The 44749-nt window shown below is 59.5% G+C and carries 42 protein-coding genes and 1 pseudogene; 11 read left to right on the top strand and 32 right to left on the bottom strand.

What is annotated here, in order from left to right; all coding sequences use genetic code 11:
• Positions 1 to 246: 246 nt before the first annotated feature.
• Both A6V37_RS28915 and A6V37_RS28910 read left to right on the top strand, forming a co-directional pair.
• Entirely contained in the window at positions 247 to 1122 is an 876-nt protein-coding gene (locus A6V37_RS28915) for a tyrosine-type recombinase/integrase (RefSeq protein ID WP_064270717.1), read from the top strand.
• A 16-nt stretch (positions 1123 to 1138) separates the two neighbouring features.
• A complete protein-coding gene (locus A6V37_RS28910) occupies positions 1139 to 2308 on the top strand; it encodes an IS91 family transposase (RefSeq protein ID WP_064270718.1) in 1170 nt (389 codons plus the stop codon).
• A gap of 894 nt (positions 2309 to 3202) precedes the next feature.
• Here the strand turns inward: A6V37_RS28910 and A6V37_RS28905 are convergent.
• The 9 genes from A6V37_RS28905 to virB11 form a co-directional block, all read right to left on the bottom strand.
• On the bottom strand, positions 3203 to 4003 hold the full coding sequence (locus A6V37_RS28905) for a Crp/Fnr family transcriptional regulator (RefSeq protein WP_131799927.1): 801 nt from the start codon (positions 4001 to 4003) through the stop codon (positions 3203 to 3205).
• 436 nt (positions 4004 to 4439) lie between these two features.
• Positions 4440 to 5741 (bottom strand): DUF1173 domain-containing protein, encoded by a 1302-nt coding sequence (locus tag A6V37_RS28900; protein ID WP_064270720.1) that lies wholly within the window; start codon positions 5739 to 5741, stop codon positions 4440 to 4442.
• 22 nt (positions 5742 to 5763) lie between these two features.
• On the bottom strand, positions 5764 to 7434 hold the full coding sequence (locus tag A6V37_RS28895) for a type IV secretion system DNA-binding domain-containing protein (RefSeq protein ID WP_064270721.1): 1671 nt from the start codon (positions 7432 to 7434) through the stop codon (positions 5764 to 5766).
• A 2-nt stretch (positions 7435 to 7436) separates the two neighbouring features.
• Positions 7437 to 8909 (bottom strand): hypothetical protein, encoded by a 1473-nt coding sequence (locus A6V37_RS28890; RefSeq protein WP_064270722.1) that lies wholly within the window; start codon positions 8907 to 8909, stop codon positions 7437 to 7439.
• An 11-nt stretch (positions 8910 to 8920) separates the two neighbouring features.
• Positions 8921 to 9730, bottom strand: a complete 810-nt coding sequence (locus A6V37_RS28885; RefSeq protein ID WP_242665919.1) for a phospholipase D family nuclease — start codon at positions 9728 to 9730, stop codon at positions 8921 to 8923.
• Between the two features lie 13 nt (positions 9731 to 9743).
• Complete coding sequence (locus tag A6V37_RS28880) at positions 9744 to 10163, bottom strand: hypothetical protein (RefSeq protein ID WP_064286567.1); 420 nt, start codon at positions 10161 to 10163, stop codon at positions 9744 to 9746.
• Between the two features lie 230 nt (positions 10164 to 10393).
• Complete coding sequence (locus tag A6V37_RS28875; RefSeq protein ID WP_064270725.1) at positions 10394 to 10735, bottom strand: hypothetical protein; 342 nt, start codon at positions 10733 to 10735, stop codon at positions 10394 to 10396.
• Entirely contained in the window at positions 10725 to 11495 is a 771-nt protein-coding gene (locus tag A6V37_RS28870; RefSeq protein WP_064270726.1) for a lytic transglycosylase domain-containing protein, read from the bottom strand. Before A6V37_RS28870 ends, A6V37_RS28875 begins: the two co-directional genes overlap by 11 nt.
• On the bottom strand, positions 11482 to 12492 hold the full coding sequence (gene virB11, locus A6V37_RS28865; protein ID WP_064270727.1) for a P-type DNA transfer ATPase VirB11: 1011 nt from the start codon (positions 12490 to 12492) through the stop codon (positions 11482 to 11484). Before virB11 ends, A6V37_RS28870 begins: the two co-directional genes overlap by 14 nt.
• Here virB11 and A6V37_RS28860 point away from each other — a divergent pair.
• Entirely contained in the window at positions 12467 to 12784 is a 318-nt protein-coding gene (locus tag A6V37_RS28860) for a hypothetical protein (protein ID WP_131799928.1), read from the top strand. The genes virB11 and A6V37_RS28860 overlap by 26 nt on opposite strands.
• Here A6V37_RS28860 and A6V37_RS28855 read toward each other — a convergent pair.
• From A6V37_RS28855 to A6V37_RS28805, 11 genes are all read right to left on the bottom strand, one after another.
• Complete coding sequence (locus tag A6V37_RS28855) at positions 12751 to 14007, bottom strand: TraB/TrbI/VirB10 family type IV secretion system protein (RefSeq protein WP_064286565.1); 1257 nt, start codon at positions 14005 to 14007, stop codon at positions 12751 to 12753. The two genes, A6V37_RS28860 and A6V37_RS28855, sit on opposite strands and share 34 nt — an antisense overlap.
• A complete protein-coding gene (locus tag A6V37_RS28850) occupies positions 14004 to 14780 on the bottom strand; it encodes a TrbG/VirB9 family P-type conjugative transfer protein (protein WP_064270730.1) in 777 nt (258 codons plus the stop codon). Before A6V37_RS28850 ends, A6V37_RS28855 begins: the two co-directional genes overlap by 4 nt.
• Before the next feature lie 17 nt (positions 14781 to 14797).
• Positions 14798 to 15208 carry a TrbG/VirB9 family P-type conjugative transfer protein gene (locus A6V37_RS28845; RefSeq protein ID WP_082902859.1) on the bottom strand — a complete coding sequence of 137 codons (411 nt, stop codon included), beginning with the start codon at positions 15206 to 15208 and terminating at the stop codon, positions 14798 to 14800.
• Position 15209: 1 nt separating this feature from the next.
• A complete protein-coding gene (locus A6V37_RS28840) occupies positions 15210 to 15917 on the bottom strand; it encodes a VirB8 family type IV secretion system protein (RefSeq protein ID WP_064270732.1) in 708 nt (235 codons plus the stop codon).
• Positions 15911 to 16999, bottom strand: a complete 1089-nt coding sequence (locus A6V37_RS28835) for a TrbL/VirB6 family protein (RefSeq protein WP_064270733.1) — start codon at positions 16997 to 16999, stop codon at positions 15911 to 15913. The genes A6V37_RS28840 and A6V37_RS28835 overlap by 7 nt, the downstream gene beginning before the upstream one ends.
• Before the next feature lies 1 nt (position 17000).
• Entirely contained in the window at positions 17001 to 17309 is a 309-nt protein-coding gene (locus A6V37_RS28830; protein ID WP_064270734.1) for an EexN family lipoprotein, read from the bottom strand.
• A 188-nt stretch (positions 17310 to 17497) separates the two neighbouring features.
• Complete coding sequence (locus A6V37_RS28825) at positions 17498 to 18148, bottom strand: TrbJ/VirB5 family protein (protein WP_064270735.1); 651 nt, start codon at positions 18146 to 18148, stop codon at positions 17498 to 17500.
• Complete coding sequence (locus tag A6V37_RS28820; RefSeq protein ID WP_064270736.1) at positions 18145 to 18381, bottom strand: DUF3717 domain-containing protein; 237 nt, start codon at positions 18379 to 18381, stop codon at positions 18145 to 18147. The genes A6V37_RS28825 and A6V37_RS28820 overlap by 4 nt, the downstream gene beginning before the upstream one ends.
• A gap of 256 nt (positions 18382 to 18637) precedes the next feature.
• Positions 18638 to 21157: a VirB4 family type IV secretion/conjugal transfer ATPase gene (locus A6V37_RS28815; RefSeq protein WP_064270737.1), complete on the bottom strand. Its 2520-nt coding sequence runs from the start codon at positions 21155 to 21157 to the stop codon at positions 18638 to 18640.
• Entirely contained in the window at positions 21144 to 21428 is a 285-nt protein-coding gene (locus A6V37_RS28810) for a VirB3 family type IV secretion system protein (protein WP_064270738.1), read from the bottom strand. Before A6V37_RS28810 ends, A6V37_RS28815 begins: the two co-directional genes overlap by 14 nt.
• 9 nt (positions 21429 to 21437) lie before the next feature.
• A complete protein-coding gene (locus A6V37_RS28805; RefSeq protein ID WP_064270739.1) occupies positions 21438 to 21821 on the bottom strand; it encodes a hypothetical protein in 384 nt (127 codons plus the stop codon).
• 436 nt (positions 21822 to 22257) lie between these two features.
• On the opposite strand from A6V37_RS28805, the gene A6V37_RS28795 reads away from it, so the two are divergent.
• Positions 22258 to 22545 carry an Arc family DNA-binding protein gene (locus A6V37_RS28795; protein WP_064270741.1) on the top strand — a complete coding sequence of 96 codons (288 nt, stop codon included), beginning with the start codon at positions 22258 to 22260 and terminating at the stop codon, positions 22543 to 22545.
• A gap of 71 nt (positions 22546 to 22616) precedes the next feature.
• Here A6V37_RS28795 and A6V37_RS28790 read toward each other — a convergent pair whose 3' ends face one another.
• From A6V37_RS28790 to A6V37_RS28755, 8 genes are all read right to left on the bottom strand, one after another.
• A complete protein-coding gene (locus A6V37_RS28790; RefSeq protein WP_082902860.1) occupies positions 22617 to 23597 on the bottom strand; it encodes a fatty acid desaturase in 981 nt (326 codons plus the stop codon).
• On the bottom strand, positions 23575 to 24294 hold the full coding sequence (locus tag A6V37_RS39550) for an autoinducer binding domain-containing protein (protein WP_075643574.1): 720 nt from the start codon (positions 24292 to 24294) through the stop codon (positions 23575 to 23577). Before A6V37_RS39550 ends, A6V37_RS28790 begins: the two co-directional genes overlap by 23 nt.
• Before the next feature lie 14 nt (positions 24295 to 24308).
• The gene (locus A6V37_RS28780) at positions 24309 to 24572 is read right to left on the bottom strand and encodes a hypothetical protein (protein ID WP_064270744.1); all 264 of its coding nucleotides are present in this window, start codon (positions 24570 to 24572) and stop codon (positions 24309 to 24311) included.
• A 300-nt stretch (positions 24573 to 24872) separates the two neighbouring features.
• Positions 24873 to 25949 carry a hypothetical protein gene (locus A6V37_RS28775; RefSeq protein ID WP_064270745.1) on the bottom strand — a complete coding sequence of 359 codons (1077 nt, stop codon included), beginning with the start codon at positions 25947 to 25949 and terminating at the stop codon, positions 24873 to 24875.
• Positions 25950 to 26213: 264 nt separating this feature from the next.
• On the bottom strand, positions 26214 to 27242 hold the full coding sequence (mnmH, locus tag A6V37_RS28770; protein ID WP_064270746.1) for a tRNA 2-selenouridine(34) synthase MnmH: 1029 nt from the start codon (positions 27240 to 27242) through the stop codon (positions 26214 to 26216).
• Positions 27243 to 27509: 267 nt separating this feature from the next.
• On the bottom strand, positions 27510 to 28688 hold the full coding sequence (locus tag A6V37_RS28765; RefSeq protein ID WP_064286563.1) for a PDDEXK nuclease domain-containing protein: 1179 nt from the start codon (positions 28686 to 28688) through the stop codon (positions 27510 to 27512).
• Positions 28685 to 28954, bottom strand: a complete 270-nt coding sequence (locus tag A6V37_RS28760; RefSeq protein WP_064271374.1) for an HU family DNA-binding protein — start codon at positions 28952 to 28954, stop codon at positions 28685 to 28687. The genes A6V37_RS28765 and A6V37_RS28760 overlap by 4 nt, the downstream gene beginning before the upstream one ends.
• A gap of 67 nt (positions 28955 to 29021) precedes the next feature.
• On the bottom strand, positions 29022 to 30512 hold the full coding sequence (locus A6V37_RS28755; RefSeq protein WP_064271371.1) for a replication initiation protein: 1491 nt from the start codon (positions 30510 to 30512) through the stop codon (positions 29022 to 29024).
• A 1062-nt stretch (positions 30513 to 31574) separates the two neighbouring features.
• On the opposite strand from A6V37_RS28755, the gene A6V37_RS28750 reads away from it, so the two are divergent.
• Positions 31575 to 32792, top strand: a complete 1218-nt coding sequence (locus A6V37_RS28750) for an AAA family ATPase (RefSeq protein WP_064271376.1) — start codon at positions 31575 to 31577, stop codon at positions 32790 to 32792.
• Complete coding sequence (locus A6V37_RS28745) at positions 32774 to 33766, top strand: ParB/RepB/Spo0J family partition protein (RefSeq protein ID WP_064271369.1); 993 nt, start codon at positions 32774 to 32776, stop codon at positions 33764 to 33766. Before A6V37_RS28750 ends, A6V37_RS28745 begins: the two co-directional genes overlap by 19 nt.
• Positions 33767 to 34983: 1217 nt before the next feature.
• Here A6V37_RS28745 and A6V37_RS28740 read toward each other — a convergent pair.
• The 3 genes from A6V37_RS28740 to A6V37_RS28730 form a co-directional block, all read right to left on the bottom strand.
• On the bottom strand, positions 34984 to 36219 hold the full coding sequence (locus tag A6V37_RS28740) for a tyrosine-type recombinase/integrase (RefSeq protein ID WP_064286562.1): 1236 nt from the start codon (positions 36217 to 36219) through the stop codon (positions 34984 to 34986).
• Positions 36220 to 36373: 154 nt separating this feature from the next.
• A complete protein-coding gene (locus A6V37_RS28735) occupies positions 36374 to 36787 on the bottom strand; it encodes a hypothetical protein (protein WP_064271366.1) in 414 nt (137 codons plus the stop codon).
• The gene (locus tag A6V37_RS28730; RefSeq protein WP_131799941.1) at positions 36784 to 37512 is read right to left on the bottom strand and encodes a hypothetical protein; all 729 of its coding nucleotides are present in this window, start codon (positions 37510 to 37512) and stop codon (positions 36784 to 36786) included. The genes A6V37_RS28735 and A6V37_RS28730 overlap by 4 nt, the downstream gene beginning before the upstream one ends.
• A gap of 504 nt (positions 37513 to 38016) precedes the next feature.
• Here A6V37_RS28730 and A6V37_RS28725 point away from each other — a divergent pair.
• The 5 genes from A6V37_RS28725 to A6V37_RS41910 all read left to right on the top strand — a co-directional run bounded on the left by A6V37_RS28725 (position 38017) and on the right by A6V37_RS41910 (position 43978).
• Entirely contained in the window at positions 38017 to 38658 is a 642-nt protein-coding gene (locus A6V37_RS28725; protein WP_064271362.1) for a hypothetical protein, read from the top strand.
• On the top strand, positions 38655 to 40634 hold the full coding sequence (locus A6V37_RS28720) for an integrase core domain-containing protein (RefSeq protein ID WP_064271360.1): 1980 nt from the start codon (positions 38655 to 38657) through the stop codon (positions 40632 to 40634). Before A6V37_RS28725 ends, A6V37_RS28720 begins: the two co-directional genes overlap by 4 nt.
• 67 nt (positions 40635 to 40701) lie before the next feature.
• A complete protein-coding gene (locus tag A6V37_RS28715) occupies positions 40702 to 41631 on the top strand; it encodes an AAA family ATPase (RefSeq protein WP_244174059.1) in 930 nt (309 codons plus the stop codon).
• Complete coding sequence (locus tag A6V37_RS28710) at positions 41631 to 43268, top strand: hypothetical protein (protein WP_064271356.1); 1638 nt, start codon at positions 41631 to 41633, stop codon at positions 43266 to 43268. The genes A6V37_RS28715 and A6V37_RS28710 overlap by 1 nt, the downstream gene beginning before the upstream one ends.
• A gap of 521 nt (positions 43269 to 43789) precedes the next feature.
• Positions 43790 to 43978: a hypothetical protein gene (locus tag A6V37_RS41910; protein WP_208607900.1), complete on the top strand. Its 189-nt coding sequence runs from the start codon at positions 43790 to 43792 to the stop codon at positions 43976 to 43978.
• Here the strand turns inward: A6V37_RS41910 and A6V37_RS42600 are convergent.
• Positions 43910 to 44047: pseudogene (locus tag A6V37_RS42600) on the bottom strand (IS630 family transposase); the annotation flags it as partial. The gene A6V37_RS41910 and the pseudogene A6V37_RS42600 sit on opposite strands and share 69 nt — an antisense overlap.
• Between the last annotated feature and the right edge of the window lie 702 nt (positions 44048 to 44749).

Here is a 44749-nt window from a genome sequence, read left to right as displayed (position 1 = left end):
GCCTCCGCGCTGGAAATTGCCGGGTGTCGCCCTCGTGCACACCATGCGGCTCTGGCAGCAATGCTAACCCGCGTCTGGTTCCTCACGGCGGGCCAGCCACCACCTCACGGAAAGTCATACTGCCTAAACCGCTCGCGCGGTATGGGGCTCCGTTTCCGCCTCTGACAGCGAATGACGGGGCAGTGGCGCCGGTGCTTATGTTGGTGACTGAGGCAATCCGCCTCGTTCTCCAGCAGGAGCCCCATCATGACCTCCTCCGATCCGGGCGTCAGCCCGCTGCGCCGGCGCATGGTTGACGACTTGCGCATGCGCAAATTCGCCCCCAAGACCCAGACCGCCTATCTGCGCGCCGTACGCCAGTTCGCCAGGTTTCTCGGACGTTCACCCGATACCGCCACCGTCGAGGACCTGCGGACCTACCAGCTGCATCTGGTCGATCACGGTACCTCGCCGACATCGCTCAACGCTGCGATCAGCGGGCTGAAGTTCTTCTTCGACGTTACGCTCGGCCAGCCTGAGCTGATGGCCCGGATGCAGCCGGTTCGTGTGCCCCGCAAGCTCCCGGTGGTGCTCAGTCCCGAAGAGGTGCGGCGGCTGATCGCAGCCGCCGGCAACCTGAAGCACCAGACCGCGCTGTCGGTCGCCTATGGCGCGGGCCTGCGCGCGAGCGAGGTGGTGGCGCTGAAGGTCAGCGACATTGACAGCCAGCGCATGACGCTGCGCATCGAGCAGGGCAAGGGCCGCAAGGACCGCTACGCGATGCTCTCGCCGGTACTGCTCGAACGCCTGCGGCTGTGGTGGCGGGTCGCCCGTGCCCAGGGCACCATGCTCGATGGCGGGTGGCTGTTTCCCGGCATGGATCCCGTCGACCCGCTCACCGCACGGCAGCTGAACCGTGCGGTTCACGCCGCCGCCGAGGCCGCGCAGATCGGCAAGCGCGTCTCCCCGCATACGCTGCGTCACAGTTTCGCGACGCACCTGCTCGAACAGAAGGTGGACATCCGCGTGATCCAGGTGCTGCTGGGCCACAGGCAGCTCGAGACCACCGCGCTTTACGTGCAGGTCGCCACCGACCTCCTGCGCGAAGTCATCAGTCCACTGGAGCGTCTGCCCGCCGGGTAACGCGGCGCAGTACCCCATGCTGGAGGTCGCGGACATCTTCCGCGCCCAGGGCCCGGCATGGCGACGTACGGTGTCGCTGAGCCTGGGGCAGCTGAAGGTGATGTCGGCCATCGAACAGTGCCGCACCGCGGCGCTGGGAGGACACGTGTTGCGCTGTTCCGGCTGCGCGCGCACCGAGATCGCGTACAACTCGTGCCGCAACCGCCATTGCCCCAAGTGCCAGGGCAGTGCCGCACGCCGCTGGCTCGAGGCCCGCCAGGCCGACCTGCTGCCGGTCGAGTATTACCACGTCGTCTTCACGCTACCCGCACCGGTCGGCGCCATCGCCTGGTACAACAAGCAGGTCATCTACGGACTGCTGTTCGACATCGCCGCCGACACGCTGCGCACGATCGCCGCTGATCCCCGGCACCTCGGTGCACAGATCGGTGCCACGCTCGTGCTGCATACCTGGGGCTCGGCGCTCACGCATCATCCACATGTCCACGGTATCGTTCCCGGTGGCGGCCTGTCACCCGACGGCGAGCGGTGGATTGCCTGCCGCCCTGGCTTCTTCCTGCCGGTGCGCGTGCTCTCACGCCTGTTCCGCAGGCGCTTCCTCGAAGCGCTGACGGAGGCACACCGGTGTGGCCGGTTGCAGTTCTTCGGTGAGTATGCCGGACTCGCCGACCCGGCTGCCTTTGCGCGGTGGCTTGCGCCGCTGCGTGCCTGCGAATGGGTCGTGTATGCCAAGCGTCCCTTCGCGGGCCCCGAAGCGGTACTCGCGTATCTCTCACGCTATACACACCGCGTGGCGATCTCCAGCCAGCGCCTGCTTGCGTTCGATGAGCGCGGCGTGACGTTCCGCTGGAAGGACTATCGCGCGAAGGGGCGAACCCGCTCCAGGACCATGACGCTGGAGGCCGGCGAGTTCATGCGTCGCTTCCTGCTGCATGTGCTCCCCGTTGGTTTCCATCGCATCCGTCACTATGGACTGCTTGCGAACCCGGTGCGCCGCGCCAGTCTCGCGAAGGTGCGTGAACTGCTGCACGTCACGGCAGAGGTCAACGCTTCACCCGAACACACCGTCTTCGAAACGAGACCGGCCTTCATCTGCCGGCACTGCGGCGCCCCGATGATCATCACCGATATCCTTGCGCGCACCGCACCGATTCGCGCGCCACCCACACCCCGGGACATGACATGACCACAACTGTTCCTGAACGTGCGACCCGACCGTCGGCCCGGTGGCAATGCGGCCCGCGAGCGTACGCTTGCGCCTGTCACCTGGCGCAGACTCACACACATCTGCTTCGTATGCCAGATTGCGCGACTGCACCGCTTCCTCACCGCGTCACGGTCCATCTGCCAGACAGTCCGACCGCTCATCGGGCAACGTCTCCGAACATTGCGGGCTATCAATCACCATAGCCTTCACAACCTCGACCGCATCGGAGCACTCCGCGGTTTCCTCCCTTCTGGTTTGTCCAACGCCTGCCCGCATGCGCTGACGCGTGTTTGCGAGTCCGCAGACATGGGCAGGCGTCGAACAAACCTTAAGACGAAGCGACCTTCATCCCCGCGATTTCAATGGCTGCTTCCAGGGCGCTATCGACGCCTGAAAGTCCAAACCCCGTTGCCGGCGAAGTTCGCTTCCTGGCTGACTGGCGTCCTTGCAGCGAACTACTCAACGCCCCGCCGATGTGGCCAGGTTCATTAAGCACTATATAGTCAACCGGTCGTGTTGGTTTCTGTTCCCTGAGGACTGGACAAAAATGCTCGTACCAACGGATCAGCGCGCGGGCACTGAAACGTGGGGCTGACTGGTAGGCGCTTCTTCAACTCGGAAGGTAGTGAAGAGAAACCGTGATTAACAACCGACACTTATTGCCGAACTGCCCCGACACTTATTCCAGAGTGAACTACAGCTGATGTGGATAAGTCACGCGGCGACGCATTCAAATGCCACGGTAGCGCGGAGTTCCGCGCGTAGACGGGCCGGACTCACGCTCACGGGTACCGCTTGGCCACTGCGCAACGCGTTCCGGACGTGCCCGATTGTCGCGGCAAGCCAATTATCTGAGAGCAGCTGAGGGAAGAATTAGCGGGGAGGTGTTAGCTGCTGGCGCGCGAGCCTGAAACAGATCCCGTGCCCGAGAGAAGGATTGGCCTGCTTGATCTCGCCGGCGCGGATCTGAACCTGCCGCTCGAACTCGGCGGCAGTACTGACGTCCATGCCGCCGGATGTGGACACCGCCGGGCCTGCGCGTTTCACACCGTTTGTCATCGCGTCGAGCCAGAGTTGGCCACGTGCATGTTCGCGCGTGCTGCGCCGGCGGTGTTTGGCGTCGGCGGTCGCCCGCAGTTGATGGCGCAGCGAGGCCTTGCTACGTTCATGCCGCAGCCATTTCGCCAGACCGAACGCGCCGAAGAGCGAAGCCGGCATATATCTGATGGCTGCGAGGCCCCTGTAGTTGCCGTCCTCGGCGCGTTCACAGCGCCGTCGCACCGAGGTCAGACCCGCCGCCTGCAGGTCACGCATCGCGCGCTCCGCGCGGCGCACGTCAAGCCCAGCCTGCCCGGCGAGAAACGGCAGTGTCAGGTTCTGCATCCCGCATCCCGTCGACGGGATCCCCACGCGCATGGTCAACAGATCCAGGTATTTGAGGCTCGCGCGCAGCAGTTGCACGCACGCTACGCTGCGTTCGGTACGCTGCTGGCGCGTCGACCCGTTTGCGCGATTCAGGCTCGGCAACCATTCGTCGGGTGCATCGAGATAGCGGCCGAGGCGGTGCATGAGTTCGGTGAGTACGCGTGGCAGTCCACCCACCCCTGTCCTGGGCGGGTTCGGCAACCCCGCCGGGAGTGCCGCGACGCGACGCGCGTACCACTGGCTGGACATGCCGGGGCGGGTGCTGGCTTAACGGAGCACCGGGGAAACCTCGAGGCGAAACGTACTTCGCCTGCATCGCCCTCTGAGATGGGGCGTTGCAGGCATTGCGAATGCGACGGGTACGGGCCATCCGACCCGGTTAGCTTGTCGTCGATTCATGTATCCACTCCTTTCTTTAAGGTCGAGCGCCTACCGATGACGCTTGACACGGAGTGAAGGATTGCTAGAATCGAAACGGACTCGTTGATTTCGATGTCTCTAGCACTTCTCTCTGTGCTGGCTGTCATCAAGAACTACCCTCGCTGCCAGGCGGGGGTTTTTCTTTTGTAGGTTCGGGTTTGTCGTGCGCTATGCAGTCCTGCTGAACAGAGAGTACAAATTTCCACTCGACGCGGCTCACGTTCCTTTGAAGCAATAACAGCGAGCCGGGCCAGTCAACCTTGCCTCACCATGCAGACTTCTCGCCCGCTGACAATGCGGCCGCATCCGCCGCAGCTGCATTAACTTCATCCAACGTAGCGACGGCACGCGTCGATGGTCTCGCAGCACGGGCCAACGTTGGCGCTGGCAGCTCAGGCATCTCCTCACCAGCACGCCAGATCCACGACGGCATGTCGCTTTCCTCGATCAGACCTGACAGCGCGTCCTCGTCTTCCTGTTCGACGCCAGGCGGCTGCACGTACAGCGCAACGGGCTTCGGCAACACGTCGGCCAGCACCACGCACGCGAGCGGCTTGTTCTCAGCCAGGTTGTATCGCAGCCCCTTTACGAAGCGGCGTTTGTGCGCGGTGAGCGCATCGAGCATCAGTTTGTCGTACGCGTGCTCGAACGGAATCCAGTTAGCTGACACGACCATGACAGCCAGCGTCTCGATCGACGCGATGCCGGTAGGCATGAGGCCGAAGGTTGCGATGAACACCAGGTGCGAATCTTCAATGCTGTCCCACAGCGCCAGCTCGTTTACAAAACGCTTCTGGAGCCGCCGATGCAGATCGTCGCTCAGCATGAACGGAAAGTCCGGAAGGTGTTTCGCGACGATCTTGAAGCCGTAGCGCGACTCGACGATCTCCTTCGCTTCGCCGATCGCGATCATCAGCTTGCGTGTCTTCTTGCTGGCTGCTAGCTCGGCCATGTGCGCGATGCGGCGCTGCGTGATACCCGCTGCGTGTTCCGCGGAAAACGACTCCGGCACGTACAGCCAACGGCCGAGCGGTTCGCCCCTGGATACCTTGCCGGCCGCCGCCTGCAGTACATATTTCCGCACGATGTACCAGCTGCGTTTGCCCGTCATCGCCGGATACCAACGATTCAGGCCCGCCTCTTCCCAGAGATAGTGCAATGTGCCGCGCAGCGTCAGCTTCGCGCCGTCCGTTCGCACCGCGTCGGCCGCTTCGCCCGAGGGCGCTGGCGCTGTTCTTGTACCGGACTTCGACAGGCTGAAATCGAGCTTAAGCGTGGTGATACCGTCTTCAATGTTCTCCCGAATAGCCTCACCTTTCACCTCACCCAGGCCGGAGAGTTCTGCCGGCGGCTCGTACGATCCACAGTCCGGCGCATGTAGGCCACCCGTGTTTGGCATACGCTTGATCACATAGTGTTCCCCGACTTTCGCGACATACATCGAGACGCCAACCGGCGTACACATGCACAACGGTCGAAATTTCTCGCCGTGTGCATCGGCAAGATACGCCTGCAGATCAGTGGCATTTGCCGCAACAATCACGTCATCGAATCGAAACTCGCTCATAGCGTCACCTCTACCGATACTCCTACGACAGCGTTGAAGGAAGGACCGCGCCAACGATGATTGCAGTCGCCCCAGTTTCGCCGTGTGGAGCAGGCGCGGGATTGACAGGTGCGGGCACCGCAATTGACTGAAGCAGCTCACGTGGCGGCGCCTCGATGTAGGCGGGCACGCGCACCGGATAGTCACGCGCGCCGAATCTGATCTTCGCGAGCGGCCAGTCCTTGCCGTATTTCAGATAACCGTTCAGGTCGGGCAGGTTCGAGAGTTGCGACGACGTGACGACCAACTCCGGATCGCGCTTGCGCTCGCGTGTGTTGATACGCCACTGACCCTGCACGCCGATCGGATGGCGCTCTACTTCGTGCCAGCCGATCATCTCCGCAACGCTTTTGGTTGTCAGTGCGTTGGCCCCTCCCAACGCAAGCAGACTGCGAAAACACGAAAGCGTCGCTTTCGCTGGTAGATCTCCCAGTTGCTGATGCAACTGAACCAGATCCTGCAGGTCCCCCACCACACACAGGCCATGCTTGCGGCCCTTCGATACTGCAGCCTCGAAACTGTAGAGGCGACCAAGGGATGCCAGTTCGTTCTTGAACACCCAAAGCCGCCGGTCGAACGTGGGCGCCTCGCTCAGAATCATCGCGTAGATCAGGTCGAGCCAGACGGGGATCGTCGGGCCCAGAGCCGTGCGCTGATCCTCACGCCACGTAATCCAGATGTTCCCTGCGTTTTCGTCGCCCATCCAGCGCCGGATCGAGAAATCGCCGTCAGGGATGCGACGCAGCGGCCGGATGTACTTGTTCAGCGTAAAGATGATGCTGGCCGTCGCCCTATCCGCATCCTTCGCGAAGAAGCCCACCGAATCCGTATCCTCAAGATACTTTTGCAAAACCGGGCGCTGCTCGCGCACCAGCAAATCAGTCAGCGTTACCATGTCGCGCATGTCGTCGCCGGCGAGCTTGTTCATCGCGTCCGCAAGCAGCGCGCGTGCATAGCCCGCCCACTCTTCGGCCTGATCGCCGTTCTGCGGTGGAATCGCCGAATGTGCGAGTCGTTCGAAGTCGAAACCGTGATCGACCTCGTTGAACAGCGACCAGCCAATACACCGGGCATCGTACGGGTTGATCACGATGTCGCCTGGTAAATAGAAGCGCGACATGAGCGAGCCATTCGGATCAACCACCACCATGCGGTCATCGCGGCGCAGTGCCGATGCGAGCAATCCATTAATCGCCTGACTCTTGCCGGAGCCTGGCGCACCCACGACGATCAGGTTCTGCGTTTCGAGATCCGTCGGCATCTCGACGCCACAAACGGCGACTGACGCGCGCGGCGCATCGCCGTGTTTCACGGCCTGTTTGCGATACTGATTGTTATGTCGCGCGATGCGGCTGCTGAGCTGGTGCCGGTTTTCCATCTTCGTGCCACGAATGAATCTGGCGTACCGGTAGCCTTCGAAACCATTGAACAGGTATTCGTGGCATGCCCATGCGGCCCCCGCTGCAAGCGCCGCACCCGGCACCGCGCCCCAGAAAAGCAAAGGATCATGCGCGGCCGCCATGAAGCCGTGGATGAGCCCCGAAGGAAACGGCAGCGGCGGATACCCTGCCCAAGTGAAGGACACGCAAAGGCCAAGAACGAGCGCGAGCACCGCACCCGTCCACTGCATCATCACGATTTCGTGCTTTTGCATTATCAGCCGATCCCGTGCCCTTCACGTTGCTTTCCCGGCCTGACGGCCTCCCTGGCCCGCTCCGAGACTGCCTGCTTGCCATCGCGTGTAAAACCGGCCGACTCGCGCAGGTTCCCGAAGAACTCGGCGCGGCGCTCAAGCTTTTCATGCGCATTCAGCTCCGAAAAATTCTTACGCGGCCTCGTCTCTACACGCACGACGCTGGCGCCTTCCGTTTGCTGCGTCTTGCCTGCGTCAGCCGACTTGCCGGCATCTGGAGCCCCCCTGTCGGCGGCATCCTTCGTTTTGTTTCGACCAAGTTTCTTGAAACCAGCAACCCCATCGACGGCCTTCTTTGCCTCGAGTGTCTGGCCGCTGTTCTCAACTGGCGCAGCTGACGGTGTTCGCTTGCCAGTTCCCATTTCGATGACATTCGATTTTTGCGCCGTCGGTTTCGCTGCTGCCCTCTCTGCTACCTTCTCGACCGGCGCTGTGCTCCTCCCACTGCCGCGCGAGAAGAACGCATTGCGCGCAGCATCGATCGCGGCCTTATCAGACATCATCGCGTCCGGCGCCCTGCCGGCGTTGGCCTCTTTCGTTTCACGCAACATTTCGAGTGTGGCTTTTGCCTGTTCAGCACTAACCCCCGTGGTCTTCGCAACCGTATCGACAGTCGCTGCAAATTTGGCCGGATCTTTCAGGGTCTCCAGAGAGGTATCAATACTGACGCTCTCTTTCGCGGCCGCTACCGCACCTTTGCCCGCCGCTACCTCTACCGAGCGGTCTGCGGCCTTCTGCACGAGCTCCGGGACAGGCTGCGCCGCGGTCTTCTCCGGGCCCTCGATCGCACGGCGCACCTGCGCCCGTAATGCCTGCTCCTGTGCATCGAGCTTGATCTCCGCAAGATCAAGTTCGCGGCTCCGAGCTTCTAGCGACTTCGACCAACCATCGAGGGTCTTGGGATACGTCCGCGTAGCCCCCCTGCCATCGACGCGCGACTGCGCCTTCGCGAACATGTCGGCAATTTCCTGACGACTCCATTCGCGCGGCACATTCAGATCCTTGTTCGCATGCAGGATCTCGGCCGTCTTCCTCGCATCGATCAACGCCAGCTTGTTCAGACCCGACAGAAGCGACGCCCGATCGGTAATCTGCTCGGCCCGCTGTGCCTGCTCGACTTCTTTTTCTGCTAACGCCTGCTCGAGCGCGCCCCGCATCGCGGCGGTGTCGATCACCTCACCATCTTTCAGGCCGAAGCGTGTCTTGAGCGCTTTCGCATCTGTCGCGAGCTGTTTGTCTTCACGGCGCTGCTGGTCCTCGCGCTCGACTGCCTGCGCGACTGCGTGAGGCTCCCTTTTAAGCCAGTCCTGCCGGTATGCGAGATTCTTCTGGCGTGCCTCGAGACTCGCACGACGCTGGGCAAGCGCCTGCTCCTGCTCCGCAAGCTGTTGCTGACGCTCCTTGTCGCTAAACCGCAATACGGTGTCTTCAAACATAAAAACCTCCGTCAGTTGGACGCCTGCCCCGCCCAGGGGCGCCCTTGGTTAAACCGGCTTTGCCAGTGCTGCTGATACGCCTGCGCGACGACCGGCACATGCCACATCACCACAGCGTTTTCGCTGTTGTACCTGGCCGCCGACATCGTGTAGTTGAAGCTACCCGTCTCGACCGATTCACCGTCGATCACCATGAATTTGTCGTGATGGATCGGATACACATCGATCGTCCGGACACCGACGCCCGCGCCGGACAGCAGGTCAAGCGCGATGCGGCCTTTGCCACTGCGATCCTCGACCAGGTTGCTCTTCCGATCGGCCACCACTGCAACGTCAACGCCGCGCCGATGCGCGTCTATCAACGCCTCGACGATCGTCGGCGACGTAAAGCTGTACGCCGACAGGTGAATCGAATGCCGGGCCGTGCAGATGGCTTTAAGAACGAGACGTTCGGCAGAACCTTCCGGTGAAAAACCCGTGTCGATCGCGGGACCGTCGGGGGCTACGCATGCAGCATGGGCACTGTCCGAGTACGTCAGGAGGGGAAAGCCAACGACCGTCAGCGCAGCCGTGACAACCACTGATATGAGAGGGCGATGGAGTTTGCGCATCTTTACCCTCACCGGCCCTGACCCAATGACTCGACGTGCTTTGCGCACGGTGACGTCAACACCAGGAAAATTGCCCTGCGTATCGCCGCCGTGCCAGAGAATGTGTCTAGGCTTACCCTGAATAATGCAACTGGCAATTCGCCATCCAGTAGGATGAACCAGTTCATACTGACCAACCCACGTCCAGCCATGCGCTGCCGCGTAAGTCATCGGCGCCGCCCTATTAGTAATGAATTCTTGTCTGGAACTGGCCGGCCTCGTACACGTCGACCGCATTCGGCGACTGCGGCTGTTGCCAGACGATGTGGTCATACACCGTGACGGTGACTGGATCGCCGTCGTATCCGCCACCGTCCCGCCCGTTTCGCCAGCTCACAGCCGATGCATCACCCGAGGGATCGCCATACAGCTGATACGCACCGACCTTGCTGCCCACACAGGCCTGCGGCCCGTCATACTCGTAGCCGCTGTTGATATCCGCCACGGAAGGCCTCGGGTTTCCGACCAGTGCAAAGCCCTCCATGCCGCTGTACGAATGGGCGCCGGCCTTGCGTTGCCCTTCTGCCACCCAGACGCCGGCCGCCGCAGCCGCTGTGCCAGCAGGGCACGGGTCGTACGGCGTGTTGTTCTGACGGACGGTCATGTCCGAGTCCTTACACTGCGGCCAACCACGCCCGTGGCGGAGATCGCTCATCAGGTGGTCCATTGCCGGTCCACAGCTGTCCGGTGCCCACGGCCCACCTTTCGATGACGGGTTGCCCAGACAGATCACAATGCGGCAACCGTAGTCGTCATCGGCACGGGCCATATTGGCGTGACCGCCCAAAGCGAGCACTGATACGAGCAACATTAGCCGACCACTGTTCTTCATCGTCATACCCCACCCCCTCTCCAGGTGAGCGCCCTGTGTCCACCAGTCATGAATCGCCAGGCACGCCACGTGTTGCGCACGGCTAGGCCGAACAAACAGAACGGCGACGCAGCCAGCGAACCCAACCACATCAAGGCAAGTGTGGGCGGCAGCAAGGCCCAGACACCGCCCTCCCGCACCAGTTGCGCCACCAGATAAAACGACATCGGCACCATAAGCGCCGCGAACTGTCCACCGGCCCCAGGCAGGTGATGCCACCATTGCGACGCCGCCACGGCCGCCGTGACGGCATAGCAGTCCAGCACAAGGGCCGCAGCGAGCAGTCGGTACCCGTTACTGATCATCAACGGCTCCGGTTGCCCGCACTGCCTTGCGCGTATCGCTCACCTCGCCGTTGACCTGACCGTCTTCGTCGTCGTCCCCATAGGTCGTGAACCAGTCGTCTTTGGCCGCAGACTTTGCAGCGCGGTCCGGCCGTGCTGCCGCGCGTCGTGCAGGCGCACCTGCAGGGCGAACGTCTGGAACAACCTCGATCGGCTGCGCCCCCTGCACCCCTGACGCCGGGACGGCAGCCGCCACCTTTTGGGCATAAGCGGCGCCTCGAGTCAGATCTCCGCTGTAATAGCAGGAGAGCGTCGCGCGTACCGCGTCATCAGCCTGCGCAAACTGCGGTTTCGCGCGGGCGTAGCACGTTTTAAGAATCGCGGCACCGGTCGTGAGGTTCGCGCAGGGTTCGAAAATGCCCTCTGTGGTCTGTCCGTAAGGCGCCAAATTGTGTACGTTGACCTGCACCAGTCCCATGCTGTAGTTCCAGCCGCCGGCGTCGAGCACCTTGACGGTGGCCAGCGCTTCCGGAAGGTTCTTTGGCTGTCGCGCAAGATGGCCACCGACGACGCCGATCGCGAACGGATTGCCGCTGCTCTCAACTGTCGTCACGCGCCCCAACAGCGCGGGATGAACGTCAGGGGCGCACTCCTGGGCCAGCGAGACAAAGTAGGATGCAACCGGTGGGGGTGCGACCTGCAAATCCGTTTGTGACGCTTGGGCGGAAAGCAGCATCAGAGTCAGCACCAGAGGCGCGAAGGGCAATTTAATGCGGGACATAGAGCACCTTGCTGATTCCCCGCACCCCATCGTCATAGCGATGCATCTGCACCACGACATCGATGAGACTGCGGGCATAGTCGATAATCTCGGGGCGCTGCAAGGTCGAACCGAAGCGCATGACCATCTGCGCCAGACGTTCGAACATGTGTTCTGGACTGGTTGCGTGCAGCGTCGTCATCCAGCCACCGTGGCCGGAATTAAGCATTTCGAGCGCGACGTATGCTTCCGCGCCGCGCAGTTCGCCTGGGATCACGCGATCAGGCGACAACCGCAACGACGCTTCCATCAGTTCAACTGCCGTCACGTTTGCCGTACCCTGATTCCCTCGCGAATACAGCAGGTTCACCGTATTGGCCTGCGGCGGCCGCAGCTCGCGCGCGTCTTCAATCGTCACGATCCGCTCAGCCGGCGAGATCTCTTTCAGAAGCATGTTGATGAACTCCGTCTTGCCGGCAAAAGTCGGTGCACTCACAACGATGTTCTTTTTCGCCTTGACGGCGAGTCGCAGGAAAGCTGGCCACGCACGATCCCCATACAGCGACGCCAGTTTCTTGTCGGTGTCTTCCGAGTCTGCCAACGGTTCATTGACCCGATCAAAGGCCCTGCTCTCCTCGTAGTACTGCATCGTGAGATCAAGCGTTGACGGTTTGCGGATTGCAATCGCGATCGTTCCCGGTGGCACTGCTGGCGGTTGAACAACCTGGATCCGAAAATCGCGGTTCCGCGGCCCGGTCAGTTCCGAAGGGATCGAGGCCGCGAGAAGCGGGCGCCTCGCATCTGTCTCCTGGTCCGAGTGATGCGCCACCAGTTCGGCAAAGTCCCGCAACGTACTTTCGGTCAATACCGGCGTAACCACTCGCTCCATGAAGCGCACGCCCTTCCGTCCGGCCCATACGACACCTGGACCATTCACCGCAATCTCCGAGACATCAGCGTCATCGAAGAGCGGCCGGATGGACTCGGTGCGGTTGAAGAATGCCGGAACGATCGACATGTCAGCGCCCCCGGATGCGCTCGGCGCGAGCGACCGCGCCAGCCTGCTGCACGAACGGACGATCGAGGCAAACCTGCGCATCAAAACACTGGCGGGCAACGGCCTTAAGCTTTGCCTGCGCGAGCATCAGATACCGTCCGTCATCCCGGGCGAAGTCCCTCAATATCTGTGCCTGCAACGCGTCGGCAACCGCGTCGTCCAGCTGGCGGCGCAGTTCGCCGACGGCGACTTCGCATTGAACGTGCGAGATATCCGTTGTCACCATTCCTCCCCGTCGCCCGATTTGCAGTAGTCGGAGAAGTCCAGTTCGTGCTCGACCTGAATGCGCACGCGCGTGCCCTGGTCGTTTTTGAGTGTTGGCGGGATGTTGACGTAGCCACCCAGCAGCTGCTGCGAAGACTGCGCCATCGACTGCTGCACACCCGCGCGGTACATCGCCATCGAGTTGTTCTGGTCTGACGACGACACACCGTAGGTCGATGAGCCAGCACCGAGCAGCGACAGCGCCGCGATCATGCCGAGGATCTGCCCAACGTGGTTATCAACTTCGGCATCGATGCCCGCCGATCCGAGCTGATCGGCAACCGGTGAGGTGACAGGGATCTTGGCGCCATCCGGACGCAAGGCGACGGCGCTCGCGATGAAGGTTCGTTCCTGCCCCTTGCGCACAGACGAATTCGGTTTGCCTGTAATGCGCGTGCCCCACGGCAGCAGCACAATCCTGCCCTGCTCCCCATAAGCATCCCGATCCAGCATGATCGTGATGGAACCAGGCAGGTCCGAGATAATGCGCGGCACCAAATGGCCCTCGAGGATTGCCCCCGGCTCCATCTTGCACTGCAGGTTGTCGATCTTTTGCGCCTTGGACGTGGAGTCGTCGGCGCTCGAAACACTGCGCGCGAAGGCCGAATTCGTATCATTTGGGCCGTCACCGCCAGTGCGGCGGCCCAGGCCTGCCCCACCCTGCTGTGCATCAGCGGAAGCGGCACCTGCATCGTCCGAACCATCGCCCCCCGTGTCTGAACCAAACAGACCCGACTTGATCCGCGCCTCGTGCATTGCCTCGGTTTTTCTGCGTGCCTGCTCAGCTGCTGCGGCCGCCTGACGTTGACGCTCCGCAGCCCGTCGCGCTTCGTCCGGATCGACGCCAGAACTTGCCGCTGGTGCCGACGCAGCTGCCGCCATCGACGCCGGAAGTTTCTGCCGGCCAGCATCCAGCGGCGCGGCCTTCGTCGTGTCTTCGTCGATCTTCGGCTTATCGGAACTGCTCGATGGCGCCGGCGCGTCATGCTTCATCCCGTAGAACCCACCGGCACACAACAAGAACAGAATCGCGCCGGCGACCGTGAAAAAGGTTTGACGCCGGCCGCGGGCAGTATCGGCCGCGAGCGACGTCTGCCTTAGCGCATCAGCTGCGCGCCGGCGCTCGTTCAGGCTGTCGCCTGCATCGGCCGGCTCGCCCCCTGGCTGCCCGCTGTCTCGAGGCAGATCATTCGGGTTATCAGGCGTATTCAATTTCCGCCTCCCCAGGGTGAGCGCTGCGCCTGCGTCGCCGCACCCTGTTGCGACCGGGTCACGCACAAGGTGCGATCGCCGTCGCGCAGCGTAAAGCGGTCAGCCATCTGCTCGATCACCAGATATGGCCCTTCCCTGCGCATGGGCGCAAGTGCCTCGGTGCCGTCCCGGTCGACGACGTAAATGCTCGGCTTGGGCTTCCCGATCGAGGTCAGAAAGTAAGTGAACTGCCCGTCGTCAAAAACGCGCTGCAGGCCGAACGAATTTTCGTCACCCGACACCTGATAATTTCTGTTGACCATGCGGGGCTGCGAATACGATGCGTCAGAGACGCCACCCGAATCATCGCCCCACCCATCGCTTCCATCAGCCGGATACAGGAAGCGTACCGCATAGGTCGCGCGTTCCGGGTTCTTCGAACTGGACAGGCGGAAGTAATAAACGTGGTTGCTGGTCGTGACCGTCAGATTGGTTCTCGCATCAGGCTCGACCGGCTTGAGCACGAGATGATTGCGAAACTTCAGGACCTGCCAGCCGATTGAATCGCCGATCGCCTTGTTGAGGATCTTTTCCCCTGGCGCGAACTCGATCGTCGTCGCATACCCATAGACGCCGGTGATTTCATAGACCTGATTCGGGTCAAACTGGAGCTGGCATACCCTGTTGTCCGTGATCACGCAGCGCGGATTTTTGGCCGCTTGTGCGTTCGCACCCGTAACGGCGCACGCAATACCCACTGACCATGCCAGCATGCCGTGGCGAACAGTTTTCATGTCGCTCCCTCTCCTGCTTAGTACGCCGACGGCGTCACGAAATGAACGATATGCGCGGCCGTCAACGCATCGGCAATCGACGCTATCTGGAGGTGATACGTGCCGCGCGTCGTCGTGACATTCAGCCCCATCGTTTCGCCCGGCTTGTCGGCCGTCACCTGCAGCGTGTCGCCCGTTCGTTGAACATGAAAGACCGGTGCCGTGCTCTGCGCGACGGCCTTGATGTGCTCGCCGGTCGGGAAGTCAATCGCCAACAAGGTTCTGTCAGCAACCGTCAGGTCATAGATCTGGTCCGGCACGTACGGCAAGCGCTGTACAGTGCCTTCCGTACCCCGCAGGACAGGATCAGCAGCTATTACTGCGTGAGCCACGCCCGACAGCGCCATTGCTACTACCACTGCCGTCAAGGCGCTCCTGACTGTTCGCATCTCAACCTCCGGATGGGGCCGGCGCACCCGGCTCGGTGTTCGGCTCGAAGCCGGTCACCATGAAGCCCGTCCCGTTGATGTAGCGGTTCTGCGGTGTCAACGCCTGCTTCACGAATTCGTATCGGAACAGCACATGCCAGTAGATCGTCTTGTTGTCGCCGTTCCCGTCGTTGTAGGTCGCGAAGGTTGCTTCGGCTTTGTGGTCGTCCCGGTCGAGAATCCGTACGCGAACATCCCTGACCCGGCGCACCGTCGTCTCGGCGATGCTGTAGTACGGGTTGTCTCTGTTCTTCGCGTCCATCTCGTGGTTGAAGCGGTCCGCCACGTTCGATGCGGAATGCAGCCTGACGTAATCAATGTGGTCCTGGCGAAACGCGCGATCAAGCGTGTAGCGTTCCGTCACGTAACGGGCAAGCTCGCTCTCGATCACGGCATCTTTCGAACTGAGCATCGCAGGTGTGCCGATCTCGCTTTTTGCGACGTGGTTGTTTCTGTCAAGGGTCAGCACCACGGGTGGTACATATTCCTGATTAGCCTTGTCGTAGGCCATCGAAGCCAGCGCAAGGCCTGCGATCGGCCACGCTACCAACGCAAGCAGATATGCGCGATTCCGGGACAGGCGAATCGCTTCATAGGATTCGGCTGGCGGTACGTCAGGCACTGACGCCTGTGGTACGGTGGATGATTTCTGGACAATCGCGCTCACCATTGACCTCCATCAGATGCGCCACTCGAAGGCGTTCTGCCGCCTGGGCCGCCCGGTTGCCCGGCGCCCGATGGGCTCGACATGCCGGAAGTGTTCATAGCGCCACCCGAGGACAACGCCCTCTCAGTTCGCGCAAGCTGGTTGCCGTGAGCAGTCTGTGTGTTGCTGATACTGGTCAGTGCAGTCGCCGCACCCGGATTTGCGCCAGCGCCACCTCGCCCACCGGAGAACTTCGACATGATCTGGGACATCATGAAGCCGCCGATCATGTCCGCCATACCGCTGCCCGCGGCGCCGCTCGATGTCAGAGCGGACGCCAGGGGACGAATGGTAAAGGCCATGAACAGTGCGATTGCCCCGGCGATGATGATTGCAGCGAAGGCATCCTTCGCCGTCATCGCATTGGGATCCATCTTCGAGACAAACTGGTCGGTGATATCAAAGCTGAACTTCACGATGACACCGAGCAGGATTCCGACCAGCGCGAACTTCGCCATCGCTGCGAACCAGCTCATGCCGAATCCGCGCGTGCTGTTCCACATCAACGTCGGGACAAACAAAGGGAAGAGCAGCATCGTGACCGCAAAGCCCATGTCTGACCCAACCTTCAGGACCAGGGCGATCAGGACCATTGCTGAGTTGACGATCTGCAACGCCAATCCAAGAAGAACGATGCCGATATTGAGCATGGACTGCTTCATCATCTGGCCCGATGCGTCTGAAAACTTGTTGTAGTCGTTCTCCAGATATTGCGTCATCGACTGCCCGCCCATCAGGGAACTTACGGTGTCGTCGCGCAGCTCCTGGAATGAGTGAAAGATCTGTCCGGCCAGACCGCCCCAGTTTAATGCTGCAAACACGAACATGATCGTGAGCAGCATCCTCACCAAAGGCCATACGTCCGCCGGATCGCGCCCGGAATGAACCCGCATCACCTTCACCGCCACCCAGATCATCGCGAGGTACAGCGCAGGTTGCGTGACCGCGTGCCCCAGCACCGGGTAGTTGGTCGACAGAAACGCTTCCGTCCGCGAGGGGATGCTGTCGAACAGCGTCTGAATGAATTGATCTACCGGATCGGCCATGTCACTTGCTCGCGCCAAAGAACCTATCGTTAAGCGCTGCGGCTGCCGCCGTGCAATCCCTTGCTTCCGGCGTGTCGGTGCCGACTCCGATACCGTGGTTCTTGCATTCAGCCAGTCGTTGTTTCATCTCGCCCTGATGCGCGAGGTAATACGCTTCGGTCTTCGGCTCGAACGCCGGCACAGTCTGCGCAGGGGGTTCGATGGTGCTGCCACCTGTGCCACCGGTATGCACGACGTAAACGATCAAGCCGCCGCATCCAACCACTGCGACCGCGAGAAGGAACCAGGTGAGTTTGCCTGTCCACGTCATATGCCTGTCTCCAAGTTCAATCACCCGTGCGCCGGCAGGCCCACGGTGCACGCGTTACACCTGACGGCCGATTGGATGAAAATCGCACGCGCACGGCGATTTCGATATCGCGCCGGAATGCGCGCAACCGGCGAGACACGTGGCCCCGGTGATCAGAAGGTAAAAAGCGATGCGTCGCATTTCGATCCTCACTTCGATACGTTCTGAAAAAACTTCGTGCGAGCCGCCGTCGCCTGATTACTTTCATTCACCTGATTGGCGGTCAGATTCGCATTGATGGCCTGTAATTTCGTTTGCGCGGACTGCGCCATGCCCAGCTCGGCCGACATGCGGTTCTGCAGATCGGCTGCATCCTTGACGTTCTGCGTCGTGTCGACCTGCTGCGACAGGTTCTGGAAGTTACGCAGGTGCGTTTGCGCCTCGTCGTACAGCGACTCACCGCCGGCCAGTGCAGACCGAACCGAGTCGGTACTCATCTTGTAGTTCGCGCCCTCGCCCTTGTCAGCGAAGTCATCGGGTGACATCGTGTTCATCACCTTTTCATACGTCGCCTGCCGGCTTCCGTAGATGCCGCTCTTCTGCTGCGATACAACGTCCTGCCAGCTACCGGGCACGATGGACGACGCGTCGATTGCATCGGTCAGCCCCTGCCCACCCCGCGCGTACGACCCGGTTACCGCGCCGTATTGCTGCTTGAGCGTGTCGTATTCCTGCTTGAGCTGGGCGAGTTGTGCGGCCAGCGCTGTCCACGTCCCGGCGTCGCCGACCGGGACGCCCGTTGCGAAAACTGTCGTCGACATGACCATCGTTGCGATGGCCGCTACGGATATACCTTTCATTTCTGCACCTCCGCTTCCTGTTGCACGGTTGACATCCGGACGAAGACCCGCAAAGCATCGCGCTCCACGTCGTCGAGTTCGTTATCCGCCACCACGCGATGGTCAACGATCGTCTCGCCATAAAGTCGCGCCAGCGCGCATCCCACGACGCTGCCGGCAAACCCGGCATCCGATGACGCGCGCACACGCCACAAGTGGATTGCCCCTTCTATTTCACCGAGCGTGAACTGCATGCCGCCGCTCCTGGCTGGCCATCCAGTACACCCTGAAGCCTCGCGCCCACGACCACGCATACACAAAACACAGCGCGAGCACGCCGTACTGCTGCGATTCCCACGCCATCCAGAACCAGAACGGTTGCCCTGCAAGCCCACAGATGCAGGCCCACCTCCGCCAGTGTTCGCGTCGGTCCTGCGACAGGAAAACGCTCGCGGCACCAAGTACACCGATTGCAATCTGTCCGATCACAGGTTCACCCCACGCCTCAAGTCAAACGTTGTGCGTCCGTTCAGATAGCGCGCGCGCCATGAACACCGGGACCCACCGGCTCGGGTCTGTTGTGCCCAAGTCGGCCCGAACACGATTCATCAACTCAACCGACTTGTCATTCGACGACAGCACTGCCACGAGCTCAGGCATGTCCGACATATCAAACGAGGCGCGCACACTGACTCCACTGCCTTTCTTGATGAGCACCTTGTAGTCCTCCGGCACCGCGCGTTCGATAAACTCGAACTCGCTCTGCGAAAAGTCCAGGTTATCGATGTAGTCCCGTCGATCCGCCTTGTCGTTGGCGAAATAAAAGCTCGTTACAGCCTGATTCTTGACGGCCGCCACTGGTCTATAGAGAGCGCTAGGCTCTGGCGTAATGAAGAGCGTCGCGCAGTTGCGCCGGCGGAATGTCTCTCGATATGTTTCGATCTTCTGTTGCCAGAACGGGTTGCGGATCAGCATCTGGGCTTCATCCCAAACGATGATTGAGGGTGATCCATCGAGCGATTGTTCGATACGATGCGTCAGATAGTTGAGCAGGACAGGAAGCTCCGGCTTCGCTTCCTTGTCCTTCATCAGCTCCCGCATCTCATAACGGTAGTGACGGTGTGTTGCCACATCGAGCGTGTCATATTCGTTGTCGAAAACCGCCGCATTCGCGCCATCGCCGTGCCACACGGCAATCGCCCGATACAGATCCGAATTCTTCCCTCCGAAACGCCACGCAAGGTTGCGCAGGCGACGGTCCTCGAACCGGGTCTTGCTGTCATCGAAGTTGTCGTTGACCGCTGTTGCAATGCGTTCGATGTCGTCGACGGTGAGCACATAGCCGTAACACGTCGCCATCATCTGCAGCAGCTCGCGCAGCATCGCCCGATTCTGTTCCGTGTCGGGAATCTTGCAGGGATTGCCAAGGGACCGTGACAGGCTGAGTACGATGTCTGCGCCGCCCATGGCCTGCATGAACACGGTGCTCCCGTTCTCCCGGTCGAACCAGTGCACCCGGGGCTCGAACTTATCGGCCTGGCTGGTGACCATTGCGACAAACAACGTCTTGCCCACCCCCGTTCTCGCCCCAAAATTGCCGTGTGCGGGCACCATCCCCGCACGCTCTTCATGCAGGTTGAGGTAGTAGCCGGTCTGACCTTCCGTTGGCAGAACCATGAGGCATTCCCCCCAAAGGTTCCCGTCGAAGCGTCCCTGTGGAAAGCTGTGCAGCGATGCAAAGGCCGCAAACTGGATCGTCTCGACCTTGCCTACCCGGCCGTTGTGCCGCTTCGTGGCGCCCGGTATCTGAGACCAAACGGCGCGCTCCATTCCGGTCGTCTCAACAACAGGCTTCACACCCCAGCTCTTGAAGCACTCGCCTGTTTTTCCGACGGCATCATCCAGCGCCTCGAGCGCCTTGACCGCAGCATCCTGCGAGCGCCCTTCTACCGGCACATGAACGAGGACGCTTATGTGATGTGTGCCGAGCACGGCCTTGTTGGCGGCCTGCCGCATGCGCAGAGCGGTAATTTCCGCCGACATGCCGGCAGTCGTCCGGTCGTGCGACAGCCGGGCCTCACTTGTCGACGTCGCCATGCTGGCGTCAAGCTTGTCGATTGGGAAAAACTTCTGCGTAACGATCAGTTCGGCGTGCAGCCGCTGGAACCGGTCTGCCATCCCGGCGACCGCGCCATCGGGCCAGCGCGACATGGCGAGCACCTGTCCGATCCGGCGATGGTTAAGCCCGTTGACCTCAAAAACGTCTTTCCCTAGGATCGGGTTTCGGCCGAAATGCAGATACGAACTCGCGATCGCCTGGGCTAGGTTGTACGAGTCAGCCAGCACGGGGCCGTCTTCCTGCGTGAGCAGATAGCGCAGGAAACGCGCCATTTCACAACAAGGTCCGATTTCCGTTTCGACGCGGCCCAGCCGGCGAGGCGCGTAGTGCGCCAGCGATTTCATCAGCGAATTGACCTTATCTTCAAGGTCACGCGCCTGACGCGACTCCGTTTCAAGCTTGTCGTTGGCGCCAGAAGGATTGAACGCATTGAATACGCGATCGAGCCGCCCCACTACCCCGCTGTAGTGCCGGTAGCGCACGATGGCAATGTAGATTTCGTGCTGATACAGCGACCGCGTCTGGAAACGCGCCTTCAGCTTTTCATTGAGAAGATTCGGAAACCAGTTCGAATACTTGCCGGCGGGCCACCGGTTGGCCTCGCGCCGGATCTCGTACACGTAGATGCCCACGTTGCTGTCAGCAATGGACTCGAGCGCGGTGTTCCGTTGATGCTTGTACACATCGACGCCAATGTCATCCAGCATTTCAGCGTAGAGCCCCTGCAGACGCACAATCTGCACCAGTCCGCTGTCAAGCGTGCGCAACGTATGGCTGTTGTAGTACGCGTTCAGCCCGAACGGAAGTTCGCGCGATGCGTGCAGATCGGCCGCATCGTCTTTGTCTGCCTCGCTCCGCTGAATGAATGGCGATGCGCCGAAATGCCGATCAAGAAAGTCACTGAGGCGCATAGGTCTTCGCTCCGCCCCAGTACTTGAGGCTACGTGGCTTCGCTGTCGCCCCAAAACTCTGGTATGCGACCGAAAACGCGAACATGTCCTTCGCGGTAATCAAATAGGAGCCAATGACCAGGAAGGGCACGGCGAGCATCACCGGCCACCATTTGATGAACATGAAGATAGCTGCGGGCAAAACGAATGAGCCGAGAAACAGTTCGGCCAGACAACCCCATATCATCCACGGCTGCACCATGCCCTTCGGAATTTCGTGAACTTCACGCATGACCTCACCTCAGATCTGCGATGCGCCAGTTGTCGCGGCATAGCGAACGATCGCAGGGATGGCGAAGAAGACAAATGACACGATCACCGCGATAACAGCCGACTTCATCGGAACCCAGCCCTTCGGCACACCCAGCGTGCAGACTCCGAGAATGGCCATGAAAAGGTAGGGGCCGGCATCGATGAAAAGCCAGCTGACGAAATCACGTGCCAATCCTGTGAAGGTGCTGTAATCCATCGCGTAAGCGTATTCGGGGAACACTGCAGCAACGAACAACAGGGCCAGCGTGGCCGCCAATCTTGTTTGCGAACGCGCCAGCGAGCGTATCTTGCGGAGCAAGAAGTGCTGAATTGCAGGGGCGAGCGTGACCGTGCCTATAATGGCGGTAGCCATAGTTAGTCCTCACGGGGTTACGAAATGGTCAGGTTGATGTCAGTGTTGGTAGCACCGGCATCAACCGCTCATATCGCTCTCCGGCTGCAATGGACATCCTGGCCGGATCGCGACGCGAACCAATTTAATCTCCTTCTGACACCTCCTCCTGTCGCGACGTTGGCGGCGCCGGTGGCGCATCCGACGCGTATCCCTTGCAGACCGCCTCATCTTCCAGTTCGGCCCGCCGAGTACGAAGCTCAACAACCAACTGCGCGTTTTTCGATCGCGCCTCCTGCTTTGCCCGATCGATGAGCCACTCATTTAGCTCTCGGGGGAGTCGACACTGCGAGCGAACGATGTCACCCATTCCCTCTCCTCTAGTGCTTTGCAGTCACTACCATATAGTGACACGGTGTCACTATATTCCAGCGCCGCCATAGTGTCAAATGTCACTATGAAAGACAGCTACCGCTCACAATTCCGGCTACCGTGGCCCCTGTACCACCAGTTGAAGGAATCCGCCACGAAGAATCAGCGCCCACTCAACGCTGAGCTGGTCGCTCGTTTAGAGTCGACCTACCCCCAACTCAGCGTCCCAGAAGGCACCGGCGTTGACGAATTGCGCGAAACCGTTACTACAATGTCTCTCGCCGAGCTCATGACGCCAGACGAGATAACAATGTTCGCGGAACGCATGCTCGTTCTTGCCGCACGCAAGCGCACTACCAAGACAACGCCGTAGTGACACTTTCCAACAGTTGATGTGACGAATTCAAGAGAGCCACTTAGTCTTGCGGTGGCCGGAGTTTTATGCTAGTCGCTTGCCTTTGGCAGCTTGGGGTTCATGACCGAGAACCAGAGCGGTGGAATTAACGCCAAGCCGAACATGTGCAGATAGCCACCAGGAAGCTCTCTCCCGGCGTGAACCAGGTGATCATAGGTACGCGTCTGGTCCAGATGGTGGTGGGTGTGAAGCCCGTTATTTACGAATAGCCGGTTGGACAACCAGAAGTTGATATCCCACGCAACCTGGTTACCCAATTCATCAGGACTACCGGACAAGCCATAGTGCTGGAAGTAGCCAACCGCCTCCACGACAAATACGGAGACTACGCCCTGCCCGACGTAGAAGACGACTCCACGCCAGCCACCGGTCCACGCGAAAAGAGTCACTACCCCAACGCTGATCGGGATGATCTGCAGGAGCCGGCTTTCCCTCCAACTGCGGATCTGACCTAGCTCGTAAGCGATAGCGGATCTCAGCGCCGAGAAGAAGGAGCGGCCGACGTGACACCAAACCGACAGGCCGACATGGGCCGTTGAGCCAAATCGCGGATCGCCGACGTGTCCGTGATGGAGTTGATGTACGACTCGGTAGTGAGGGTATCCAGCGACTGCTAGGGCTACGTCGGAGATTAATCTAAACCGACGCCCGCCCCTGTGCATTGCCTCATGAATGTGCGCCATCGCAAAAGCACTTACCACCCCGGACGCAATCATCAGTCCAGCAAACTCCAACGGCCTCGCGCTCATCGCTTTTCCAAGGGCAACAAGCACCGCGGCGCCCGACACGAAAATGTAAGTGACCGGAACTGCGGGTCCGCTCGGCGCGTGGCTCGGCATCCGGTTTGTGCCCGCCACATCCTGGCCGATAAGCGCGTCGGCGGCGGGGACCACCGTAACCAGGAGCATCAAATAAAGCCAGGGATGCCGGTAACAGAACAATGTCGTCGCGGTCGCAGGTAATAGCGTCGACAACCAGAAGCCGCCTTTACTGTTGCGCAAAGATGTCATTTTCTTCCGCAAACCGGACCGCCGCGGTAATGTGCGATACCCCAATCTTTTCGTTGATCCGTTGGAACTGCCGGTAGACAGTCGTCGAAGACACCTTCAGCTCGTCGGCGATTGCGCCTGCGTTGAAGCCAGATCGCACGAAGCCAATCAACTGCACGTCCTGTTGCGAAAGGCCGCACTTTCTAATCGCATCTTCTCGCACTGCTCGCGATGACCAATCGAGAAGCTCCAGTGCCAAGGCCCGGAAAAACGCCCTCCCCTCCCTTAGTTTCGGTTCGCCTTCCTCACGCTTCGTGCTCGAGCCAAGGTAAAGAGCTCCAATCCGCCCTTTCTCGCTAGCGTGCGCAGGAATGAGGAATGTGCTGAGAAATCCGTGTTCCGCGGCCACCTCAAGCATCCGTTTTTGCCCAGCAGTCCGGACTGGTAACTCCGAGCCCAGAACTGGCGCCGTATTCGATCGCACGTAGTCGAGACACGGGTCCGTCAGGTACCATCTGTTCGCGTTATACAGTTGACACCATTCGGGACGACAACCGATCAAGAATCGATGGGTGGAGCGACTGGCTGAATGATCGGTAGGATGCAACGAAACGAACACAAACCATTCGGCGCCCTTCGATCGAATTGCGTCCCTAACAAGCGGTATCAATTCCAATTCATCCGCTGCGTTTATAACGGCATCAAAGCTGAGTTCCATTACGATCGATCCGTCTAGATTACTTCATCAACGCCATCCGCCCAGACAATGTTTCGCACTTCAATATAAATTGCCCGCATCACCGAATGATGTGGGTCCGAAAGCGCGAACTTTTCAAACTCGCTTTTTGATGAAACCGGCAAAATCTGAACCAGCATCAGTTCGTCTCCCTGAATCAGATACCTTTCCGCAATGAAACCGCGTGGCACCTGATAGAGACGAATGCCTACCTTCTCGACATCGGCGCTAACGGCACGCTCATAGACAAGGTTCTTCATAATCCTCGCCTTCGATCTCGGGGCGATATCCACACGCACGACACGTCCTGTCCTTGACTTCATGCTCAGACAGAGACGAAATCACATTGTCTGCCACACATCTTTCGCATTCGAAGATCGAAACGAAAAATTCTGCGCGGCAGACTTCGCACCTCATTCGATGGACTTCGTATTCCTGCAAGACTTCCCATCCATCATCGCCGTGATCGGCCCCACAAGAAGGGCACACAATGCTGATACAGTCGCTCATAGCTCCCAATCCAACAAATCATCTTCACTTCGGCGAATCACCGAGCCACCTCATGCACCTGGCTGCGACGCCAGCCTTCCGCCCGTCCGAGCTGGATACGAATCGCGCGGTCGACTCGAACGCAGGCTTCGCACGTAATTGACGAACCGGTCTATCTCAGACTCGGCCATGCCGAGCCACGCGAATCGTATGGTCCCAGACTCCGACGGAAAAATTAGCTTTCGGTCGATGCCGTGATGCTCGAGATACTGAAAGAACACAGACAGGTCATCGTCCCGCAGTCTCTTCAGCCAGGTTCGCAGGTGCTCCAACTCGTCGCAAGCTAACTCAGCCGGCAATGTATTTAGAACGCTCAATGCGAAGCGCGTTGGACAGGGCAATCGCGGGACGTAGTAAAGGTCGCAGTGTGCCTGGTGCGCTGTGCGGAGATCCCCCCCCAGTACCGGAAACGAAGGGCTCTGTTCCTTTGCATCTTTGGCATGCTGAACCCACGGCCGATCGTCAGACGATGTTGGCCAAATGCGTTTCAGGTCATCGACTCTGTACTTCTCGCGGGACGTCCAGATCTCACGCAGCTCGTAGTACTCTGTCGATTGAGAGATCCGGTAAGCCGCATCGACAAGCGGGCTGTCGTGCCAATGAGCTAGCGGCCTGGTGCGCTGCGCTGCATACATGCGCTGATGGTCATCTTCCAGATTGACGCCCGACTCCTCGAACAGTCGGCGAAATAGAATCAGCGATTTGCGGAAATACTGGGATGCGCCATCTGACTGCGCATACAGGCGCTCCGGAAACGTTTGTGCGTTATCCGGCGCAACATGGCCATTGACCGCGTCTGTAATGCCTGTGATAAGCCAGAAAGCATAGTGTGGGAAAAGACGCGCCAGCGCCTCGATCATGTCCGGCGTGGGTCGTTGTCGGCGATGAAACACCTTACGCCAGCGCTGAATGGAAATACGGGTGTACGCCGCCAGCCGCCCCATGTAGCCCCGGCCAGGGTCAGGCCGCAGGAGCAGGGAACCGGACGACCTACGATGTTCTCCATTCGGCTTGTTGTCTTCACTTGGCGCGAGGTGTGCCTGCTCATTCAGGAGCAAGATCATGCGGTCTTCGATCGTTGTGGCCATATTTTGAAGCAATCCCAATCAGTCAATCTGTCCCGATTAGATCAATTCAATTCATAAGATATGACCATACTCGCCCTACCTTCCCATCCACCAATTCAGTTACAAACGGAAACACACAGAAAGGTACCTACTGCTACAAGCAGGAAATTTCTCTGGATACCTATGTTTATTGCATAGATGATGTGGAAAATATGCCCTATCCCACCCGTATCGCGAGGGTGATTGGCGATGAAACCGTTTGAACGAACTTTAGATAACAGCCGTTTAGCCGAAGCGCTGAATGAGCGCAAGTGCCACGACGCGGAGACTGTCTGGCGACAGATCCTGCAAGTCAATGACTGGTGCATCTGCAAGTGAGGGATAACTGCGCCTTGTCGAACGCGCATAAGCAGGATCGTAGTGCGCGACCATGACTCGCTCGAACAACTCGGGTATTTGCCGTGATCTGGCCATTTCTTGCCACACCTCAAACTCTTTGCCTCCGACATGGCTCCGTAGAGGGGCGAGCTTCGATACAAAGGCGTCCGGATCTTGCTCGAAATGATGATAGTCCTCTCGCCACAATATGACTCGCTGGGTCATCGGCGTTGTCACGCAGACAGGCTTACCCTTCGTATGCATCGTTTCGAGCAGCGCTGGCGGTAACTGCACGTTTCCAATCTTTTTGCTCTCTGCTTCAACCCACACCGGGCGACTGGGCGAGAGGGTACAAAGCTTCTGTAGCAGCAGGCTATCAAAGTATTTCTGCGTCGGCTGCGGCGTACCAGGTATCGCACCGATGACTGAGCCCCGATGTGATGCGAGCGCCTCCAGATTCAACACTTGCGCGCCGGCGGCTTCGAGTTGATTGAGCAAGCGAGTCTTTCCAGAACCAGTCGAGCCGGACAGGACCACATACGAGAACTCCCGCGGCCGCGTTGCCAGTTGTTCGTTTACCCAACGTCGATAGCCCTTCCAGCCGCCAGGCAGACGGTCCACCTTATAACCGATCGTATCGAGAGCATCGAACCAAAGGCGACTGCGCTTGCCACCGCGAAAGCAATAGACAAGTACCCTTCCATGACGCGGACGGCCCGCAATTACGGTATCAAGATGACGCGAAATGTTTTTCAACGAATAGGACACGCCGATCAGATATGCCTGCATTTTGTCAGTACGATGCAGGGTGCCGACCTCAGCGTATTCGTCATTGCCGACCACGGGTAGGTTGATTGCCCCTGGGATGTGATCCACGGCGTATTCGCGTTCGCTGCGCGCGTCGATGATGAGGTCGTAATCTTCGAATCGGTACATGCGCACCTGCCGTCTGAGTGTTGGCGTGAAATGCGTGTTCTTTACGCCGTTTTGTTAAGCCTCAATACGTCGAACATTTGCGCGCCCGTGATGATGTGCGTGTACTGAGACCCGTCGCGCATATCACATGGCTTCAAGAATCCTTTAGGGCACCCTCGCGGCTAAAACAAAAGATAGGTCTGTCTTACCCGCAAAGTACAGCCCACTACCGAGAATCTGCGTTGAAAGAATCAACTTGAGCTACTTTTGCGGCGTCGTCTCGCGGGCTCAGTCGACTTGAGGTGGTCGTTCGGATTCGACGCTACGCCTGTCCAGTTCGGCCCGCGTACGCTCCAGTTCATGCGCGATCAGTTTCTCGTCCGGCAGCACGGTCTGGTACTCCGCTGCGAGAATTTTGTTCGACAAGTTGTCGAGCGCATAGTGCGCTTCGGCAGCGCCCTTCTCCGCACACAGAATCAGACCTACTGGCGGATTTTCACCAGGCTTCATCCAGTGTTCACGTGCGTAGTTCAGATAGAGGTGCATCTGTCCGGCGTCCGCATAGCTGAATCGGCCAACCTTCAGGTCGATCACCACGAGACATCTGAGTCGCCGGTGAAAGAACAGCAGATCCACCCTGAACCATGCGTCGTCAATCCGCAACCGTCGCTGCCGGCCGAGAAAGGCGAAGTCGTCGCCAAGCTCCAGCAGGAAGTCAGTCAAATGACGGATCAGGCCGTCTTCGAGGTCGGACTCGGAGTACTCGTCCTTGAGATCGAGAAACTCCAGCACGAACGGATCCCGAATGGCCTGCTCAGGCGTTGGTGCGTCGTCAGCGTCGGACTGCCCGGCCTTCCGCAGCATCGCCGCCTTGTTGTGCGAGAGGGCGACGCGCTCGTAGAACTGGCTGCCGATCTGCCGGTCGAGCTGCCGCACTGACCAGCCGCAGCGCAGGGCTTCGGCTTCGTAGAAGCTGCGGGCCGCGGGATTCCTGAGCGACAGCAGGCGCACGTAGGCTGACCAAGGCAAGGGAAACGCCTGTGCCACGGTGGTCAAGTCAGCAGAGTTCCGCGCGGGTGATTCGGACAGGTGTCGTCCGGCAGAAATTGCAGACAGTGTCGGGACAATTTTGGGGGATGGGGATTTTGCAGACAGCGTCTGCAAAATCTGCTCCGCCGGCCTGCTCAGATAAAACGCCCGCATCTGCGAAAGGTTGCGCCACCCGAAGCCTCGCCCGAACCGCTGGGAGAGATCGGCGCCGAGTCGTTTTATCAGTGCTTCGCCGTAAGCGGCCCGCCCCTCCCCGCCCTGCTCGAACTCGACGATGCGCCGGCCAATCTCCCAATAGGTGGCCGTCATCAACGCGTTGACACTGCGAACCGCCGCATCGCGCGTGGACTCCACCACATCAGCAATTTCACGTTGTAGGCCCGCATAAACGGCTGCCGCGATGTCCGACTTCGTCATGACGGGTTCACCGCCTCCCTGAACACCTTGCCGGCCGTGAACTTCGCCGTTGGAATATGGATTGCTTTGCCGGTTGCCAAGCTACGGCGCACGCGTGGGGTACGCTCACCACTCGAGAACGAATCGAAACCGATCAGTTGCACGGTTTCGCGCCCTGCCACCGCAGTAGTCACCGCGCCAATAAGCGCGTCGATCGCCTCGCCAGTAGCCGTCTTGCTTTCACCCTTCACGGCAACGACCGTATCAACTAGTTTCTGCTTATTCATCGTTTATCCCTGTCGAGCGTTCATGAGACCGTTCCCGCGGACCGCAGCCGTCGGTAACGCCACCCTTCTACTTGTGATGCGCGCGCGCGGCTTTTCTAAGTTCGCCGGCAACAAAGGAGCCAAACGTATTGGCGATATCCGGCAAGGTCAGGATGTTGGCCTCCGTGACCTGAGCCGGTTTGAGCATTTGACGTTCAATAGCCCGAAGCCCCATGGTGCTCGACGCGACAAACTTGCGGACAAGGTCCTCCCGTGTCTTCTTCTCTGCTGTGTCAAAATATTCCCGCGCGAGGCGAACCTCTTCGTATCGACGCTGTTCGGCTGCGGCGTTGGCTGCCGCTAGGTTGGCCGCGACCGCTTTTTGGATATCGGACTTGGTCCCCTGCCGAACCGTCGCCGCTTCGACCAGTTGAGCCTGAATCAACTCAACCTGCTTATCAGCTTCGGAGACGCGGTAGTTGTCCGAAAGGGCTTTCATCAAATACCCCGCGGCCGTTTTAATCTTGTCGCCCTGCCGGATTCTCCACCGGGTGTAGTCGATAGCCTGCTGAATGCGCTCATCAGTCCACACTGTCCGGTTCTGCGCGATTCGCTCAAACTGTTTTTCGGACAGCGCGAATTCGTTCTGAAGTGTCATGAAAAGCGCTACCGAGTTAAGCATGTCGGCCTTGGAAGCCACGGCTGCTTCCTTGCGCTTGAGCCTGAAGCGAATCTGGTCCTTCTTTCGCGAACCAGGTGTCCCTGCGCGAGTCTCGTAAGACAGCTCAATGTCGGACAGCTCGTTTATTTGGCTCACGGCTGGCTCGAGGTAGTCGCGCTTGAAGTATTTGAATTCAGCGTTGTTTGCCCATGACTTCCCAGGCAAGTTTCGAACGAGGTCAAGTGGCAGCCAATCCGTTACCGCGTTGGGCACAGACGGCAAAACATGGTCGTAGATGGCCCGCGCGTAAATGAGCGTAAATCTCGAGGTGATAAGGAGGCTTGTCCAGTAGGAGTTTTCAGGGTCCTTAATGAGGCGTTGCAGTTCTACTGGCACCCTGAATCGGATTCGACCATTTCTGACACTAACTCGCCCTATTAGCTCAAGCCAGTCCCCGTCTTCATTGTCTACCACCAGGTCAGCGTCATCTTCATCGAGACCACCCTCTTCGTCAGCCTTGTTCTCAACGGATTCGTCTATCATCCGTCCCGCCGAATCGACCGCCACGACCGGCGCGCTAGTGACTTCGAGCATGGATGATTTGACGCTACGGATGACACTGGAAAAGTGCTTCTTGTTCTTGCTATCGTAGCGCATCAACCATTTGAAAAAGCCGAGCGTCACATCGTAGGCGTCCTGGACTTCAGGGTCCTGAGCCACGATGAAGTAGGCGGCATCTACAAAGCGTCGAGCGGACAAACCTAATCCGATGATGCGAGCAAAGACCCGGTTCTTTTGATAGCCGATATCCTTGTCGGAGACGGCCTCATTGATAGACCTATGCGCCGGCGCCATTTCGACGAAAAGGTCAAGCGCATACTGAAGCGGAGTTACTCTGCGATCGACGCTGCTGGCCATGCCCGTTCCCTGAAATATGCAGCTATTCTTTACCTGAAAATTTCAGCAGACTCTAAGCACATAAAGGTGAGATGTCAATGGAAACGTCTCACCTTTGCAGCTCGCCCGGCCTGGGGTACAACATCTCTCACCCTCCGTACAACAACTCTCACCTCTGGCGCGAGCCCGTTTCAACTAAACCCTTGTCGGAACTGGATTTCAGTCGCTTATCCACAGGTGCGGTGCCAAGAACTCTCACCACGCATCCTGAATCAATAGCTCGTCTCACCTTCCCGTCGCGTGAATCTCCCCTCCGGGTCACCTAGTTCTCACCCGAGAGGTACATTTTCTCTCACCTTGGGTACATCAAATCTCACCCTATAGGCCCTAACCTATTGATATACAAGGATTCAGGTTTCTCCTGTTTGTTTGTAGGTGCGTTTTTTCTATATAAAACTACCTACATACCTGTTGAACAGCCAATGGCAGCTGCACAAGTCTGACAATGTGCAGGTAGCACCCGGCACGATTCTCCCTGCGCTCACGGCATTCGCCCAGTGGGTCGTGACGTGCACCTAAGGCCCCTGCTGTTCTCCTTTCAATAAAGGCGTGTCCTTTGGAGTGCCTGGACTACTGCGCGATCAAAGGTGAGAGATTGTGTACCCGAGGTCCCGATTTCTCAGTCATCGAAGAGGATCAAGGGACAAAATCTCTCACCTTTGCTGCCTGCCGCGCTCAAAAGAAATAAAAATGAAAGATGACGGGTTGACGGACGCCGTTAGCCAGCCGCGAGCAGGCGATTGGACCTCAAAATTTTTCATTCGAATGAGTCTCGGCCGCCTCTTTGGGGCACAAAAACTCTCACCTTTGTCCTGGAGCATGCAGATTACGAATGCGTAGCACGAGAAAGGTGAGAGATTTTGTACCGTCATGCTAGCCTTTCCCGTTCTTGAGCGTGTCGCAGAACATATAAGAAACAGTGGCTTGCACGCGATAGTTCAGAAATTAGGCGACAAAATAAGGATGTTTTTGCATTTTTCCTGTATTCTCCGTTTAGCCTATTTTTCCATGGAAAACTCCGAAATGGCCAATGTCAGCCAACCGATGCCGATAGACCGAACCGTGACACTTGAGGAAATCTCCGATTTCGCAGATGTCGTCACAGATTATGCAACTGAATTGCGAGACCAGATTTTGGCGCCGCGCCCGCGCAAGGAAGCGCCGGTGTTTACTACGGGGGAAGTCGCCGAGCTGTGTGGGCTGACACGCCAACAGGTGCAGTACCTAGCTACGAAGGGAGACGGTGTCTTGCCGGAAGGGCAGTCCACCGGAACAGGACGAAGCCGTAGTCGGCTATTCACATTGGTTGAAGCCCGAAATTGGGTACAGCAGGTGTCGGACATTTACCAGACGCCTCTGGTGGCCGGGCCGAGTGAGTTTGAAGGCAAGGTGCTCATCACATCCCAGCTCAAGGGCGGTTCTGCCAAAACTACCACATCGATGTGCCTTGCCCAGGGGTTGAGCCTACGCGGGCGAAAGGTTGTCGTGGTTGACCTTGACCCACAAGCTTCGCTTTCTGAGCTGTGTGGACTGTATGCCGAAAAAGAGGTATCTCCGGACGACACGGTGCTTCCGTATGTCTATGACCAGAAGGTCGAAGGGGGCCTGCTTGCCAAGGTGCAGAAGACATACTGGGATGGCCTGGATATCATCCCGGCTCATACGGAACTCGTTGGTGCCGAGTATCACCTTCCCGCCATGCAGATGAAGCTTCCTGGATTCAAATTCTGGCAGGTGCTCCGGGATGGACTTGCGCCGCTGCGAAAGCACTATGACTACATCATTCTGGATACCTCACCGTCGCTGTCCTATCTCAACCTGAATGCACTGATGGCCGCGGACGCGATGGTAATGCCGATGGTCCCCGAGAATCTCGACTTCTTCAGCTCGCTTTCCTTCTGGCGCCTTTTCTCGGACGTCGCCAAGTCCTTCATCAAATATGAAGCTAACAAAAAATACGACTTCGTATCCGTATTGCTGACACGCGTGAATTACAGCAACACTTCTGCAGCGCCTGTTGTGCGCACATGGGCACAAGGAGCGTATCGTCATTGGCTTGACCCGTTTGAGGTTCCAGCCAGTTCCGTGATGAGTTCAGGCGCGCTGGCATTTACGACCGTTTTCGATATCAGCAGCTCTCACAGCCAAGCAAAATCATTGGCGCGTGTCAAACAGCCGCTGGTCGACTATTGCAGATGGGTCGATGACATGTTCGTCAAACAATGGAGGCCGGCACAGTGAGCAACAACAGCAATATTCGCGATCAGATGCTGGCCAAGACCGCAAATCTTCGGTCGACAGCCGAAAGGACTCCCGACGCCAACCGGCGCGCGAGTCGTACAGAGACCGCGCCTGGAATGGCCGGAGCATTGGCGGCCGCACAATTGCGGGTGCAGGAGCTTGAGTCGACCGGAACGTCGTCTCAGCTGCCTGTGGCTGCCCTCGTCCCGAATCCGTGGCAGCCGCGACGAGTATTCAATGAGGCCAAGCTGTCTGAGTTGGCGGAGTCAATTCGGGAAGTTGGACTGATGCAGCCCATTGTGGTTCGCCGGGTTGAGTCTGCGTACCAAATCGTGGCCGGGGAGCGACGCTGGCGAGCACACAAAATTCTCGGTCTCGAGAACATCAAGACCGTGGTTATCGAATGCTCCGACCAGGACATGATTATCCTCGCGCTCGTCGAGAACATGGACCGAGACGACCTGACCGACTATGAGGTGGCAATCTCCATTCGTCGGTCTGAGAGCGAATTCCCGAGCCGGAAGAGGCTCGCAGAAGCAGTGGGCCTGTCACGTACTGGTCTATATCAGTTTCTCGCGTTCGAAAAGCTGCCGGACTTCATCAAGAGGGACCTCGATTTGCAGCCCACCCTGCTGGGCTGCAACGCTGCGGAGGAAGTTGTTTCGGCACTGAAGAAGCACGGCAGCGATGCCGAGTCCGCGGCCCTCGAACTCTGGCCGGATGTGGTCAAAGGAGACTTGGCGCAGGGAAAATTCGGACCCGCAATTGTCGCCATGGCGACACGCCGTGCTTCTGGGACAACGGCACGGGAACGGCTCATCGAGAAATTTTTCGCCGGCAAGGACCAAGCAGGAAGCATTACCAAGGACGTCAACAGCTTCACGGTCAAAATCAAGACCGCGTCATTAACTGAGGCGCAAGAGACTCGAATCCGGCAGCTCATCAGTGAGCTGTACAAGGGTGAGCCTCGCTGATCACCCTGAGTGTCCAGTGTGGGAGAGCCCGCCGCGAGCGGGCTTTTTTTGTACCCAGCCGTGGCTAGGGCTGGTGTCAGTAATACTGACACAGGCTCCAACCCAGGCGGCCCACTGGGGGATTATTTGCGTGCCTCCGCTAGGTGCCGTGCTGCGCGCATCTCCGCTCGGCGTGTCAGTATTACTGACACGCGCAAGCTAATCTCGGGGCACAAAACAAAACAGACAGCAAAAGCCTGATTGTTTAGAGATGCAGGTGTGCCGGGGCGTTAGCGCAGACTAAGAGACACACTAATTACCGCGGTCAAGCGCTCCCAGTATGCCCACGAGCCGTCATTAATCACACTTGGCACCTTTGACAAGAATCCGGCCACGCAGCGAACAATCGTTCCTAGTACTCAAAGTTCGTTCCGAAATGTCGCTGATTTCTCAACGGAGCAAACTCGCGAGCAGCTCGCCCTGAGTCCCTTTAAGCTGTTGCTTCAAGTGGGTGAAGACAGGCCAAACACGGTCCGTGGGGCAGCAAGCCTTCAGCGCGTTGGCCTACCTCATGTTTCCACTCAGCGAGGGTGATCGCCGCTGCCGCAAGTATCACGAGGGTTGGGTTCGAAGTGCACCCTCATGCGCTCACCAGCGCTTGCCCGCACGGGAACTGTAACGAGGGCCGCTGGTAAAACAGTGTCAACGCAGACGTATCTTACGTATGTGCCGAGGTCTCTGTGGACCGGACGGGCGCGATTTGCCCTGGTTCGTATAGCGACCCATTTTAAATCTCTGCGCGTTCACGAAGTGTTGCGATAGAGATTTCCTGCTTCTTCCCCTCATCGACGGCATCCGGCGGGCCTAAGCGTCGATCAACGACCAGCGCGCGCTTTTGCGCACCACCGCTGATTTCTGTCGTCAGGTACTGACCACGCCGACGGTCGCCCAACAGGTGGGCGCCTACCGTGCGACGCCTCCGAGGTTTGCAACGCACTGGCCAGTTGCGCAGGCGCCGGTTTCTTCGACGGAAGCGGTGAGCGCCGGACGATGATCGGCGAGGGGCATTGCGTCAATGACAGTGCACGATTGGCGCGAAGCTCGGCCGCGCGTTACAGCGGACCACTGGAAAGCGGCCTTCGTGACTGCCCTCCTTGTCGGCAGTTCTAGCCGCTCCGATCACACGACGAGGAGACTTCAATGGTGCGACGGCACCGGTCATCGTGGGACGCTGACTGTTACCGTGGCGCGCGTGCGCGGGCCAGCTGCGTCGCCAGCGCACGTTTCAACGGTTCGTCGTCGACGTACTGGCGGAAGGTCCGCAGATCTCTGTGACCCATGTTTTCGAGCGCCGCAGAGGCGTCCAGGCCGTCGCGGACCGCCTGGGCAAGCCCTTTCGCATAGGTGTGACGCAGCCAGTGCGTGGACGCGCGTTCAAAACGGTCGGCATCGACGCGCCGGCCGTGGGCCCGGGCGTAGGCAAGCGTCTCGCTGCACAGACGGGTGACGAGTTTCCAGATCGCCGTGCGGCTGCGGATGCCCCTGAGTTCACCCCAGCGGGACCGCCGCACCGACAGCAGCAGCGGCAGGTCTTCGTCCGGCAGCGGCACCGGTGGCAGGCCAAACGCGATCCGGTAGGCCTGCAGCGACAGCGCAATCTCGCCGAACGGCACCCAGCGGGCCTTGCCTCCCTTGCCGCGCTCGACGCGCAGCAGCCACTGCACTGGTGGCGCGTCCGGAAATTCGCGTTTGAGGGCCTGCGTCACTGGCTCGATGCGCACGTGACCCATCCGGCACTGCACCACCTCGGTGGTGCGCAGGCCGGTCCGTTCAAACAGGTCCACCGCGAACAGGTCGCGCGCCATCGCCAGGCGCGCCTCGCGGCTGGAGTTCGCGGCTGGACGGCCGGCAATCGCCTCGCGCAGGAGCGCCGTGTCGTCCGGTGACAGGAAACGCGCCTGCTTTGCCGGGTCGCCGCGGCCCACCGTCGGCAGGCCGGTAGCCGGATTCAGTTGCAGGTAGCCGACGTCGCGCAGCCAGTCGAACAGCGACGTGACGATCTTCTGCGTCTGGCCGGCCGAGCGGTCGGTGAGCGGGCCGAGGAACGGCCGCCAGTCGGGCGAGCCGCGCCGCACGCCAGGCTTGCGGATCGCCCACGGTGCCGGCGCGTGCAGGAAGCCGATGTAGGCGGAAAACTCATCCAGTCCCCACGCCGAAATCGGGGTATTCACCTGCCGTGCGTACCAGAAAAGGCGCTCGGCCTCGGTGCGGTACTGCGCGAGCGTAGTGGTGGCCAGCCGCCCGCGGCCGGTGGCCTTGGCCGCGAGCCAGCGGGCGACGACGTCCTCGTCAGACAGGTCTGCAGGCAGGATCGGACTGTCCAGCCGGTTCGACCGGCTGAGGGGACGGACAGCCGGTCGGGATGCGACGGCCGCGACGGCGGTGTCCGGCTCAGAACGATCGGGTGACTTCATCAAGGTGCTCCTGCCTCAACTAGGGTGAAACCAATAACGCAACTAACGGCCCGTGTGTATTTCGTCCGCGACAGCCCGCTCACGCGGGGCCGAAAGGTCATGCAGGGTTGTGGGGTGGCCATTACGACCAGGGGCAGGGGCTTGACGAGTCCGGTCACAGGCAGTCTCCGTCGGTTGGATCGTCCGGCGTGAAATCCCGGTTCGCCTCGCGCGCGGCAGCCTGGGCGGCGAATTCCACCCTGAATTCGTCGCCGGGACGGTCAAGGCCCGTCCGGCACAGCACCGCAAATAATCCGCAGACCGCACGCGGGTGCTCGATGAACGGCCGTGCCGGCTCAGTGGACGGGAGCGTCACGTCGACCAGCCCGGCAGCGGTGCGGATCACCGAATGCGCGACGAACCGGTGCGTGACGCCGTTAAACCCCTCGTGCCGCCAGCCGCGTACCGCGCGCGCCTCCGGGTAGAGCGCCACCCAGCGGTCAACATTGTCGAGGCGTGCCAGCAGGGCGGCCGGGAGCAGGTCGAACGGCTCACCGGCCGGCAACGTGCGGACCCGCGCGGGCGTCATATGCGGGCCTGCGCAGACAATGCGCGGATCAGCGCATCCAGCGTTGGCCGGAGGGCTGACGGCGTCGCTTCGCCCATGCTGTCCAGCTGCATGGGCACTCCCATGATTCCGGGAACCGATTCCCGAAGCGGCCAAAAGCCGTTCCGCCGTGTGATGGCGTCCGGAATCGCCACGTGGCCGGTGCCGAGACCCACGAGTGAGACGGAAAGCCAGAGCGGGCCAGTCAGACCTAGGCGCGTCCAGGCCCGCGTCACCGACGGCATCCCATGTTCGTGCAGCGAACCTTCATACAACCCCGGATACAGGACAGGCTGGCCGTCGGGAGAGTCCAGATCCGTCCAGACCGTGCCGACAAGCTCGATCGCGCCGTCGTCGAACAGCTGAGCGTACCCGTTGCAGACTGCGTCCTGGGTACGCTCACTGATACAGACGCGACCCGCGCCACGAAAGAAACGGCGAGGCAGCAGCCGGTGGCCACCGGGCCTGGCCCATTCGAGTTCGTCCGCCGCCAAATCGAGCGACGTCGGTTCAATGTGACCGGGCGGCAACGGGGTAAGGGGAATCACGTGGCAGACGAAGGTCGGGCCGACGGCCACCGGGACTGCGCCGAGGCCGTCGCGTATCAATGCCAGGCGCCGGTTGCGGAAAGTCGTCTTACGAAGTAAATGTGGAAGCACTTGGGCATCGACACGACGGTTACCTAAGGACTCCTGATCGGGATCCACTTCGAGATTCCCTTCCGGGCGACCGCAAGTAAAAGCTGAAAATCGCGGATGTTGGAAGTGACAGTCGTAAAGAACAGCGGGGGTGCCGTGCAAGGGCATTCGCGAATGCCCCGGGAAGGCGGTACTCAGATGCAAAAACCATTGAGCCGTGAAACATCGCGCATCAAACCTACAATGTGGCAAATGCCTTGTCTGACATAGCCTTTGAGCCGGTTGAGGCTGAATGTTTCACGAGAAAATTGGAGGCACAGTGGATCAGACGCGTTTTATCCGCGTATTTTTTTGACGCGGACGCATACCGACGACCTGTGGAGGCGTGGTTTGTACGATTTGTCACGTAAAACGTATATTTCGCTACAGATGGGCCCTCGCCACATTTGACGCACGGAAGTTCACTATCAGTTCGTGGCCGGCCCTGCGGACTCCCTGCCAAACTATCCCTTACCCGCGCATGTCCTTTCTGTACTACAACTCGTTAATCAAGTCAGGAAGCCGGGGGCCGCAATGGCCAAACTGCGGTTCGTCCGTGCAATCGACGATGCGCGTCCCTACGGGACGCATCGCTACGATGTCTACGGCCCCAAGGTACACCGTCGTCTCACCTTGTTTGGCCATCGGGCGCTGAACGCCTGGCTGCAACTCGAGTTCAATCCCGATGTAGTCGCTTACTGCGAACGTCCTCTCTTCGTCAGCGCTTTCACTCCAGCCCGTCCGGTGGATTTCTGGGTGAAGACGACGGATGGGGAGCATCTTCTATTCTGCCTGCGCGCTTCGGAATCTCGATCTAACGCGAAGCAGCCAGACCGGTCCGCGATTCTGGAAGCATGGGCGAAGAAGTCCGGATTTCCTGTGCGCATTGCGGAGCCGGACGGGCCTGTGGCAACCGATGTTCTGCGCCGCAATCAGGCAACAATTCTCCAGCACGTTGCGGCAGGGCACACCTTCGTCACAGACACAATGAAGCGGCGTGCGCTGGATGAGTTCGAGACAGGCGCAAGTCTCCTGGAACTCGAACACAGGCTGTCACCGGTGGAGTCAGTCCTGGCGCGGACTGTCGCGTTCACTCTGCTGCACGATGGCTGCCTGAATTGTCCAACGCTGGCGCGCGAGGAAATCGGACCCCATACGCGATTGGTGCGCGGATGAAGACGATGGCTTTCGGCGAGCTTCGGTTCGACCGCCAATCGATACCCGACGAGTTATGCGATGTCACAGGCTGGCCACGCGCTGACGACAGCGCGCTGCCTCCGGAGGACCGCGATCTTGTCGCGCGACGCATGCAAGCCATGACCCTATTTGTCGACCGCCAGACTTCCCTGCGCGAAATCAGTCGCTTGACCGGGGTGCGGTTCAACGATCTCTACAGACTGTTCGGCCGATGCGTCGCAATGCACGACGACGGCAGGATCTTTGGCATGCGTGCGTTGATTCCTTATTGTCACACGTTCGGGTATCAACGCAGCGCCGCTGTCACCCATTCACGCGAAGGGGAGAAGGGCGGGGCAAGTGGCGCGTTCGCCCAGTTGCTGCGCCATTACCCGGACATCGCACAATGGGTAGAACGCAAGGTCGGCGAACGGCAACGGAAAAGCGGCGGGCGCCACGAGGTGCAGCGTAATTTGCGGCGACTGCATCGGGGCTTTCTCGAACAATGCCGGCGGGCCGGCATCGCGCCGCATGAATATCCGTTCAACCGGGAGCACCTCGGCGAGCGTTCGCTGGCGACTCACATCCGGCGCCTCGAAACGCGGCATTTCGATGCGTCGGCGCGCGCGTCCGGCGCATCCCAGATCGCGCACGCATGGGAAGATGCCGACAAATATGTGCGTAAGCCTGTTGCTCACCCGTTCGACGTTGTCGAGTTCGACGGCCACAAGATCGACCTGCGCATTACGCTCAGGATCGATGACCCGCTCGGCTTTGAAACCCTTCTCGCGCTACACCGGATCTGGATTCTGATAGTACTTGATGTTGCAACACGCGCGGTCATCGGCTATAGCCTCGCATTGGGCAAGGAATATAACAAGGACGATATTGCTGAAACGTTGCAGGCGACACTGAAGCCGCACGAGAGGAGGGCGGTGCGGATACCAGGTCTTCGCGTACGTCACGGCGGAGGCTTTCCATCGGAAGTGATACCCGAAACTGCATGGGCATGCTGGAGTACCCTGCGGTTTGACGCAGCGAAGGCGCACTTCGCGAACGCGACGCTTGATCGCCTGACGGGCGTTGTGGGTTGCTGGACCGATAACGGGCCGCTATCCGAAAAAAACGAGCGCGCATTCGTCGAACGGTTCTTCGATCAGATCGCTTCCCACTTTGCCCATCGCCTGCCCGGCACGACCGGACGGGCACCGCAGGCAGTTGAACGCGCGCTGAATGACGTGGATAGGGACCTGTCGTTGCTGATGAGTCTCGATGAACTCGAAGACGTCATTGACGTCGTGCTTGCCGACTACAACGGAGAGCCGCATAGCGCGTTGGGCGGTCGTACCCCGCTCGAGGCGATGCGCTTTTTCCTGGCACGCGATTCGGGCTCCATCCGCGCGTTACCTGTTGCCCGGCGCAACACGTTATGCCTGCTGCAGGAGGCACGGGTTGTCACTATTCGTGGCAGTGCGAAACAGGGTGTGCGCCCTCACATTAACTTTGAGTACGTGCGATATTCGAACAGCATTCTATCGAGCAACGCGTCGCTGATCGGCAAGCAGTTGCGGGTCTATTTCAATGTGAAGGACATCCGGCATGTGCATGCCTTTTTCATGGATGGCTCTGAGCTTGGCATGCTGACGGCGCTGCGGCCATGGTGCTTTTCGCAGCACTCGCTGCGGGTGCGACAGGAGATATTCAAACTTGTTCATCAACGCAAGCTGGCCTATCGGGACGGCGAAGACCCTGTCGAGGCATGGTTTGCCTACAAGAAGGCCGAGGCCGGCAATCACAAGCGCAGCGCTAACGATCTCGCGCGCATGCTCACGGATCGGGCGAAGTCGCATGAAGTGCCAACAATGGAACCGGGCCATGCATCACCAGACGAGTCGTTGTTGCCTGAAGAGACCCGGGCGCAATCACGTAGTCCGCAGCCGTCGATCCGGCTGACCCGGATCTTCACGTTTTCCTGACGTCATGCTTCCCTCGACGACCCGCCCGCTGGCGCCCGACGACCATCCCTTGCTGAACAGGAGCTACATGGTACCGACGCCGTCAATCGGCTCGATGTACATGTGTATTCTCCGGTGCATCCGACGCGGGGTCTCCGGGGCGCTCATCTATGGGCATACGCGTTGGGGAAAAACGTATGCGATCCGATATTGCGTTCGGCTGCTGCGCGATGAACTGCCCCGTACTGCGATCTTTCACCTCGGCATGCCGCAGAATCCTTCCCGTTCGGAAAGTCTTTTCTTCGGAATGCTCCTCGCCGCGGCAAGGCATGAGCGGCCAGACAGCGGCACGGCCCTGCAGCGTCGCTTGCGTCTCTATAACAGGCTGGCGGAAATCGTTGAGCGGGCGTCAGGAAAATCGCTCGTCGTGTTCGTTGACGAAGCCCAGCGTCTTGAGCTGGAACACTATGAATGGCTACGCGACGTGCAGGATGAGATGGAGCGCCGCGGTATCCGGATGTACACGTTCCTGGTCGGTCAGCCCAGTATCCTGAATCGCAAGACATCGTTCAAACAGAACACTGATACCTCGCAGATCGTGTCGCGTTTCATGATTGAAGAGATGCGATTCGAGGGATTCCGGTCTGCCGCGGATCTCGAAGTGTCTCTCTGCGCGTATGACGAGTCAATATTTCCGGAAGGAAGCGACTGGACCTTCACGAGGTTCTTCCTCCAGCGTGCGTATGACGCGGGCTTCCGGCTCGGCAAACACAGTGAACTGGTGTGGGACGTTTTCAGTGAGGCGCACCGGCATGCACGCTTTGACTTCACGATGGAGATCCCGATGGAGTATCTGGCCCGCGCGGTGGAGATTGCGCTGGGCGAGAACATCGAACATGATGCATCGGGATTTGTGCTCAGTCGTGCGCTCTGGGCGCACGCAGTGAGGGAGTCAGACTATGTGGCAGCGCTCGATGATCTGCGCATTGTTTTCGTCGACGATAACCCTGGTGCCTGATGAAGCGGCGCTTTGACATTCTGCTGTCTTCCGTCGACGACGCCTCGTCGCGCGAATGGTGCTGGCGTGACGACTGGAATATCTCCGGGCAGTCAGCCTTCATGCTGCTCGCCAAATTCCAGCACCTCAACACGCTGTCGTGTACCGCGCTCGCGAAGACGGTCCTTCGTCAGCCAGCGTCCCTGGCCCTGCAGCGCGGCATTGACTTACGCGATGCGCAGCGTTTCGACCTGCTCAAGATGGCAGAGCTGCTGCGCATGTCACTGGCTGATATCGCCGCTGCGTTTCCACCGCGACATGTTCTGTTATCCGGTGACACGAGTCACCCCGCGTTACGCTGGTGCACACAGTGTGCGCTGAAGGGGGTCCACCTCACCGTATTCCAGGCTGCCAGCTGTGACCGGTGTCCGGTTCACGGTTGCACGCTGCGTGACCGCTGCCTTAGGTGCGGGAACGTGTTGATGGTGTATCGCTTGCGTGTGGCCGTCTTTCGGGCACCGTTCACGTGTCCGTCATGCGGGCAGGACTGGGCGCCGGCACTTCGCCGGACTGACGATCATGCATTGCGACTGTCTTTGTCGTACCGGCAACAACTTGCGCAGGCCCTTGCTCGCGGCTGGTTTGGCCGCAGGTCTTCCGCTCTGGGGCGATTGTTCCGTCAGTCTGGGCAGACTGGCGAGCCGCACGCATGGCTGGCTTCGGCGCCCCAGCGCGGTGTCGGTGATGATGATCCGAAGAGCTGTTACCCACGGATTTCGCTGAGCCAAAGGGGCGTCACTCAGTGCCTGTTCGGCTGGCAACATGATCATAGTAATGCGATCCAGCAATCACTCGACATGCTGGCGGGGGACTCCTCGCGGTTCCGCATGGCGGAGCCTGGAGAGGCTGATGAAATCCTGTTGGATGCAGCAGCATGCTACAAATCGATAAAACGAAACCTCATGCGCAGCATTGGACGTGGGCATCGCGCCTGCGTGGTCACCTCGATGCGTCATCTCAGGTGGCGTCTTGATGGGCGAACGACGACAACCTTCTGTCCGGTTGCGCACGCGCTACTTCGCTGGCGGATCAGATGGGAGGGCGTCGGCGCGCCTTCGCATCTGATGGTCAGACGCGAGCATGTAGCGCTGGGCATTCTGTCCTGGCTGTCCCTGCTCGCGCCGGTCGGCCTTGCGCAATGGAGCAGGGCTGTTGACCGCTGGATAATTCTGCACGTGTTCGTTCGGGTGTGCCTGGATAGCTTCCATTGGTATCTACAGGAGGCCGTGAACGCGACTGTGAGTTCCCGCCCGGTATGGATGCCGTTTCCGGTGGTGGACTTTCCCGAGCGGAAGTGGCTGGTGCGGGGCGGAGCACCGGAAACGGAGCCTTGCCAATTGACCTTCGCTCAGGGCATGTTAGAGATCAACAAATTACGACCTCGTCCCGTTGGCGATGAGCACTACCGGCAGCATGTACACGTCCTGAATCAAAACGTGGCGCCGCCAGAGCGTCCGAAGCTGGCAACGAATCATAGCGGCGATGTGAAATCCACCAGCCCTGGCGCGTCGACTGATCCGCTTGCAATCGATCGCAGCGGTGGCACCGGTGAAAGGGCAATGGTGTTGGCGGTGTTTGCGGAATCCGACGCGGAGTAGAGCCGGCAGGAGGACTTTCCAAGGGCTTCGAGGGCTTTGAATGCTGCGTTCGGCCAGGACTCGACCGACAGACTTCGCGTTAAGTCGCCGTCCACTGCGAGTCGGAAACAACACTGCCCTGGCTGCCCGCACAACGCGAATGCTTGTGCGAGCCGATGGATGTTTGAGAAAAACGACCGTGCGGGTCGCGTACTGCACTGTCTGAAACCAGTTCATCCCGAAAACGCTCACCATTGCGGCCGATCTGGCGCACATCCTAAAGCAACTAACCGTCGGGCCATTTGGTTGAAACCACAAAAACCAAATCGAGCTTCGCGGCGACGGACCAAATCTAACTCCAGCGGAAGCGCAACGAGTCTCTGAAGGGCCGCGTCGCGACGAAAAGCACGCCATGTGATACAGCAAGTAATGCCAGGTCGCAGGCATCCACAATGTCGGTCGAAGATCACCGATGGGGCGTTGTCAAAGGCGGTCCCCGGGAGCGGCGGGGGCGATCCAATCGTGCCGCGATTACGATTTACATGTCAGCACTCATTTGGAGCGACATCAAGAACATCGTGGTTTTTCATACGTTCTGGGACTGCGGCACATCCTCAGGGCTGGAGCGTCCAAAGTCGTCTACTTTCAATGGGCAGGACAATGGGGGCACCGGCAGCAGCAGCCAGCACGATGCGCGCACGCGTCACCAGCGCCCCGTAAATCCGGCGTGAATGCGCGATCGAAGTCAGTTGCGAGGGCTCATCTTCAATCGACACCAGTTCGGCCTTCGGTCGTCCCATGCGTATGGTGGTATCCCCCAATCCGTTGATACCAGCACGCTACGTGAACTTAGATTAGTTAACAACAGAACGGAACACTGGGCCGCCCCGAATTAGTTGGGCTGGCGGCAGGGGTGGGTTCCCAGTTTCCGTCGGGGCGATGCCAGTCTTTGGAGATAACGGGATACCTGTCGCGGAATACGTGAATATTAACAAACAGTTCGCCAAAGGCGATCAGCCGCTATCTCGTATGCTGGCGAATTCGTCATAAGGTATTCCTGATGGCGGACCGCGCGCCAAGATCGGTCCGATCGCGCGAAACAGTGCTGTCATGCACCATCACTGTGCCTAACCGTGTCAAAAACAGGTCGATGCCACGGACAGAATGCGTCGCGTGGTATCGCTGTTTGCGGCGTTCTGGCACGCCGAACGCCGAAATTTATCGACTGGCACGGCATATGCGTACAGAACCGGCATAGGATCAAAGTCGATCTGGCTTCATTCGAATCAACGCGGCAACTTCGCAACGGGCTTTTGGACAACGGCGTCCCCCTAACCCAGTCATCCGATTGGGTTCGCGGGGCGCTTTTTCTTTTTTCTGGAACGACGATGACAGACAAAGCAACCCGCATCGACCTCTTCAGCGTGCGCACGGTACCGATGCGCGCTTTTCATCTGACGTGGATGGCGTTCTTCGTCTGCTTCTTCGCGTGGTTCGCCTGT

The organism is Paraburkholderia ginsengiterrae (assembly GCF_001645125.1).
GTDB lineage: Bacteria > Pseudomonadota > Gammaproteobacteria > Burkholderiales > Burkholderiaceae > Paraburkholderia > Paraburkholderia ginsengiterrae.
The sequence above is the reverse complement of the archived record's forward strand: the minus strand, read 5'-3'. Positions and strand labels throughout refer to the sequence as shown.

What these genes read in the sequence shown, in the direction of transcription:
- A6V37_RS28875 (WP_064270725.1), bottom strand. Translation starts at nt 10,735, where the DNA reads ATGATCAGTAACGGGTACCGACTGCTCGCTGCGGCCCTTGTGCTGGAC.
- A6V37_RS28885 (WP_242665919.1), bottom strand. Translation starts at nt 9,730, where the DNA reads ATGACTTACGCGGCAGCGCATGGCTGGACGTGGGTTGGTCAGTATGAA.
- A6V37_RS28815 (WP_064270737.1), bottom strand. Translation starts at nt 21,157, where the DNA reads ATGCGCCTCAGTGACTTTCTTGATCGGCATTTCGGCGCATCGCCATTC.
- A6V37_RS28840 (WP_064270732.1), bottom strand. Translation starts at nt 15,917, where the DNA reads ATGGTGAGCGCGATTGTCCAGAAATCATCCACCGTACCACAGGCGTCA.
- A6V37_RS28720 (WP_064271360.1), top strand. Translation starts at nt 38,655, where the DNA reads ATGAAGACGATGGCTTTCGGCGAGCTTCGGTTCGACCGCCAATCGATA.
- A6V37_RS28810 (WP_064270738.1), bottom strand. Translation starts at nt 21,428, where the DNA reads ATGCGTGAAGTTCACGAAATTCCGAAGGGCATGGTGCAGCCGTGGATG.
- A6V37_RS28905 (WP_131799927.1), bottom strand. Translation starts at nt 4,003, where the DNA reads ATGTCCAGCCAGTGGTACGCGCGTCGCGTCGCGGCACTCCCGGCGGGG.
- A6V37_RS28825 (WP_064270735.1), bottom strand. Translation starts at nt 18,148, where the DNA reads ATGAAAGGTATATCCGTAGCGGCCATCGCAACGATGGTCATGTCGACG.
- mnmH (WP_064270746.1), bottom strand. Translation starts at nt 27,242, where the DNA reads ATGTACCGATTCGAAGATTACGACCTCATCATCGACGCGCGCAGCGAA.
- A6V37_RS39550 (WP_075643574.1), bottom strand. Translation starts at nt 24,294, where the DNA reads ATGGAACTCAGCTTTGATGCCGTTATAAACGCAGCGGATGAATTGGAA.
- A6V37_RS41910 (WP_208607900.1), top strand. Translation starts at nt 43,790, where the DNA reads ATGTCAGCACTCATTTGGAGCGACATCAAGAACATCGTGGTTTTTCAT.
- A6V37_RS28830 (WP_064270734.1), bottom strand. Translation starts at nt 17,309, where the DNA reads ATGACGTGGACAGGCAAACTCACCTGGTTCCTTCTCGCGGTCGCAGTG.
- virB11 (WP_064270727.1), bottom strand. Translation starts at nt 12,492, where the DNA reads ATGTCGATCGTTCCGGCATTCTTCAACCGCACCGAGTCCATCCGGCCG.
- A6V37_RS28845 (WP_082902859.1), bottom strand. Translation starts at nt 15,208, where the DNA reads ATGCGAACAGTCAGGAGCGCCTTGACGGCAGTGGTAGTAGCAATGGCG.
- A6V37_RS28765 (WP_064286563.1), bottom strand. Translation starts at nt 28,688, where the DNA reads ATGACGAAGTCGGACATCGCGGCAGCCGTTTATGCGGGCCTACAACGT.
- A6V37_RS28795 (WP_064270741.1), top strand. Translation starts at nt 22,258, where the DNA reads ATGAAAGACAGCTACCGCTCACAATTCCGGCTACCGTGGCCCCTGTAC.
- A6V37_RS28915 (WP_064270717.1), top strand. Translation starts at nt 247, where the DNA reads ATGACCTCCTCCGATCCGGGCGTCAGCCCGCTGCGCCGGCGCATGGTT.
- A6V37_RS28870 (WP_064270726.1), bottom strand. Translation starts at nt 11,495, where the DNA reads ATGTCCCGCATTAAATTGCCCTTCGCGCCTCTGGTGCTGACTCTGATG.
- A6V37_RS28745 (WP_064271369.1), top strand. Translation starts at nt 32,774, where the DNA reads ATGGAGGCCGGCACAGTGAGCAACAACAGCAATATTCGCGATCAGATG.
- A6V37_RS28715 (WP_244174059.1), top strand. Translation starts at nt 40,702, where the DNA reads ATGGTACCGACGCCGTCAATCGGCTCGATGTACATGTGTATTCTCCGG.
- A6V37_RS28835 (WP_064270733.1), bottom strand. Translation starts at nt 16,999, where the DNA reads ATGGCCGATCCGGTAGATCAATTCATTCAGACGCTGTTCGACAGCATC.
- A6V37_RS28780 (WP_064270744.1), bottom strand. Translation starts at nt 24,572, where the DNA reads ATGAAGAACCTTGTCTATGAGCGTGCCGTTAGCGCCGATGTCGAGAAG.
- A6V37_RS28735 (WP_064271366.1), bottom strand. Translation starts at nt 36,787, where the DNA reads ATGACGCCCGCGCGGGTCCGCACGTTGCCGGCCGGTGAGCCGTTCGAC.
- A6V37_RS28880 (WP_064286567.1), bottom strand. Translation starts at nt 10,163, where the DNA reads ATGACCGTCCGTCAGAACAACACGCCGTACGACCCGTGCCCTGCTGGC.
- A6V37_RS28890 (WP_064270722.1), bottom strand. Translation starts at nt 8,909, where the DNA reads ATGTTTGAAGACACCGTATTGCGGTTTAGCGACAAGGAGCGTCAGCAA.
- A6V37_RS28775 (WP_064270745.1), bottom strand. Translation starts at nt 25,949, where the DNA reads ATGGCCACAACGATCGAAGACCGCATGATCTTGCTCCTGAATGAGCAG.
- A6V37_RS28740 (WP_064286562.1), bottom strand. Translation starts at nt 36,219, where the DNA reads ATGAAGTCACCCGATCGTTCTGAGCCGGACACCGCCGTCGCGGCCGTC.
- A6V37_RS28790 (WP_082902860.1), bottom strand. Translation starts at nt 23,597, where the DNA reads ATGACATCTTTGCGCAACAGTAAAGGCGGCTTCTGGTTGTCGACGCTA.
- A6V37_RS28910 (WP_064270718.1), top strand. Translation starts at nt 1,139, where the DNA reads ATGCTGGAGGTCGCGGACATCTTCCGCGCCCAGGGCCCGGCATGGCGA.
- A6V37_RS28750 (WP_064271376.1), top strand. Translation starts at nt 31,575, where the DNA reads ATGGCCAATGTCAGCCAACCGATGCCGATAGACCGAACCGTGACACTT.
- A6V37_RS28805 (WP_064270739.1), bottom strand. Translation starts at nt 21,821, where the DNA reads ATGGCTACCGCCATTATAGGCACGGTCACGCTCGCCCCTGCAATTCAG.
- A6V37_RS28725 (WP_064271362.1), top strand. Translation starts at nt 38,017, where the DNA reads ATGGCCAAACTGCGGTTCGTCCGTGCAATCGACGATGCGCGTCCCTAC.
- A6V37_RS28820 (WP_064270736.1), bottom strand. Translation starts at nt 18,381, where the DNA reads ATGCAGTTCACGCTCGGTGAAATAGAAGGGGCAATCCACTTGTGGCGT.
- A6V37_RS28760 (WP_064271374.1), bottom strand. Translation starts at nt 28,954, where the DNA reads ATGAATAAGCAGAAACTAGTTGATACGGTCGTTGCCGTGAAGGGTGAA.
- A6V37_RS28850 (WP_064270730.1), bottom strand. Translation starts at nt 14,780, where the DNA reads ATGAAAACTGTTCGCCACGGCATGCTGGCATGGTCAGTGGGTATTGCG.
- A6V37_RS28900 (WP_064270720.1), bottom strand. Translation starts at nt 5,741, where the DNA reads ATGAGCGAGTTTCGATTCGATGACGTGATTGTTGCGGCAAATGCCACT.
- A6V37_RS28710 (WP_064271356.1), top strand. Translation starts at nt 41,631, where the DNA reads ATGAAGCGGCGCTTTGACATTCTGCTGTCTTCCGTCGACGACGCCTCG.
- A6V37_RS28895 (WP_064270721.1), bottom strand. Translation starts at nt 7,434, where the DNA reads ATGCAAAAGCACGAAATCGTGATGATGCAGTGGACGGGTGCGGTGCTC.
- A6V37_RS28755 (WP_064271371.1), bottom strand. Translation starts at nt 30,512, where the DNA reads ATGGCCAGCAGCGTCGATCGCAGAGTAACTCCGCTTCAGTATGCGCTT.